This window comes from Nitratireductor rhodophyticola (genome assembly GCF_019891355.1).
GTDB lineage: Bacteria > Pseudomonadota > Alphaproteobacteria > Rhizobiales > Rhizobiaceae > Nitratireductor > Nitratireductor rhodophyticola.
In genome coordinates this window covers 842,498-895,153 of sequence record NZ_JAHSSF010000003.1, presented here as the reverse complement: position 1 = coordinate 895,153, position 52,656 = coordinate 842,498, and the positions used below count along the sequence as shown (strand labels likewise).

Genomic DNA, 52,656 nt, shown 5'->3' with positions numbered 1-52,656 from the left:
GGACCCAGTTCGACTGTCAACGAGGAATTTGCAAGTTTTGTGAATTTCTTTGCCGACCCCGGAAACCACGCCCCTCATATGATGGCAAGATATTGATTTATAAGCTTTATAGGCTTTCATTCACAGGCCCGATTTCGCTCGAAAGCCTTTGTTTTCAGGGTTTTTCCAGAGCATGCCGGCAAAATTTCTTCAGTTCCTGTGACGGCGGGCCCGCGCGGTCGTCCGAGGGTCCCCAGCGCCCGGTCGAAGCACCCCTTGGCCGCGGCCAAAACTGGCTTTATTCGAGCCCAGCCAGCCGCCTTTCCAGAAATCGGCGCTCTGCCGACTGGCGTGCCAGAGCCAGTGCGCGACGATAGGCATTCTTCGCCTCGCCGTCCCGACCCAGGCGGCGCAGCAGGTCGGCGCGGGCCGCATGGGCCAGGTGATAGGCGTCGAGACCGCCGTCAGCCATCGCGGCATCGATGGCGGCGAGGCCCGTCTCCGCTCCATCGCGCATGCTGATCGCGGCGGCCCGGTTGAGTGCCACGACGGGAGATGGATCAACCAGTGCCAGAATATCGTAGAGTGACACGACCTGCCGCCAGTCCGTCGTTTCGGTGCTGGCTGCGGCAGCATGTTCGCCGGCTATGGCCGCCTGCAGAAGATAGGGTCCGAGCCGCCCGGCCTCGAGCGCCTGGTCGATCAGCGCCCGCGCCTCGTCAATCATGGCACGATTCCAGCGCGAACGGTCCTGCTCTTCCAGGAGAATGATGTCTCCCGCCGCATCGACCCGGCTTTCGCGTCGTGCTTCATGAAGAAGCATGAGAGCGAGAAGACCCTTCACCTCAGGGTCGTCCATAAGCCCGGCCATCAGCCGGCCCAGCCTGATTGCTTCCTCTGAGAGGTCTGCGCGCGTCAGCTCCGCCCCGGATGTGGCCGCATAGCCTTCATTGAAGATGAGATAGATCACGCGAAGAACGCTCTCGATCCGCGTGGGCAGTTCGGCTGGAGCCGGGATTTCGAAGGGTATGGCCTCATCGCGAAGTTTCGCCTTGGCGCGCACGATCCGCTGCGCGATCGTCGGGGCGCGGGTGAGGTAGGCGCGGGCAATCTCTTCGGTCGTCAGCCCACCCACCTCCCGCAGTGTCAGCGCGACGCGGGCGTCGGCTGGAAGATCCGGATGGCAACAGATGAAGATCAGCCGCAATTCGTCGTCGCGGATATGCTCGGGAATGGCCGGTTCCGACGCCGGGTCGGCCAGAAGGGCAAGCTGCGGCAGGGCGTTTGCAAGCCGCGCCTGTCGCCGCCAGCGATCCACGGTCTTGAAACGGCCGGTGGAGACCAACCAGGAATAGGGATTGGCCGGCACACCATCGCCTGGCCATCTTTTCGCTGCGGCGGCAAAGGCCTCGTGGAGCGCCTCTTCCGCCGCCTCGAAGCTGCCGAGCAGGCGAATGAGCGTGGCAAGCACGCGCCGCTTCTCATTGCGGTAAGCCGCTTCGAGGGCGGCGCGTGCCTCCACCTCGGTCACAGCTGCGGCGGCGGGCTCGAGAAGTCCACGAGCGGGCGGACTTCGATGGAACCGATCTTCGCCAGCGGATGGCCGCTGATGGCGCGCACGGCGTCGTTGAGGTCCGGCGCCTCCACGAGCACGATGCCGCCAAGCATGTCCCGCGTTTCCATGAAGGGGCCGTCCACCGCCGACATCTTGCCGTCACGAATCTGAACGGTCATGGCCGTCTCGGGCAGTTCCAGCGCCTCGCCCATGACGAAATGGCCCGTTTCCTTCAGCTTCTCGTCATAGCCGGCGCATTGGCCCAGTGCTGCATTCGCTTCCGGGCTGCCGCCGAAAAGCACCTTCGGATCGTAATAGATAAGGCAGGCATAGCGCATGGTGTCTCTCCTTTGATGAGCGCTTCGAACGCCCATGGTCGTTCTCGTACGACTGGATTCGACACCACCATGCGAAATTTTTTGCGACCTGTCGAAACGAACCTCAATACATCAGGCTCGGCAGTCCGGTTGCCAGAATGGGGAACGCGCAAACCAGAATAAGCACCGCAAACGGCGGGATGAGCCAGGGCAGGATCGCCCGGGCCAGCCGGTGGTAGGGCACATTGCCCACCTGCGCCACCACGAACAGCGCCATGCCCATGGGCGGGGTGAGGATCGAGATCATCAGGTTCAGCACCACGATGATGCCGAAATGGATCGGATCGATGCCATAGCCCATTGCCACAGGCACGAGGATCGGCACCACGATCAAGAGAATCACCAGCGATTCGATGAAGCAGCCGAGCAGGAAGATCATCAGATTGACCGCGATCAAAAAGCTGAGCGGCCCATCGGTCAGCGTCAGGAAAAGCTGGGTTATCTGCTGCGGCGCCTGCTCGCGCGCGAGAATGAAACCGAGGAGCCCCACGCCTGCAACGATCGTTGCGATGGAGGCGGAAGTGGTTGTCGTCTCGTAGATTGCATCCCACAGCCGCTTCAGGGTCAGCTCGCGGTAGAAAGCAAGATCGATCAGGATGGCATAGAGCACGGTCACCGCCGCTGCTTCCGTGGGCGAGAAGAGGCCGCTGAAAATGCCGCCAACGATGACGAAGGGCGTGGCGAGCGCCGGGAACGACTTCACGAACAGCACGCCGACATTGCCCGCACCCTGCCATGCGTCACGCGGATAGTTGCGCTGCCTGGCCAGCACATAGACCATGACCATGAGCGAGGCAGCACAAAGAACACCCGGCACGATGCCGCCCAGAAACAGCCGCCCGATGGAGGTGTTCGACACCACGCCATAGAGCACCATGGTGATGGACGGCGGCACCAGTGGGCCGATCATAGACGAGGCGGCAGTGACGGCGCCGGAGAAATCGTCGTCATAGCCGGCCTCGCGCATGGATTCGATTTCCATCTTGCCGAGCCCACCCGCATCGGCAAGGGCCGAGCCGGACATGCCGGAGAAGAAAAGCGAGGCGAGCACGTTCACATGGCCGAGCCCGCCCGTGATGTGCCCCACCAGTGCGCGCGCAAATCCGAAGAGATGGCGCGTGATGCCTGCGGAATTGAGGATTGCCGCCGCCAGGATGAAGAGCGGAACCGCCAGCAGCGGAAAGCTGTTCAGCCCGTCCACCATGCGCTGCATGGCAAAGGAAATGCCCATGCCCGAATAATAGAAATAGCCCATCGAGACGAAGATCATGGCCACGCCGATGGGCACACCCACCAGCACCATGACGAGCCAGGCGGCACCAATCGTTGCAAGGATCATTGGTGGACCTCCCCGGCATCCCCGCCGCGCACCAGCATGGCAAGCCGCCGCGCAATGCGATGCAGAATGAGGACCGCAGCCACCAGCCCCGATGCGTAGAGAACCGCGTCGCTCATGGGCAGTGTCACCGCTTCATTGTTCCAGGTGCGCAGAGCGGTCTTGTAGGAGATCCAGACGAGGTGGGCGACGATCGCCAGATAGACCACGTCAATCAGGACAAAGAGCAGGCGGCGCCAGGAGAGCGGCAGGGCGTCCGCGATAAAGCCCATGCGCAGCTGGCCGTTCTGGCGCTCCACCTCGGCGATGCCGATGAAGGCCATCCACACCCAGAGCCAGCGCGCCGCTTCCTCGGTCCAGACCGGCCCGGTGAAAAGCGGTGTGCGGCCAAAGATCTGGATCAGAAGCACGCCAAACAGAATGATGAAGAGAATGGAAGCGACACAGCCTTCGAGGCTGTATCTGCGCAGAAACGACATGCGATGACCCCAGCTATCGAGGGAAGGGTGGCGGGGCTGGCGCCCCGCCCCATGTTTCAGTCGCCGATCACTTCGGCAATCGACCCTTCGCCGAACTCGGCTTCGAGCTCGTCATAATAGGGCTTCATGGCGGCGCGGAATGGTTCGAGATCCGGCTCGGTAATGGTCAGGCCGCGCTCCTTGAAGGTTTCCAGCAACTCCTTTTCGGCCTTGAAGGTTAGTTCGTCGGAGACGTCGCCACCGGCCTCGACAGCCGTCTGCACCCATTCCTTCTCCTGATCGGACAGGCCATCCCAGACCGATTTGGAGATCTGCACCGCCGAGGACGCCACAAAGTGATTGGTGAGCGCAATGTGGCTCTGCACCTCGTAGAACTTCATCGCCTCGATGGTCGGAAGCGGGTTTTCTTCGGCATCCACCTGATTGGTCTGGAGTGCGAGATAGACCTCCTGAAACGCCACCGGCGCCGGCGTCGCGCCCACATTCTCGGCATAGGCGATGAGGAACGGCACGTTCGGCGTGCGCATGCGCAGGCCCTTCATGTCGTCCATGGATTCGATCGCCTTGTTCGAGGTGGTCTGGCGTGTGCCATAATACCAGGTGTCGAGCAGCTCGATGCCCTGAGCTTCAAACTTCTCGTCCATCTTCTGGCCCCACGGCCCGGCGACGATCTTTTGCAGATGATCGAAATCACGCACCACATAGGGCGCGCCGATCAGCTTCAGCTCCGGGATCACATAGCTCATGTCCGGATAGCCGGTCATGACCATGTCGAGCTCGCCGGCCTGCACCTGCGCCACCATGGCCTTGAAGTCGCCCAGCTGCGAGGACGGGAAGATTTTCACCGTCATCTCGCCGCCCGAAATCTCGGCAAGTTTTTCCTGAAACGCCTGCGCGCCGCGGTAGACATTCGACACCTCGTTGTCCTGCATGCCGAAGGTCAGTTCCTTCGCCTGCAGTGCAGCGGAGCTGAGGGCGAGCGCTGCCGCGCCGAGCATCAGTTTCGAAATCAGTTTCATGCAATCCTCCCTTGGAATGTTGAACAGGCTTCCCGGCCTGCCAAGTCAGTCAGTCTTGTCTTCTTCTTTCTGGAAGTAGTCGGAGACCTTCCGCGGGCTTTTCAGCCGCGCGCGATAGGAGCGCGCCAGGTGTCGGTCCATGACATCCGTCGCGGTGATCATGTCGCCATCGATGATAGCCTGATAGATCGCCCGGTGTTCTTCATAGGCGACCGTGTCGTGCTTGGCCGGGTCATCCGTTGGCGGCCGCTGCGCGAGCATGGCGCTGACGAACATGTCATGCAGGCTGAGTATCACCGGATTGCCGACCACCGACACGAGTACGCGGTGAAAGGCGATATCGGTGCGGGCGAATTCGGGAGTTCCAATCGCCTCGAAGTTTTCCTCCAGCGCAGCGCGCAACTTGGCAATCTGCACATTGTCAGCGCGTTTGGTGGCCTCGCGCGCAGCACCGGCCTCAATGAACTGGCGCATCTGCTCCAGATGCGCGCCGCTTTCCGCATCGCCGAAAATATCACGGATATGATCGCCGGCCAGTTGCAGCACGGTTTGTAAAGAAGGGCGCGCCACACGCGGGCGGCGCCCCGCACCTGCCTCAGCATAACCGCGCGCCTGCATCTGCTGCAGCGCAGCACGCACCGTGGGGCGCGAAGCGGAGAAACGCTCGCAGAGCTCCCGCTCGGTCGGCAGAAACGTCCCGGTTTCCAGGCGGCCCTCGCGCGCCTCCTCGATCAACGCCTCGGCGATCTCATCGGACACACGCCGTGTTTCCACCATTTCTTCCGGCTGGGCAGCGGACACGTTTCTCACTCCGGCTGGGCCCCGCCTTCACACCTGTGCGGCAGAGCTGTTTGTCCAAACTGATATTTTGGTATTACCAAACATAATTCTTGTCAAACAAAAATCCCCTTCTATGCTGATACAGCCTGCCAAAGAGACGATTCCACGGCGGCAGGACAAGAACGCCGCTTCCAGAATGCAAGGAACAGCCGCATGACCAATCCGCTGGCGGGCATGTATGCCGCCCTCCTCACCGGCCTCAGTGACAAAGGCGATTTCGACCCGGCGCGCCAGAAGGCGATCGATGCCTATGTGTTGGGACAGGGGCTCGACGGGCTTTATGTCGGCGGCAGCAGCGGCGAATCAGGTCTTCTGGGCGTTGACGAACTTCTGGCGCAGCAGGCGATCGTCGCCGAAGATGCGCAAGGCTCCGCCGCAACGCTGATTGCTCATGTGGGCGTCCCCAATCTTCGCGATTCGATCCGGCTCGCACAGAATGCGCAAAAGCTTGGCTATCATGGCCTTTCGGCCCTGCCGCCGCATTCCTACCCTTTTTCGGATCGCGAGATTTTCGCCTATTACGAAGCGCTGTCAGCCGCCACCGACCTGCCGCTCATTGTCTATGAAGTACCAGTCCGCACGGGACGTCCCTTCAGTCTAGACCTGCTCGGCCGCATTCTCACCCTCCCCGGCGTCGGTGGCATCAAGTTCACCTCGATGGACCTCTTCAAGTTCGCCACACTGCGGCGGCGGTTTCCTGAGAAGACGTTTTTCTTCGGTTTCGACGAAGTCTATCTGTCAGGCGCGGTGATGGGCGCGCATGGCGGCATCGGCACCACCTACAATCTGCTCGGCAGGCTCTATGCCGCGCTCAACGAGGCCGTGAAGAAGGGTTCGCTGGAGCGCGCCCAGGAACTGCAGACGATCTCGCAGCGCTTCGTGGAAACCCTGATGGAAACCGGCGTGCTGCCGGGTATGAAGGCCGCACTCCGCCTGCGCGGGGTCGACTGCGGCCCGACGCGCCTTCCGCTGGCCCCGCTGGTCGACGATTGCGAAGCGCGCATGAGTGCCATTCTGGCCAATCCGGAAATCGCCGCCTGGGTGGGGTGATTTTCGCTCTCTCCGCGCCTTGCCGTTTCCGGTCTGTCGACTAGAACAGTCGGCACTGTTTTCGGAGAGGCGGGAGTATCATGAGCGTGACAATCGAAATCACCGATACGCCGGATGAGGCGGCGCTCGCACGGGTGGAAACCGAGCTCGCCGCCTTCAACGATGCCGATGTCGGCCCTTCGGAAAAGGCCACACTTGCCATCCTCGTGCGCGATGAACGCGGTGCGGTGGTCGCTGGAATTTCCGGCTACACCGCATGGGGCTGGCTCTATGTGCAGAAACTGTGGGTGGATGAAAGCCTGCGCGGGCAGGGCATGGCCGGGCGCATGCTGACTGCGGCGGAAGAAAAGGCAGAGCGACGCGGCTGCCATGGTGCCTACATCGACACATTCAATCCTGGCGCGGAAAAGGCCTATACGCGCCAGGGCTATAAAGAGTTCGGCCGGATGGATGACTTTCCGAAAGGCCGCAGCCGCATCTTTCTGCAGAAACGGCTTGGCGGGGTCGCCAGCGATTAACGGGCGATCTTTCCGCCGCGCAGCGGCTCGGGCGCGCCCGTCGTCGTCGGGAAGCTGATCGGCAGGTCGCGCAGCACGCGCGCCGCCAGAAAGGCAAAGCACTCGGCCTCGATGGCGTCGCCACGCCAGCCCACTGTTTCGGCGGGGGCTGCTTCCACGCCGGCGCGTTCCCCCAGCATCTTCATGATGGTCGGGTTGTGCCGGCCACCGCCGCACACAAGAAGCCGCTTGGGCCGAAGCGGAAGAATATCGAGCGCCTTGCCGACCGCCGATGCGGTGAAGGCCGTCAGCGTCGCCGCACCCGTCTTGGCATCGAGCCCATCCGCCATGGAGGCGCCGAAGTCGAACCGGTCGAGCGATTTCGGATAGGGCGCGGTGAGATAGGGATGCTTCAAAAGCTCCGCCAGCCGCGCCTCGTCCACCGTGCCGGAAGCGGCAAGCGCGCCGTTACGGTCCATCTCGCCAAGCCCGTGTGCCTTGACGAAATCGTTGATCGGCGCGTTTGCCGGGCCAGTGTCGAACGCGATCACCCGGTCCGCGCCGTCCCACCAGGTCACATTGGCCACGCCGCCCAGATTGAGCACCGCCGTCTCGCCGCTCGTATCCACATCGCGCAAAAGAGCCGCGTGATAGGCTGCCGAAAGCGGCGCGCCCTGCCCGCCGGCGCGCATGTCCGCCGAGCGGAAATCATAGATCACCGGACAGCCCAGAATGGAATGCATGAGCGCGCCGTCGCCAAGCTGCCGCGTCTCGCCGAGACGCCCTTCCTGCGGCGCACGGTGCAGAACCGTCTGCCCGTGGAAACCGACCGCGCCGATATCGGCCATGGTCAGGCCATGGCTCTCCACCAGTTCTCGCACGGCTTGCGCCTGCGCGCGGGTCAGAACCTCTTCCGCCTGAGCGAAGATCGCCGGTTCATCGCCCTTAAAATTCCAGGCCCGCGCCTGCTGCAGCGTTTCTTCCAGAAGGTCGCGCGTCGATTGCGGATAGGGCGCCAACGTGTAGGCGCCGAACGCTTCGATGCGCTCGCCATCCGTTTTCAGAAGCGCCACGTCGATGTTTCCGTCGAGCACGGTTCCGGTCATCAGGCCAACAGCCCAGATCGGTTCGAATCCTTCAGCCATGTGCGCTCCTATCCTGCGTTCATGCAATCGCCGACCGCCTGTCGCAGCGCAGCGATGCCGCTGTCGAAATGCCGGGTCGGATGTATGCGGTTGGTGAGAAGGGTCCACGCAAGGCCATTGTCGAAATCGACCCATAGTCCTGTTCCCGTGAAACCCGTATGGCCGATCGTGCCGGCGCTGGCCAGCGCCCCGCCGGGCCAGTTTTCATATGGCCGTTCCCAGCCATGGGTGCGCTTTTCGGAAAGCGGCGTGCGCATCAGCGCCACCGTCTCATCACCTTCCGTGTCACCTGCAAAAAGCCCCGCCGCGAAATCGAGCACGGCGTCGGCCGTGCCGAAAAGCCCGGCATGCCCCGCGCCCTCAAGCGCTGAACAATTGTCGTCATGCACCTCGCCGCAAAGCACCCGGTGCCGCCATGTGCAGTCCTCGGTCGCCGCCGTCTTTTCCGGATCGGCGGCAAAGGCGAAGCCCGGCCCCGGATCGAAATCGCGCAGCCGCTTGCCTTCAAGCCGCTCCAGCGCGAAACCGAGTAGAATGAAATTGATGTCGGAATAGACAGGCGGCCCCTTTTCCCAGCGCCGCTGGAGGATGAAGGCACGCAAAAGCTCCGCATCGCGGCCATAGGTGTAGATCGGTTCCACCGCCGGAAACGGCGTCTGGTGGCCGAGGCACTGGCGAAACGTCACCTGCCGTTCCCATGCGCCCGGATCATACTGGCGCAGATCCGGCAGGAGCGTGGTAAGCGGCGCATCGAGATCGATCACGCCCTCTTTCGCCAGTTCCAGAATGCGCGTGGTGGTGAAGATCACCTTGGTCAGCGATGCGAGATCGAACCAGGTGTCGGTGCGCATTTCACGCTCATGCGGCACCCGCTGCGCATAACCGGTGGCGCGCACCATGCGCCCGCCATCCCGGTCGATCACGCCGAGCACTCCGCCGGGTATGCGCCCAGCCTCCACCGAAGCGTTCAGCAGGGCAAAGGCGCGCTCGAAGCGCGGCGCAAAGGCAGGCGTATCCGTCATGCTCATGCCTCCGCCCGTGCCATGTGGTCGGGACCAAAACTCTGCCAGTTGGCCGGCTCCGGCTCAAAGCCCAACGGCCGCACCAGCGACGGCACCTGCCGCGTGTCCACCTCGAAAGTTTCCTTGCGCCGGTCGACGCTCGGCACCGCCGAGATCAGCCGTTTCGTATAGGCGTGTTTCGGGTCGGAAAGAACCGACGCCGCATCACCGATCTCGACGATCTGCCCCGCATAGACCACCGCGATGCGGTGCGCGATGCGCTCCACCACCGCCATGTCGTGCGAGACGAAAAGATAGGCAAGACCGAACTCGCGCTGCAGGTCCACCAGGAGTTCCAGCACCTTGGCCTGCACCGAAACGTCGAGCGCCGAGACGGCCTCGTCCAGCACCACCACGGACGGGTTGAGCATCAGCGCGCGGGCGATGCACAGGCGCTGCCGCTGGCCGCCGGAAAACTCGTGCGGATAGCGCTCCAGCGCATTCTCCGGCAGACCAACCCGGTCGAGCAGCATGCGCATGCGCGCCTGCGTTTCGCCGTTCAGCCCGCCACCGGCGGCAATCACCGGCTCGGCCAGAATGCTGTCCACCCGAAGCCGCGGATTGAGCGAGGCATAGGGGTTCTGAAACACCATCTGCACCGGCTTGCTGCTCTGCCGCGCCACGCCATTCGTGTTCGCGGAGAACGTGCCGCGCGTCGGCTCGACCAGCCCCAGAATGGCGCGCGCCGTGGTCGATTTGCCCGAGCCGCTTTCGCCGACAATGCCCAGCGTCTCGCCCGGCATCAGGTCGAAATCGACCCCGTCCACCGCATGAACCGCACCGGTCTGCCGACGCAGGAGACCGCCGGTCACCGGAAAGCGAACCGTCAGCCCTTCCACTTTAAGCGCCGGCGCGGCGCTTGGTTCGTCGGCCCGGCGATAGTCGGTGCGCGTGGCGCGCCCGGCCTCGAAATGCGGCACGGCGCTCAGAAGATGCTTCGTATAGGGATGCTGTGGCGCATCGAGCACCGCATCGAGCGGTCCCTGCTCTACTGCCTCGCCGTTCTGCATCACCATCACCTTGTCGGCGATGCCGGCCACCAGACCGATGTCATGGGTGATGAAGATCATGCCCATGCCGGTCTCGCGCTTCAGCTCGGCGAGCAGCGCCATGATCTGCGCCTGCACCGTCACATCGAGCGCCGTGGTGGGCTCGTCCGCGATCAGAAGACGCGGATTGCACGACAGGGCCGTGGCAATCATCACGCGCTGAAGCATGCCGCCGGAAAGCTGGTGCGGACAATATTTCAGCCGCCGCGCGGCGTCGGGAATACGCACCCGGTCAAGCGCATCCTTCGCCGCTTCCCGCGCCTGCTTCCCGGTCAGGCCACGATGCAGACGGAACGATTCCTCGATCTGCTCGCCAATGGTCAGGACCGGGTTGAGCGAGGTCATCGGCTCCTGGAAGATCATGCCGATCTCGCCGCCGCGGATCTTCGTCAGCTCCTGCTCGCCAGCTGCTGCCAGATCGAGCGTGCTGCCGTTCTCGCGGGTGAATTGAATGGAGCCATCGAGAATGCGCCCGCCACCGAAATCCACCAGCCGGTTGATCGACAGCGCGGTGACGGATTTGCCCGAGCCGCTTTCGCCGACAATGGCCAGCGTCTCGCCGGCTGCGAGATCGAAGCTCACGCCATGGACGATTTCATTGTCTTCGGGCTTGCGGCCAAAACCGACGCGCAGGTTTGAAACGGACAGAAGCTGCGTCATGCGGCCGACCTCCGCGTCTTGGGATCGAGAATGTCGCGCAGCGCATCCCCCAATAGGTTGAAGCCGAGAATGCCGATCATGATCGCAATGCCCGGGAAGATCAGGAGCCAGGGCGCCATCTCCATCAGATTGCGGCTGTCGGCGAGCATCAGGCCGAGCGACGAGGCCGGTGGCTGTGTGCCGAGACCGAGAAAGCTCAGGCCTGCCTCCGTCAGAAGGCCCCATGCGAGCGCCAGCGTCACCTGCACCGTCAGCGGCGCAACGAGGTTCAGCATCAGATGGCGGGTCAGAATGTAGTTGCGGCTCGAACCGAAAGTGCGCGCGGCGTCGACGAAGTCGCGCGTCTTCAGGGAGAGCGCCGGCCCGCGCACCACGCGGGTGAAGATCGGCGTGTAGACGATGGCGATGGCCATCACGCTGGTCCAGGTGCCCGGCCCCACAATGGCGATGATGAGCAGCGCCAGAAGGATCGCCGGAAAGGCCAGAAGCACATCCATGAAACGCATGATCGTGCCGTCCCACCAGCCGCCGAACCATGCGGCCGCAAGACCGAGCACGATGCCCGCCACGGCGGCCAGCGCCACCGAGGCGAAGGCGACGATGAAGGACTGGCTGATGCCCAGCATCAACCGGCTCGCCACATCGCGACCAAACAGATCCGTTCCCATCCAGTAGGTCGCGTCGGGCGCGTGCAGGCGGTCGACGCGGAACTGCATCAGCGGGTCATGCGGCGTGATGCCGAGAAGCCCGAGAATGGCGATGATGATGTAAAGGCCAACGATGGCGCCGCCGATGCGGCCGCTCGAATGGCTGAAAATGGCGCGCAGCAACTGCATCACTTGCCTCCCAGCCGAATGCGCGGGTCGAGCACCGCATAGGCGAGATCGACCAGAAGATTCACGATCATGAAGTTGAGCGCGATGAACAGCACCGAGCCCTGCACCAGCGCATAGTCGCGCTGGAGAATGGCGTCGAGCACCATGCGCCCGAGGCCCGGCAGCGCAAAAATCTGCTCCACGATCACAGCGCCGCCCAGGAGATAGCCGAACTCGACGCCGCTCAGCGTCACCACCGGGATCAGCGCGTTGGGCAGCGCATGCCGCCAGATCACCTTGCGCGCCGGCACGCCCTTGGCGCGCGCGGTGCGGATGTAATCGTCGCTCAGAATATCGAGCATGGCCGAGCGCGAAATGCGGGTCACGGCGGCGGCGAAGGCGAAGCCCAGCGTCAGCGCCGGCAGGATCATCTGCCCCAGATTGCGCAGCGGATTTTCAAGGAAGGGCGTGAACTCGCCCATGGCCGGCAGCACCCCGAACCCGACCGACAGCACATAGATCGCCAGAAGCGCGAACACGAAATTCGGCGTCGACTGGCCGATCATCGCGAAGATGCGCACGGCGAGGTCCGACGGCTGTTCATTGCGCGTGGCGGCAAATATGCCCGCCGGAAGACCGATGGCGAGCGCGATGACCATGGAGAGAAGCGCCAGTTCCAGTGTCAGCGGAAAGCGTTCGAGGATCACGTCGAGCACCGGCTTACCGAAGGTCACGGACACGCCGAGATCGCCCTGAACCGCACCCGCAAGCCAGCGCCAATATTGGGTGAACCAGCCCTGATCGATGCCGAAATAGGCTTCAAGTGCCGCGCGCTGGTCGGGCGTCAGAAGCCCGGCCTCTGTTCCCAGCATGGCGGTGATGGCGTCGCCCGGCACCAGCCGGATCGAGACAAAAACGAGGATGGACACCCCGAGCATGACCAATGGAAAGGTCATCAGCCTTCGGGCCAGGTAATTCATGAAGCTTTCACTCCGTGTCCTTCCAGATGCAATCGTCTTGTGCGGTTGGTGTTAAAGGCCGCGCCCTTCATGCCGCCCCGTGGTTCGACAAGCTCACCATGAGGGCTGGGGATCGTTCTCAAATTGAGGACCTTAGCCCCGGCGCTCTATGGGTTTAAGCCAAGCAGCACACATCTCATACGCCTCCGGTACCGACCTGCAGATCATCGCAGGGTGACGGACCATCAACAGCCCTCATGGTGAGCTTGTCGAACCACGAGGGCGCTGGGCGGAGCCGCATCGAATTCTTACGTTTCAAGCGCGAGAAAGCGCCAGGCGCAAACGGGGCCACACGTGAACGTGCGGCCCCATCTGGCAATCACTCGCCCACGCTCACCTCGGTCAGGCCAAACAGCGTGCCGGTCGGGGAAGGCACAAAGCCTTTCACGTTCTTCTGCTGCGCGGTGTAGGTGTAGCCCGTGTAGAGCCAGATCCACGGCGAAACCTCGGCAAGATGCGTCTCGAATTTCGCGAAGATCTCCTTGCGCTTGGCAGAGTCGGTCTCCACGCGGCCTTCCTGCATCAGGCTGTCGAGCGTGTCGTCGATATAATTGGCGACATGCTGGAGATTGCCGTCCTTGGTCCAGTAGCGGTTGTACATGGAATAGGGATCGGCGCGGCCGCCGTTCAACGCCACCGCCATGTCGAAATCACCCTTCAGCCAGGTGTCGACATAGACGTTGAGCTCCATCATCTTGATGTCGAGCTTGATGCCGATCTCGGCAAGCTGCGACTGGATCACCTGTGCTTCGGCTGCCGCTGTAGGCGGCTCGCCCGTGGCGGCGATCACCGTTGCAGAAAAGCCGTCTGCATAGCCGGCTTCGGCCATGAGCTGTTTGGCCTTCTCCACATCCCGCTCATAGCAGAACAGCGCGCCCGGGTCCGAACGGTAGGCCGGCATGGTCAGCGGGCCGGTCACCGCACCCTCGCCCAGAAGCGCGGTGTCGAGCACGTCCTGACGGTCGATGGCGCAGGAAATCGCCTGACGCACGGCCTGCTCCGTCATCGGCTCGCGCGACGGGTTCAGCTGCAGCACGTGATAGGCCAGCACCGGCGTGCGGCTCAGTTCAAGGCTTGCCTCGTTCGGCACCAGCGTCGCCACGAGCGGATCGTTGATGAGCGCGAAATCCACTTGCTTGGTGCGCAGCGCCGCCAGAATGGCGGTCTCGTCCGGCAGAACGGAAATGTTGATGCCGTCCACCTTCACTTCGCCGCCGGCCCAGTCCGGATTGGCGCTCAGAACCTCTTTCTGGTTCGGCTCCCAGCTATCCAGCTTGAACGGGCCCGAGCCGATCGCCTTCGTGCCGATCGTGCCGGCCTCGATTTCGCTCGCCGGAACGACTGCCGCGTTGATGCTCGTCATCGCCGTCAACATCGGAACGTCCGGCTGCGACAGGTTGAAGACAACGGTGGTCTCGTCCGGCGTGTCGATGCTCTCGATGGAAGTGAAGTTGGCGCGTGCGGCTGCACCCGTGGCCTCATCCAGAACGCGCTCGAACGATGCCTTCACATCCGCTGGCGTCACCTTTTCGCCGTTCTGGAATTTTGCATCCGCGTCGAGCTTGAAAGTCAGCGTCTTGCCATCCTCGGAGAACTCCCAGGATTCGGCAATGGCAGGAATGATCTCCAGATCGGCATTGAGACGCACCAGCGGCTCATAAACCAGCTCCAGAAGACGCAGCGAGGAAAACGCCGTCTGCTTGTGCGGGTCAAGGCCGGTCGCATCCTGCGACCAGGCCATGCGCAGCGTTTCTGCCGATGCCGGCACCGCCACCGTGGCCGCGCCAAGCGCGGCTGCGAATGCCACCGAAGTGGCGAACTTCTTCATCAAAGACTGTCCCATGATCTTCTCCCTCCGAGAGCGTTTGATGCCTGCAACCGCCCAATGAACGGTCGCATAAATGGCTGCTTCACCTGTTTGCAGCTTGCTGCTGCCTTTCGTTTATTGCCTTGCGCAGAAACCCGCCAGCCCTTGCAAGGGCGGCGCGCGCTTCCTCCACGTCCATATCCGTCAGCGCGATGAAGATGGCGAGCTTCACATCATTGCCGCTGCGTTGGAGCAGCGTCTCGGCCTCATCGGCAGAACACCCCGTCGCCTCCATGACGATGCGCGAGGCGCGCGCCATGAGCTTCTGGTTGCTGATGTTAACGTCCACCATCAGGTTCTGATAGATCTTGCCCATGCGGATCATGCTCGCCGTGGAGAGCATGTTGAGGATGAGCTTCTGCGCCGTGCCCGATTTCATTCGCGTCGAGCCGGTCAGGATTTCCGGCCCCACCACGGGCGCGATGGCGATGTCGGCAATGGCACCGATGGCCGAATCCGGGTTGCAGGACAGCGAAACGGTCGTCGCGCCAATCTCCCTGGCATAGTTCAGCCCACCAATCACATAAGGCGTACGGCCACTCACGGCGATGCCCACCACGACATCCTTGGCCGTCAGACCGCGCTCTTCCAGCGCCTGACGACCCTGCGCCGGGTCATCTTCTGCTCCTTCCACAGCGTGACGCAATGCGTGATCGCCGCCAGCGATCACACCGGTCACCATGTCTTCGGGGACGCTGAAGGTGGGCGGGCATTCCGAAGCGTCGAGCACACCGAGCCGTCCGCTCGTGCCCGCGCCCATATAGATCAGCCGTCCGCCATTCTGAAACGCGTCGACAATCCGGTCGACCGCCTCGGCGATCTGCGGGATCACCTTTTCGACAGCCAGCGGCACGTCCCTGTCGGCGGCATTGATGAGTTTCAGAATTTCGGTTGTCGGCTGCAGATCGATCTGCATCGTGTCCGGGTTGCGGCCCTCCGACACAAGCTTTTCAAGCTCCGACATCAGCGTCTGCGCGTTCATGAACTCTCCCGAAATCACCTGTCTGGCGCTGGCAAAACCCGCGCTTCGCCGGCTCAGCACCTTACCAGAGTGTTAAAATTTATAATTCCAAGAGTCAATTAGGATTGAGAATAATATATTCCTTCTCGCCCGTAGCAGCAGCCGGGCGGGGCCGTGCCCGCCCGATAATCTGCCGGCCTTCCGGAGTGTTACGAGGAAAGCGGCGACCTGCGCCTCAGCTTCCGCGAAGCTCCATGATGCGCTTCACCATGCCGCCGGTCGCTGCATCACGACTGTCCGCACTGGCCTTGCCTTCCACCACGGGCAGAAGCTCGGTCGCCAGCTCTTTGCCCAGCTCAACGCCCCACTGATCGAAGGCATTGATGCCGAAAAGCTGCGCTTCCACAAAAACACGATGCTCATAAAGCGCGATCAGCCGGCCAAGCGCGAACGGGTCGAGCTTGCGATAGAGAAGCGTGAGCGAGGGTCTGTTGCCGGTGAATACACGGTGCGGCGCAAGGCGCTTCGCCTCGGCTTCGGGCACGCCCTTCTCCAGAAGCTGCGTCTCGGCTTCTTCCAGCGTGCGCCCTTTCATCAGCGCTTCCGCCTGTGCCAGACAATTGGCGACGATCAGATCGTGGTGGTGCCCGAGCCCAGCCTCATGCCCTTCCGCCGCCAGCATGAACTCGACGGGGATGATGTCGGTGCCCTGATGCAGAAGCTGGAAGAAGGCGTGTTGCCCGTTCGTGCCCGGCTCGCCCCAGACCAGCGGGCCCGTGGGGGTGATCACCGGCGATCCGTCAAGCTGCACGCCTTTGCCGTTCGATTCCATGTCGAGTTGCTGCAGATAGGCAGGCAAACGCTCCAGCCTCTGATCGTAGGGAATGATGGCCCGGGCCGGATAGTCACACACGACGCGATGCCAATAGCCGATCAGGCCGAGCATAGCCGGCAAATTCTCTCTCAACGGCGCCGATTTGAAATGCTGATCCATGGCCTCCGCACCCGCGAGCAGCCGGCGGAAATCGTCAGCGCCGATGGCGATCATGATCGGCAGACCGATCGCGGACCAGAGCGAATAGCGCCCGCCGACCCAATCCCAGAAACCGAACACGCGCTTTTCGTCGATGCCGAAATCCGCAACCTTGTCGAGCGCGGTGGAGACGGCTGCGAAATGGTCGCCCGTGGCCGACTGGCCAAGCTTCGCCGCGATCCATTTCTGCGCGGTGCGCGCATTGGTCATCGTCTCGATGGTGGTGAAAGTCTTTGAAGCGATGATGAAGAGCGTGGTCTCCGGATCGAGCCCGGCCAGCGTGTCGGCGATATGCGCGCCATCGACATTGGACACATAATGAAGGCGCGGGCCGTCACGATAGGGCGAGAGCGCCCGCGTGACCATCACCGGGCCGAGATCGGAGCCGCCAATGCCGATGTTCACCACATCGGTGAAGGCCTTGCCGGTCGCGCCGCGAATCGTGCCACGACGCACGCCATCGGCGAAAGCATCCATCGCCTCCAGCACCTCACGCACCTCGGGCATGACATCGTAGCCGTCATTCTCGATGGAGCCGCCCGAGAGCGCCCGCAGAGCGGTGTGCAGCACGGCCCGGTCTTCCGTCGTGTTGATGTGACTGCCGGAGAACATCTTGTCGCGTGCTGCTTCCAGCCCCGCCGCTTCCGAAAGCTTCAAAAGCAGGTCGACAGCCTTCTGGTCCACCGCAGCGCGCGAAAAATCGAGCGTCAGGTCGTCAAGGGAAAGCGAGAAACGGGCAAACCGCCCGGGGTCTGAAGCGAAGGCCGCGCGCATGTCCATGGGGGCCGTTTTCGCGCGATGCTCCCGAAGGGCAGCCAGTGCAGTCTTAAATGCCGTGTCCAAAGGGAGCCTCCTGCAAAAAGAAACGTCGTTCTTTTAGCAAACATAACGAGGCGGAACAGGGGTTTGCTGGCATTCATCAATTTCTTTGTTGGAACAATCAATTGTACCAGGGTTGACATGCATTGACCCAGAGTTAGGCTCCCCCGCCGGAGAGGAAAGCCATATGCCAGCCAGAAATGATACCGCCCTGTGGACGGGCCTGTTCAAGATTTCCCCCGAATCGGGTCAAACCCTTCAGGCACAGATCCGTCAGGCCATCGTGTCTGCGATTCTCGATCGCCAGATCGCCCCGTCCATGCCGCTTCCATCGTGCCGCATTCTCGCGGAAAAGCTTGGCGTCGCGCGCGGCACGGTGGTGCTCGCCTTCCAGCAGCTTGTCGATCAGGGGTTTCTGATCGCCCGTGAGCGCCGCGGCCACTTCGTCAATCCGGAAGTGCTGGCCGCGCCTCCGCGTCCACCCCGCAAGCAGGGTGGCAAGGATGGCGTCAACTGGCAGAAGCGGTTTCAGGTTCTGGCCAGCGAAATGCCGGAGCCCCGCAAGAACGAAGACTGGATGAAGGCCTCCTATCCCTTCGTCTACGGCCAGTTCGACCCCTCGCTCTTCCCGACCGCCGAGTGGCGGGAGTGCAACCGCATGGCGCTGGCCGTTCTGGAAATCCGCAACTGGGCGGCGGACATGGTCGACCGTGACGACCCGCTGCTTGTCGAGCAGATCCAGGCACGGCTCCTGCCTCGGCGTGGCATCTTCGCCAATCCCGACGAGATCCTCGTCACGCTCGGCTCGCAGCATGCGCTCTACATGCTGGCCACGCTCCTCATGAGCCGCGGCAAGAAAGTCGCGGTGGAGAATCCCGGCTATCCCGATGCGCGTTCCATCTTCCAGCTTGCCGGCGCGGAAATTGCCCCCGTTCCCGTCGACCGGCAGGGCATCGACGTGGCGCAGATTCCGCAGGATGCAGATTTCGTCTTCGCCACGCCCAGCCATCACTGCCCGACCATGGTGCCGCTCAGCCAGGCGCGGCGCGAGGCATTGCTTGAGGCAGCAGAGCGCCATGACTGGATCGTCATCGAAGACGACTATGACAGCCAGCTCGCCGACGAGCGCCCGCAGGCCGCTCTCAAGGGGCTCGACCGCAATGGCCGCGTGGTGCATCTGGGTTCGATGTCCAAGACGCTCGCGCCTGGCCTGCGCATGGGCTACATCGTAGCGCCTGCAGACCTGATCGCGGAGTTGCGCGCCTTACGTCGCTTCATGCTGCGACATCCGCCGGCCAACAACCAGCGCGCCGTTGCCCTGTTCCTGTCGCTCGGCCATCACGACACGCTGGTGCGGCGCATCTCGGCAGCCTTCGAAGAGCGGCGCGAGAAACTCTATCAGGCAGTTGGCGACATTCTGCCGGACTGGAACGCGGCCGACATTCGCGGCGGCACCTCGCTCTGGCTCGAAGGCCCGCCTGGTCTCGATTCGGCCGTGCTTGCCAAATCCGCCGCTCGCCGCAGTGTCCTGATCGAGCCGGGTGCACGCTTCTTCCTCGGACGGACCCAGCCGACACCGTTCATGCGGCTTGGCATCTCGTCCATCGCGGCGCAGCAGATCGAGCCCGGCATCCGCGAACTGGCGGCGGCAGCATCCGAGTATCGGCGTGTAGCCGCGTAAAAGCAGGCAGCGTCAAAGAGCAGCCAGCGCCACGCCCGCCACTGCACAGAGCGCCACCACCACCCATGGTGGCGCTTTCAACATGGTGAGCAGGATGAAGCCGACTGCCGCCACGGCAAAGTCAGCCGGCGCAAGAATGGCGGTCGTCCACAGCGGGTCATAAAGGGCCGCCCCCAATATGCCGACTACGGCGGCATTTGTGCCCATCATCAGCGCCCGCGCGGCGTCGAATTGCCGGAACCGGTCCCAGAAGGGCGCGACGCCCAGCAACAGAAGAAATCCTGGCAGGAACACAGCGATCAGCGCAATCGCAGCGCCTGCCAGTCCATTCGGCGCGGGCTCCAGAACCGCCCCCAGATAGGCCGCGAAGGTGAAGAGCGGGCCGGGCACGGCCTGTGCCGCGCCATAGCCTGCCAGAAACGCGTCGCGCGTCGCCCAGCCGGGCTCAACGACACCCGCTTCCAGGAGCGGCAGCACCACATGCCCGCCGCCAAACACCAGCGCGCCGGCACGGTAGAACGTGTCGAACACGGAGAGCCCCTGCGCCATGGGCGCGACAAGCGGCAGGCCGAGGAGCAGAATTGCAAAGAGGATCAGGCAGGTGGCACCGGCCCGCTTCGACAGGCCAAACGCGACGACTGCCCCATCGCCGCCTGCCTTTCCGCGACAGAGCAGCCAGCCAAGCAGCGCACCGATCGCGATGGCACCGATCTGCGCAAACGCGCTTGCTGAGACCGTAACGAGCACAAGCGCGGCAAGGGCGATGCCGGCGCGCGCGCGGTCCGGGCATAGCGAGCGGGCCATGCCCCAGACCGCCTGCGCCACCACCGCCACGGCCACGATCTTCAGCCCGTGCAGCAGCCCCTGACCGAGCGGATTGTCGAGTGCGGAAGCAAACAGCGCAAAAACGAAGAGCAGAAACGCGGATGGCAGTGTAAACGCCGTCCATGCCGCTGCCGCGCCCAGCGGACCTGCCCGCATATAGCCAAGCGCAAAGCCCACCTGACTGCTTGCCGGTCCCGGCAGAAACTGACACAGCGCCACCAGATCGGCATAGGCCTTTTCATCGAGCCATTTGCGCCGCAGCACGAGCGCGTCGCGGAAATAGCCTAGATGCGCGATGGGGCCTCCGAAGGAGGTCAGGCCGAGCCTGAGGAACGCGCCGAAAACCTCCGCAGCCGTCCCCGCCCTTCCGCCTTCGTGCGTTTCGCTCCCCTTCATTGCACGCCTCACCCTTCAGCCGATTCGCTGTCGAATAAATGCGCCACATGTCAGGCACAAGGCAACAGCGGCCGTCGCCACACGGATGGACAAGACGTATCCGGTGGGTTAGCCAGATCGGGAACACCGTCTCAGGAGGAACGCCCCATGGCCATGGTCATCGAAGGTGAAGAACGCATCGAAGCGCCGGTGGACACCGTCTGGCAGGCTCTGAACGATCCCGAGGTTCTGAAGGACTGCATTCCCGGCTGTCAGGAACTGACCAAGACGTCGGACACCGAGTTTGAAGCCGTTGTTACGCTCAAGATCGGACCGATCAAGGCGAAATTCAACGGCGCGGTGGAGCTCACCAATCTCAACCCGCCGCACTCCTACACGATCACGGGCGAAGGCAAGGGCGGCGTGGCCGGCTTTGCCAAGGGCGGGGCAGACGTCTCGCTGAAGGAAGACGGTCCCGACGCAACGATCTTAAGCTACAGCGCCAAGGCGGATGTCGGCGGCAAGATGGCCCAGCTCGGCAGCCGTCTCATTCAGTCGACTTCCAAGAAACTTGCCGGCCAGTTCTTCTCCGACTTCAACGCCCGGGTTACCGGTGGCGATGCCGGGGAAGCCGCAGCGTCCTGACATTGGCGGCCCAAAAGGGGTGGGTGGCTAAAAACCCTGCGCTTACCCCTTGAAGACCGGCTTGCGCTTTTCGAGAAACGCGGCGACGCCCTCGCGGTAGTCGTCCGAGCGGCCGGCTTCGCGCTGCAATTCGCGCTCCAGCTCAAGCTGCGCATCGAGCGAGCTTCCCGGAGCGGCGTGGATCGCCTTCTTGATCAGGCCGTAGGCGTGGGTCGGTCCGCTGGCCAGTTTCTCCACCAGCGCCTCCGCCTCGCTCATCAGGGCGTCGTCCTCGACGGCGCGCCAGATCAGACCCCAGTTTGCAGCATCCTCCGCCGAGAGCGGCTCGCCCGTGAGCGCCAGCGCCTTGGCGCGCGGCTCACCCAGAATGCGTGTCAGGAACCAGGTTCCGCCGGAATCCGGCACAAGTGCGATCTTCGCAAAGGCCTGAATGAACTTTGCAGACTTCGCCGCCAGAACGATGTCGCAGGCGAGTGCAATGTTGGCACCCGCACCTGCGGCCACGCCATTCACCGCGCAGACAATAGGCTTGTTCATGCCCCGCAGCCTGCGCACCAGCGGATTATAGAAATTCTCGATCGTATAACCGAGGTCCGGCTTGTCCTCGAGTTTGGCGGGATCGCGGTCGCCCAGATCCTGTCCGGCGCAGAAGCCGCGCCCTGCCCCGGTCAAAAGAACCGCGCGACATGTATCGTCGGCTGAGCACGCTTCCAGCGCTTCGCGCAATGCCGTGTGCTGCTCCTCGTTGAAGGAGTTCAGCTTCTCCGGCCGGTTGAGCGTGATGCGGTGCCATCCATCGTGGCGTTCGTGAAGCACGGTCTGCGAGGTCGCGGCGCTCATGGAAATCCCCTTTGATTGAATGCAGCGCTTTTTACACGCACCGAGCGATCAATCAATTGCAGCAATAGTTTTATTCAAAAACGATGGCCGGCGCTTCATCCGCAGCGCTCTGCATGGCTGCCGCAAGATGCGTGTGGACCCTTCCGGCGATCTCCCTGTAGACCCCGGCCTGAACGCCATCGGGGTTCGATGCCACGACCGGCGTCCCCGCGTCGGAGGTTTCGCGCACATCCATCGTCAGGGGCACTTCGCCCAAGAACGGCACCCCCAGCCTTTCTGCCTCGGCCTTTGCGCCGCCATGGCCAAAAATGTCATAGCGCTTGCCCGTGTCGGGGGCGACGAAATAGCTCATATTCTCGACAATGCCGAGCAGCGGGACATCCACCCGCCTGAACATGTTGAGCCCCTTGCGCGCATCGATCAGCGCCAGGTCCTGCGGTGTGGAAACAATCACCGCACCAGCCAGCGGCACCTGCTGCGCCATGGTCAGCTGTGCGTCGCCCGTGCCGGGCGGCATGTCGACCACCAGCACGTCGAGTTCGCCCCAGGCGACGTCACGCAGCATCTGGCGAAGGGCCGAAACGACCATCGGCCCGCGCCAGATCATTGGCGTGTCTTCCTCCACGAGGAAGCCCATGGACATGACCTTTACGCCAAACGCCTCCATCGGCTTCAGCGTCTTGCCATCGGCGGTTTCCGGCTTGCCCTTCAGCCCAAGCAGGCGCGGCATGGAAGGGCCGTAAATGTCCGCATCGAGAATGCCGACCTTCAGACCCAGCGCCTTCAGTCCCAGTGCCAGATTGACCGCCGTTGTCGACTTGCCGACGCCGCCCTTGCCGCTCGCCACGGCAATGATCGCCTTGATGCCCGGCACATCCTGCTTCGCCGGTTGCTGGCCGGCCTGTGCGGCAGGTCCGCCCGGCGCGGGACGTTGCGGAGCAGGCTTCGGGCGTGGTGGCGGTGTCGCGCCCATGCCGCCACCTGCCTTTTCCGCCGTCAGAGCAACCATTGCGCCCTTGACGCCCGGCAGCGATTTGACGGCGTTCTCAGCCGCCTGACGCAGTGGCTCCAGCTCCTGCGCGCGTCTGGCCGGAACGGTAATCGAGAAGAAAACCTTGCCGTCTGCGATGAAAATCTCGGAAACCAGTCCCAGCGAAACGATGTCGCCTTCCAGATCCGGGCCCTTCACGGACCGCAAGCGGTCGATGACGGTCTGTCTGTCGAGAGTCATATGCACGTGCCTTTGCGTTTTCTCTCAGATAATGCAGATGGGCGCGCGGGCCAAGAGAGGCAAATTGGCCAATTTCCGTCGGCACGTCTTGCGCATTGCCGGGCGCGCATCGCCGATGTAGCGTCTCGCCATGATCGACAAGCTGGAATTTTTCATCGCGCTCGCCAGGGAGCAGCATTTCGGGCGGGCCGCCACCGAGCTCGGCATCACGCAGCCCACGCTGTCTGCCGCCATCAAGCAGCTTGAGGACCAGCTTGGCGTCATGCTGGTCCAGCGCGGGTCGCGCTTTCAGGGTCTGACACCGGAGGGCCAGCGCGTTCTCGAATGGGCGCGTCGCATTGTCGGCGACACGCGCACCATGCGCGCCGAGATGAAGGCCGCACGGCGTGGCCTCGCCGGCCATGTGCGTATCGCCGCCATCCCGACCGCACTTGCCATGCTGCCCGAGCTCACCACGCCCTTTCGCGAAAAGCACCCCGAAGTCACTTTCTCCATCATCTCACGCACCTCGCTGGAGGTCTTATCGCTTCTTGAGAACTTCGAGATCGACATCGGCATCACCTATCTCGACAACGAACCGCTCGGTCATGTCGCATCCGTGCCGCTCTATTCCGAGCGCTACCAGCTCATCACCGCCGCCACGAACCGGCTTGCAGACCGCGAAACGGTGACATGGAAGGAGGTGGCCGAACTGCCACTCTGCCTCCTCACGCCCGACATGCAGAACCGGCGCATCATCAACAAACATCTGGAGGAGGTGGGGGCAACGGCCCATCCCACACTCGAATCCAATTCGATGATCGTGCTCTTCTCCCATATCCGCACCGGCAAATGGGCCTCCATCATGCCGCTTAATCTTGCGGAAGTTCTGGGTTTTGCCGAGCCTATCCGGGCCATCCCCATTGTCGAACCGGACGCGAGCCATCTCGTCGGTCTGGTGGCCGTCAAGCGCGAGCCGCACACGCCGCTTGTCTCTGCCCTGCTCTACGAGGCAAGGCTCCTGGCCGAACGGTACGAGTCACAACGATAGATATTTTCTATCAAGCGACGAATATGCTATATTGATCCTGCACAAAGGATTTGTTCCCCTTCAGAACGAGCATCGTTAGGGAGGGCGCTGCGAGATGCAGCAAGCACGTACCGAAATTGCGGCCGCCGTCGAGCCGATCATTGATCGGTGGAAAGGCGAAGAGGGCCCGTTACTTCCCATTCTCAATGGGATTCAACGGGAACTCGGCCATGTGCCGCGTGAAAGCCTGCCTATCATCGCCGAGGCCCTCAACCTGACACGCGCCGAAGTTTATGGCGTTGTCTCGTTCTACCACGACTACCGCGAGAAGCCGGCGGGCCGTCACGTGCTGAAACTGTGCCGGGCCGAGGCCTGCCAGTCCATGGGCGGCGATGCGGTCGCCGAAAAGCTGCAAAAGCTGCTCGGCATCAGGTTTCACGAAACCTCCGCCGATGGCGCCGTGACGCTGGAGCCCGTCTATTGCCTCGGTCTGTGCGCCTGTGCGCCCTCCGCCATGCTCGACGGCGAGGTCATTGGCCGGCTGGATGAGGCGCGAGCCGAGGAAATCGCAGCAGAGGTGCGCGCATGACCATCAACATCTACATTCCGCGCGATGCCGGTGCGCTGGCGCTGGGCGCCGAAAAGGTCGCTGCCGCCGCGCGTGAGGAAATCGAAAAACGCGGTCTCGACGCGAAGATCGTTCGCAATGGCTCGCGCGGCATGTTCTGGCTTGAGCCCATGGTCGAGGTGGAAACCGCCGAGGGCCGCGTAGCCTACGGTCCGGTGAAGCCTGGCGACGTGGCGGGCCTGTTCGACGCCTGCCTGATCGAAGGCGGCGCGCACGACCTCTCCCTCGGCAAGCCCGAGGAAATTCCCTTCCTTGCAAAGCAGACCCGCCTTACCTTCGCCCGCTGCGGCATCATCGATCCGGTATCGCTTGAGGACTACGAGGCGCATGGCGGCCTCCGTGGCCTGCGCAACGCGCTGGAAAAAACGCCGCTCGGCATTGTCGAGGAAGTCACCGAATCCGGCCTGCGAGGCCGTGGCGGCGCTGGCTTCCCGACCGGCATCAAATGGAAGACGGTGCACGACACCGAGGCAACGCAGAAATACATCGTCTGCAACGCCGACGAAGGCGATTCGGGCACCTTCTCCGACCGCATGATCATGGAGGGCGATCCCTTCGTGCTCATCGAAGGCATGGTGATTGCCGGGATCGCTACGGGCGCGACGAAGGGCTATGTCTATCTCCGCTCCGAGTATCCCAATGTTCACCGCATCCTGAACGAGGCGATCGACGCCGCCCACGCAGCCGGCATGCTCGGCAAAAACGTGCTCGGCTCGAATTACGCATTCGACATGGAAGTGCGCGTGGGCGCCGGTGCTTATGTCTGCGGTGAGGAAACGGCGCTGCTCGACAGTCTGGAAGGCAAGCGCGGCCAGGTGCGCGCCAAGCCGCCACTGCCGGCCCATGAAGGCCTGTTCGGCAAGCCGACCGTCATCAACAATGTGATCTCGCTCGCCTCCGTGCCGATAATTCTCGACAAGGGCGGAGCCTATTATCGCGATTTCGGCATGGGCCGTTCGCGTGGCACGATTCCGATCCAGATCACCGGCAATGTGAAGCATGGCGGCCTGTTCGAGACTGCCTTCGGCGTTACCCTCGGCGAGCTGGTGGACGATATCGGCGGTGGCACCGCCACGGGCCGTCCCGTGCGCGCCGTGCAGGTGGGCGGTCCGCTCGGCGCTTACTGGCCCCGCGACCTGTTCGACACGCCCTTCGACTATGAGGCCTTCGCCGCCAAGGATGGCCTCATCGGCCATGCCGGCATCGTGGTCTTCGACGACACGGTCGATCTTCTGAAGCAGGCGCGCTTCGCCATGGAGTTCTGCGCGGTGGAGAGTTGCGGCAAGTGCACGCCCTGCCGCATCGGCTCGACGCGCGGCGTCGAGGTGCTCGACCGGCTGAAGCAGGGCATCGCGCCCGAAGAGCAGATCGAGACCGTGACCGATCTCTGCAACACGATGAAATTCGGATCGCTGTGCGCACTGGGTGGCTTCACGCCCTACCCCGTCATGAGCGCGCTGACCCATTTCCCGGAAGATTTCCGCCCCGCGCCCATGCGGGAGGCTGCGGAGTGATGATGATGACGTCCGGAACCGGAAGCGCGCGTCAGACCCCCCTCTGTCCTGCCGGACATCTCCCCCTCAAGGGGGGAGATCGGCTGGCAGGGGCGGTCGCGCCATCCCGCAACGATGCCGATGAGGCGAGACATTCAAGGCAGCTGATCTCCCCCCTTGAGGGGGAGATGCCTGGCAAGGCAGAGGGGGGCGCGAAGGGGCGCCTGCCTTTCCAGCAAGCCACCAACCCCATGGGAGCCACGCCATGTGCTTCGTGAACGAAATCGACTACGGCACACCCGCAGCGAAATCCGACAAGACGGTGACGCTGACCATCGATGGCCAGTCTGTCACCGTGCCCGAAGGCACGTCGATCATGCGCGCCGCGCGCGAGGCCGGCATCGCCGTCCCGAAGCTCTGCGCCAACGACATGGTCAAGAGCTTCGGCTCCTGCCGTCTCTGCCTGGTTGAGATCGAGGGCAAGGGCGGCACGCCGGCTTCCTGCACCACCCCGGCCATGGACGGCATTTCCGTCAACACCCAGACCGACCGCCTCAACACCATCCGCCGCGGCGTGATGGAACTCTACATGTCCGACCATCCGGAAAACTGCGCGGCCTGCGCCATGGGCAATTGCGAGATGGCGAACATGGCCGAGACCGTGGGCCTGAAGCAGAACCGCTATGGAGATGAAGGGGCAAACCATCTTGCGCCCTCGCCCATCGGTGAGCACGGGGTGAACTTCAAGGAACTGGACGTTTCCAACCCCTATTTCGCCTACGATCCGGCGAAGTGCATCGTCTGCTCGCTGTGCGTTCGCGCCTGTGAAGAGCAGCAGGGCACCTTCGCCCTGACAGTGGAAGGCCGTGGTTTCGAAAGCCGCATCACCGCCGGCATGGACGAGCCCTTCCTGCAGTCGGAATGCGTGTCCTGTGGCGCCTGCGTGCAGGCCTGTCCCACCGGCGCGCTTCAGGAAAAGTCCATCATCGAGATGGGCATGCCCGATCATTCCGCCGTCACCACCTGCGCCTATTGCGGTGTCGGCTGCTCGTTCAAGGCCGAGATGAAGGGCGAGGAAGTCGTCCGCATGGTGCCCTACAAGGACGGCAAGGCCAATCGCGGCCATTCCTGCGTGAAGGGCCGCTTCGCCTATGGCTACGCCACCCACAAGGACCGCATCCTCAATCCGATGATCCGCGAGAAGATCACCGACCCGTGGCGCGAAGTCTCGTGGGAAGAGGTCTATGCCCATATCGGCACCGAGATCGGCCGCATCCAGCAGAAATATGGCCGGGGCTCGGTGGGCGGAATCACGTCGTCGCGTTGCACCAATGAAGAGACCTATCTCGTCCAGAAGCTGGTGCGTCAGGTCTTCGGCAACAACAATGTCGACACCTGCGCACGCGTCTGCCACTCGCCCACCGGCTACGGCCTCAAGACCACCTTCGGCACCTCCGCCGGCACGCAGGATTTCGATTCGGTCGAACATTCCGATGTGGTTCTGGTGATCGGCGCAAACCCGACCGACGGGCATCCCGTGTTCGCCTCTCGGCTGAAAAAGCGCCTGCGCGAAGGCGCGAAGCTGATCGTCCTCGACCCGCGCCGCATCGACCTCGTGCGCACGCCCCATGTGGCGGCGAGCTATCACCTGCCCTTGAAGCCCGGCACCAATGTCGCCGTCTTGACGGCGCTTGCCCATGTAATCGTGTCCGAAGGCCTGTTCGACGAAGCGTTCATCCGCGAGCGCTGCGACTGGGACGAATTCCAGGACTGGGCGAGCTTCGTGCTCCAGCCGGAAAACAGCCCCGAGGCCGTCGAAAAGATGTCCGGCGTTTCCGCCGAGCTGATCCGCGGTGCTGCACGCCTCTACGCAACGGGCGGTAACGGCGCGATCTATTACGGTCTCGGCGTCACCGAGCACAGCCAGGGCTCCACCACCGTCATGGCCATCGCAAACCTTGCCATGGCTACCGGCAATATCGGCCGGCCGGGCGTGGGCGTGAACCCGCTGCGTGGGCAGAACAACGTGCAGGGCTCCTGCGACATGGGCTCCTTCCCGCACGAGATGCCGGGCTACCGCCACATCTCCGAGGATGCGACCCGCGCCATCTATGAGAGCCTGTGGGGCGTGAAGCTCGACAACGAGCCGGGCCTGCGCATTCCCAACATGCTCGACGCCGCCGTCGATGGCTCCTTCAAGGCGCTTTACGTGCAGGGCGAAGACATTCTCCAGTCCGACCCCAACACGCATCATGTGGCGGCCGGTCTGGAAGCGATGGAATGCGTCATCGTTCACGATCTCTTCCTGAACGAGACCGCCAACTACGCCCATATATTCCTGCCGGGTTCGACCTTCCTTGAGAAGGATGGCACCTTCACCAATGCCGAACGCCGCATCAACCGCGTCCGCAAGGTGATGGAGCCCAAGAACGGCTATGCCGACTGGGAGGTCACGCAGGACATGGCCCGTGCGCTGGGTCAGGACTGGAACTACACGCATCCTTCCGAGATCATGGCCGAGATCGCGGCCACCACGCCAAGCTTCGCCGGCGTGACCTATGAGCTTCTGGAAAAGGAAGGTTCGGTCCAGTGGCCGTGCAACGAAAAGGCTCCCACCGGCACGCCCGTCATGCATATCGACGGCTTTGTGCGCGGCAAGGGCAAGTTCGTGCGCACCGCCTATGTCGCCACCGACGAAAAGGCCGGTCCGCGGTTCCCGCTGCTGCTCACCACCGGGCGCATCCTCTCGCAATACAATGTCGGGGCCCAAACGCGCCGCACGGAGAATGTCGTCTGGCACGACGAGGATCTTCTGGAGGTCCATCCCTTCGACGCCGAGACACGCGGCATCCGCGAGGGCGACTGGGTGAAGCTCAAGAGCCGCTCCGGCGAAACGAGCCTGCGCGCCACCATCACCGAGCGCGTTGCGCCGGGCGTCGTCTACACCACTTTCCACCACCCGGCCACGCAGGCCAATGTGGTGACAACCGAGTATTCCGACTGGGCCACCAACTGCCCCGAATACAAGGTCACGGCGGTGCAGGTCTCACCCTCCAACGGCCCGACCGAGTGGCAGGAAGACTACGAAGAACACGCCCGCCAAAGCCGCCGCATCGTGCATGTGGAGGCGGCGGAGTAGCGATGCTTGCCGGCGGTGCCCTCACCCCCCTCTGCCCTGCCGGGCATCTCCCCCTCAAGGGGGGAGATTGGCTTGCATATATGGCGTCGCAAACCATCGGCGCTGGCGATTGGGGGAACCGTTCCCACCGCGTAATCTCCCCCCTTGAGGGGGAGATGGCTGGCAAGCCAGAGGGGGGTAATAGCGCCACACCGTTGTCATCCCGGAAAGCCGCAGGTTTGTCCGGGACCCATTGGAAGAAAATGGCGTCCCAGGTCCGGTTCTCATCCGGGCATTCACCCTGCTGCCTTCCGCGGACACCGGCTGCGCCTCTCATTGGGTCCCGGCTCTCGCTTTGCTCGGCCGGAATGACGGTCGGGATGATGAATGTGTAGCGCCATGACCCAACCTCCCGCCACAGCCCGCGTTTCAAGAACGGCCCGCCGCACCGGCGGAACGAAGGTCACCCCGCGCACCGTTCCCGAGGAGACGCCCATCGCGCTTTCCTATGGCGGCACCACCCATGCGGTTATGATGGCAACACCTGCCGACCTTGAAGACTTCGCCCTCGGTTTCAGCGTCACGGAAGGGATCGTTTCCAGCGCCGAAGAAATCGACTCCATCACCGTTCAGGAGCTCGGCCCCGGCATCGACCTGCAAATCCGGCTGCACGACACCGCCAACAAGCGTTTTGAGGCGCGCCGCAGGCGGCTTGCCGGTCCCGTCGGCTGCGGGCTTTGCGGGATCGAGAGCATCGAAGAGGCGATGCGCTCCGTACCGGAAACGGCGTCCGATCAGCATTTTTCGGCTGCCGAGATCACCGGTGCCATCAGCGAGCTTTATGAATTTCAGGAACTCCACAAGGCCACTGGCGCCGTCCACGCAGCCGGTTTCTACATACCCGGCAAGGGCGTTGTTGCCGCACGTGAGGATGTGGGCCGGCACAATGCGCTCGACAAGCTGGCAGGCGCTCTCGTCAAGGCCGGTATCAAACGCGACACAGGCGCGGTGATCGTTACCTCGCGCGTTTCGGTCGAGATGGTGCAGAAAACCGCCGCCATCGGCGCGCCGCTCATTGCCGCCGTTTCAGCGCCGACAGCCCTTGCCATCCGTACGGCGGAAACCGCCGGCATGACCCTCGTCGCCCTCGTGCGCGGCGAGGAGTTCGACATTTTCACCCACCCCGAACGCGTGACCATTGGAGCGGCCAGACATGTCGCATGACGAAAAGTTCAAATCCGGCGACGAGCATCTCGTCTACATGGCCAACCAGATTGCCACGTTCTTCACCTCGCAACCGGAAACCGAGCGTGTGGCGGGCGTTGCCGATCACATCAACAAGTTCTGGGAGCCGCGCATGCGTAGCCGCCTGTTCGAAATCATCGAGATGGGCGGCGATGGGCTTTCCCCGCTCGTTCTGGAAGCATCGCAAGCGATCAATCGGCCCAAGGCCGCCTGATGTCAGCCGGCCGGCTGTTTCTCTACCGCCCAATGCAACGGGAACATGGGATCAAACACGGTGATCGTACCGTCTGAGCTGTAGACGGATTTGGGGAACTCCACCGTTTCATCACGGCGCACCAGCGTAATCGTGTCTTCATTGGCAGGCAGACCGTAATAGGCAGGGCCGTTGAGGGAGGCGAAAGCTTCCAGTTTGTCCAGCGCGCCCTCTTCCTCGAACACATGGGCCAGGCAGGACATCGTGTTGATGGACGTGAAGATGCCGGCACAGCCGCAGGCCGACTCCTTGGCCGGGTCGAGATGCGGTGCCGAATCGGTGCCCAGAAAAAAGCGGCTGTCGCCCGATGTTGCCGCCTTGCGCAATGCCAGCCTGTGCTCCTCGCGCTTGGCGACGGGCAGACAGTAGTAGTGCGGGCGAATGCCGCCAGCCAGAATGGCGTTGCGGTTGATGATCAGATGATGCGTGGTGAGTGAGGCGGCGAGGTTTTTCTCCGCGCTCTGAACATAGTCGACCCCGTTCTTCGTGGTCACATGCTCCATGATCACCTTGAGCTCAGGCAGGCGCTCACGCAGCGGATTGAGCACCCGCTCGATGAACACGGCCTCGCGGTCGAAAATGTCGATGGAGGCGTCCGTCACCTCGCCATGCACGCACAGCGGCAGGCCAATCTCGGCCATGCGCTCCAGCACCGGCTGCACCTTCATGAGATCGCGCACGCCGCTCTGGGAATTGGTGGTCGCACCCGCCGGATAGAGCTTCACCGCCGTGATGTGCCCGTCGCGGTGGCCGGCCGCCACGTCATCCGCATCCGTCTGCTCCGTCAGGTAAAGCGTCATCAGCGGCGTGAAATCATGTCCCTCGGGCTTTGCCGCCATGATGCGGTCGCGGTAGGCGAGAGCATCCTTCACCGTCACCACCGGCGGCACCAGATTGGGCATGATGATCGCGCGGGCGAAATCGGCGGAAGAATGCGGCAGAACCGCTTCCAGAACCGCGCCATCGCGCAGATGCAGATGCCAGTCGTCGGGGCGGCGGATGGTCAGGGTTTTCACGGAACGTCTACTCCGGACAGGAAAATTCGGTGCGCACGATCTGCGCTTCCCTTTCCTTCGCCCATGCCGCCAAGGATTTCAAGGGTGTGTCAAAGAGACAGGCGCCGGGCCGCGCCGGGGAGGAGGCCGGCGCGGCGCTGCCTCACGCCACCTGATAATCAGGCGCGGAGCGCAGATAGCGTGCATAGGCATCGGCATCCGGAGGGGAGAGATTTTCCGCCAGCGGGTTGCGGCGTTTCACCCGGGCGCCCATGTCGTCGATCAACTCGTCGAAATGCTTGAAGTGATAGGGCGCCACGCACAGGCCGCCATAGATCTTCGCGGCCGGTCGCTCGTTGCGTCGCCAGTGGAGCATCATGTCCATGTTGGCGCGCATTTCCTCCGGGGTCGGTTGTTTCGTCAGTTTTCCGTCCGCGTAGCGCACCAGCCATTCGGCGGCGAGGTCGGCGCACAGAACGGTGCAGAAAGACGAGTTGAAACCGACAAAGCCGAGATCGGGAATATCCGGATTGGCAATCAGGCGATAGAGCCGGTACTGCCCGTCCGGCTCCACCAGCTTTTCGCGGTATTCGGCCGGCAGGTAGGGAACGCCGAGCTTCCAGCCAACCGCCAGGATCGCCATGTCGGATTTGATGACTTCACCTCCGGTCAGCCTTATCGCGCCGGGCTCATAGCTCGCGAAGGTACCCTGCACGGCCTTGATGCGCCCGTCTGCCACCATCTCGAAAAAGCCCGGCGTGGCGATGGGAACCGAGCAATTCACGCCGCCTTCGATGGGCTCTTTCGGCTTCAGCCCGGTCTTGTTGAGCTTGAGCTGCACGGTCAGAAGCGCTTCCAGCGCGCGCCAGTGGGCCCAGATGAAGGGCCGGGCAACGGCATGGTTGAAGCGGGCAAAGCCGCTCAGGCTCCAGCCCGGAAACATCTTCTCCTGCGCGCGGATATAGAGGATGCGCTTGAAGTTGATCAGCCCGCCGACAAAGTAGGGAATGCGCCAGACCGATTCCAGATAGACGATGGTGACGGAGCGAGCACCCGATCTCACCGCACTCACGGCAATGTCGGTCGCCGATTTCGAGAAACCGAGAACCGTGACGTCCCTGCCCTTCACCATGGCCGGATCGGTGTATTCGGACGAGTGAATCACGGCCCCTCCCACCGCTTCGAACTCCTCCTGGCCCGGATGGGTGAGAATGTTCTTCTCACTGAACTGGCCGGTGCACACAGCGACAAAATCGAAGGTTTCGCTGGTTTTCTCGCCATTCGCCGTTTCGAGATCGAGCTCCCAGCCGGGTTTGCCATCGTCGCGCCGGCGCATGGCAGAAACGGAGGTGTTGAAGCGGATCAGCGGGCGCAGACCGTGGTCGTCTGCATAGTCCGACAGGTAGGAAAATACCTGCGGGCCCTTCGGCCATTCGGGAAAATCCTTCGGCATCGCCTTGTCGGTGTAACGATAGAGATCCTTGGGGCTCTGCGTCTGTACATCCGGATAGGAGCGTGACGGCTCCCAGACGCCGCCCAGTTCGTGACTGCGTTCAAGAACGGTTACCCGGTGGCCACGCTTCTTGAAGGAGCGGGCGGCGGCAAGGCCGCTGACGCCGGCGCCGATCACGCAGACATGCTTTCGTTTTGTCATGACGTTGTTCCTCCCGTCCGGCAAATTCTGGACGCGCGCCTCCCCGCACCGCGTGTCGCCACGTCGCCAAAGGTCCCTTGCCGGCCTTGATTGTTATCGGGTCTGTGGGCCGGCCCAACCCTGAGCCGGCCAAAGCGCCTGGCGCTAGTCGTTTGCTTCCGGTGGCAGGAAATCCACTTCGTGAAGGGCCGAAACCTTCACCACCTCTTCCGGGTCGGTCATGTTGTGCAGCGTCTCGAATAGCGCTTCGAGCTTGCGCGCCGGCGAAACCCAGAAGAGCGCGCGGGCCGGTTTGTCGGACTTGTTGAAATAGCCATGTGGAACGCCGCGCGGCATGCGCACCAGATCGCCCGCCTTCGCCTTCATCCACTTGCCGTCGAGCTTCAGATCCAGCTCGCCTTCCTGCACCAGAATGAACTCTTCCTGTGTAGGATGAACATGAACCGGCACGAACTGGCCCGGGTCGCTGTTGGTCTCAAAGGCGAAGGTGGAATCGCATGTGGCCTTGGGAAAATAGACCTGACCGAGAATGTTCCATTCCTTGCCGGCATATCCCTCACCGTTTGCGGTGACGCCTTTTTCGAGTTGCTTTTCCATGATTTTCCTCCCTTGATCACGGAGTTTCATGGTGCCCGGAAGCGACCCGGAAAAATATCCGGAAACTGAACCAAATATCCGAAAAACGAAAAAAACAGACCGGTTTTGGCGAGAAACCAGGACAAATCTTGGAGAAACCAAAACACCTGCTAAACTCGGGGAATGGTGATCGCCCGGGAGGAGTGGGGCGACCGCCCGTTGTCCAGCCACGCCCTTTTTCAGACGGACGATCTGGACTGTGCACGGGAGAAGGTTGCCCGGAAATTCTGCAACCACCGGCTGGAAGTGGTCGGCGGCGGACGGTTTCGCGCGGTGCAAAACCACCAGCCGGGCCTCCTCGTTTCCCTCAACTATATCAGCTACGGTGCCGATGTTCTGATCGACCCCGGCGCGCTCGAAACCTTCTATCTCATACAGATTCCGATTTCCGGCTGCGCGACCATCAAACACAACCGGAAGGAATTCCTGAGCGATGGCGACAGGGCGGCGCTGCTCAATGCCGACCGCGAAACCTCCATGCGCTGGTGGGCCGGGTGCGAGCAGGTTCTGGTGCAGATCCCCAAAGCCTCGTTCATGGGTTTCGCCGAGCAGCTCTGCGAGCGCCCGCTGCCGGGACCTGTGGTGTTCGATCCGGTGATCGATTTCACCCGGCCGGAGCTTGCTTCATGGCGCAATCTGGTCAATGCGATGTTCCGCGCCGCCAACAAGCCCGAAAAGCAGGTGCTGAACCTTTGCGCCGCGTTCCACGAGCAGCGCATTCTCGAGGCGCTTCTGAGACTCCAGCCGCACAACCTCTCCGCTTTCTTTGACACAAAGCAGGAGGCGGCACCGCGGCAGGTGAAGCGGGCCGACGCGTTCATCAGGGAGAATGCGCACCGCCCGATCACCCTGACCGACATCGCGGCGGCATCGGGTGTCGGCGCGCGGGCGCTGCAGCTTGCCTACAAACGCACGCACGGTCTTTCGCCCATGCACGCGCTGACCCTTGAGCGTCTGCGTCGCGTGCGGTTCGATCTGGAAAATGCCCAAGGGGAAATTTCGGTAACGGAAACAGCGTTGCGCTGGGGGTTCAGCCATCTCGGACGCTTTGCCGCCGACTACCGCAAGACCTTCGGCGAGCGCCCCAGCGAGACGGCCCGCAGAGCCATCTACTGACCCGTCATTTTGCCGCCGGCATCTTCAGTGCGGACACCGACGCTTCGCTGTTGTGGACATAGTCGTTCGCATCCGGCTGGCGCTGCAGGATGAGGATGAACAGGAAGTCCATCAAAGTGAGCTGTGCATCGCGCGACGTGATGGCGGAGGAGCGCACCCGTTCCTCGTCTGCGACCGTGTGCAGGCGAATGTCGGCAACGCGCATCAGCGGATTGTGCTGCAAGCCGGTGACGGAGATGACCGTCGCGCCGCGCGCCTTTGCAAGCTCGGCAATGCGCACCGTCTCGATGCTGGTGCCGGAATAAGACAATGCAAAAAGCACATCCTCTTCGCCCAGAGAGGAGACATTGGCCATCTGCACGTGACTGTCGCTGTCATGCAGGGCGTTGCGGCCGAGCTTCTGGAGCTTGTAGGAAAAGTCGCGCGCGACCAGTGAAGACGCACCGACACCTGCAATGTGAATGCGGCGCGCGGCATCCAATGACTCAAGCGCTCGCGCTATCTCCGGCTCGTGATTGGCGGCGATGGTCTGCTGCATGGAGAGAAGCTTGCTTGAGATCAGCTTTTGCGAAATGGTGGCGTGGCTGTCGCCGATCTCGATGGTGGAGTGGATCATGCCCGGCGGCACCTGCCATTCCTGCGCCTTGGCCTTGCTGACCGCCAGCTTCAGATCCTGATACCCCGAGAAGCCGAGTTTCTGGCTGAACTTCACCACGCTCGACTGGCTGCGGCCGGTCTCTTCGGCCAAGGCCGCGGAGGAGAGCCTGAGCACGCGGTCGGGATTGTCGACGATGAACTGGCCGATCTGCCGGTCGGCCGGCGCCATGGTCTCAAGCTGCGCGTCGATGATCTTCAGGACAGACATGGCTTCCTTTCGAGGAACGGGATAGCGAAACTAAATGAGTTTCGCCGCCAGGGGAATCCCGCAGGAATTACAAAATGGAATAATATATTCCCAAGAGGGCTTGATCAAAGGAATTCACCAATAGAGACTGCGCTCCGACAATCGGTGTTTCCGGAACCACCATCATGGACAGACTGAGAATAACAGGGGGCCAGCCGCTTCAGGGCGCCGTCACCATTGCCGGGGCAAAGAATGCCGCGCTGCCGCAGATTGCCTCCGCACTCTTGAGCCCGCATCCGCTGGAACTGTCGAACCTGCCACTGGTCTCCGATGTGGAGAACATGCTCCAGGTCGCCGAGCTTTACGGGGCATTGGTGACGCGCAACGCCCACACGGCGGTGATCGACGCCAGCGCGATGGTTTCATGCGAAGTCTCCTATGAAACCGTGCGGCGGATGCGGGCCACGGTCCTGTTTCTCGGGCCACTGCTTGCGCGGTTTGGCGAGGCGCGGGTATCGCTGCCCGGCGGCTGCGCCATCGGGGCGCGGCCGGTGGACATGCATTTGAAAGCGCTCGAAATGCTGGGTGCAGACATCGGCATCGAAGGCGGGCTGATCGTCGCCCGCGCAACCGATGGGCTCAAAGGCACACGGGTGATCCTGAGTTCGCCTTCGGTGGGCGCGACGGAGACGGCCATGATGGCGGCCACTGCAGCGCACGGCGAGACCCAAATCCTGAATGCGGCGCGCGAACCGGAAGTGGCGGACCTCGCCGCCTGCCTCAACGCCATGGGCGCGAAGATCGAGGGAGCGGGAACGCATCGAATCATCATCGAGGGCGGCACCGAGTGGAAGGCTGCTGCGCATCACGTCATCCCCGACCGCATCGAGGCTGGCACCTATGCGGTGGCTGCGGCCATCACCGGTGGCGCGCTGGAACTCGTGAACGCGCGCATGGAAAACCTCGCCGCCGTGATCCAGGCGCTGGAGATGATGGGCGTGAATGTGTGGCCGAGCGACCGGGGCCTGGTGGTTTCGAGAAGCGGCACCCTGCGCACGACCGACCTCACCACGGAACCCTATCCGGGCTTTCCGACAGACCTTCAGGCGCAGTTCATGGCGCTCGCCTGCTGCGCCGACGGAACATCGCTCATCCGCGAGACGATTTTCGAGAACCGTTTCATGCATGTGCCGGAACTGGCGCGGCTCGGCGCCGACATCACCCTACAGGGCACGACGGCCGTGGTCCGGGGCGGCAAGCCGCTCAAGGGGGCGCAGGTGATGGCAACGGATCTGCGCGCTTCGGTCTGCCTTGTGCTTGCAGCGCTTGCCGCGGAAGGCGAAACCATCATCAACCGCGTCTATCACATCGACCGCGGCTATGAGCAGCTCGACCGAAAACTGGCGCAATGCGGCGCGACAATCGAGCGGTTGCAGACATGAGCGGCGGGGAGAGCCATTTTTATCTCGGCGTCGATGGCGGCGGCACGGGCTGCCGGGCCCGCATAGAGGATGCAGCAGGTGCCGTGCTCGGTCAGGGCCTTTCCGGCCCGGCCACCACGCGGCTTGGCGTTGAGGCGGCCTGGGCGTCGGTCCTGCGCGCAGTGGACGCTGCAATCGAGGAAGCGGGCTTTGGCGAGGCAGAGATCGCCCGCATTCATGCCGGGATCGGCCTTGCCGGCATGCGCCGCAAGGGTGCCGTCGAGGCGTTTCAGGCGCTATCGCACCCCTTCGCCAGCATCGTCTTTGCCAGCGACAGCGACACGGCGTGCCTTGGCGCGCATTCGGGTCTCGATGGCGCCATCGCCATTGCCGGCACCGGCTCGGTGGGGCTTGGCATCGTGGATGGAAAGCATCTGCGCATTGGCGGCTACGGTTTTCCGATTTCCGATGAGGGAAGCGGCGCGGATATCGGCCTCAATGCCGTGCGTGCCGCACTGCAGGGCCATGACGGACGCATTCCGCAAAGCGCGCTTCTGACCGAAGTGATGCGCCGCTTCGACGATGACCCGGCAGAGGTGGTGGCCTGGATGGACCGGGCAAGTGCCACGGACTATGCCACCTTCGCGCCCATGGTGCTCCGCCATGCCGACCAGGGCGATGCCGCCGCGCGGCGCATCGTGCAGGACGCGGCTGCGCAGATCGACATGCTGGTGCGCACGCTGTTCGATCAGGGCGCACCGCGCGTGACACTGCTTGGCGGGCTTTCAGGCCCTCTCGAGCCCTGGCTCTCACCCGATGTGCGCCGGCGCCTGAAGCCCGCCGACGGCGATGCCGTGGACGGCGCGATCATCCTTGCGCGCCGGGCGGTGGAGGGGCGGGGGCACTGTAAATGAACGGGACAATCGCGTTGCATCAACGCTGTGCGTGGTTCGACAAGCTCACCATGAGGGAGGGCTTTGATTGCACAACCCGTCGTGCCAGCCATTCCATTCCTCATGGTGAGCTTGTCGAACCACGCACAACGCTACTGCCACGAAGTCACCGTGTGCCGCGCTCAAGAAACGAGGCCCGCGCAACCTTAAGGGTCAATTCAAACCGGGCGCGGGCCTTTCCGTTTCAGCGTAGTTCCTTGCGCAGGATCTTGCCGACATTGGATTTCGGCAGATCGTCGCGGAACTCGATATATTTCGGGCGCTTGTAGCCGGTGAGGTTCTCCTTGCAGAACTTCTTGAGATCCTCTTCCGTCAGGTTCGCGTCCTTGCGGACCACGAAGAGCTTCGGCACCTCGCCTGAATGCTCGTCCTCGACGCCGACAATCGCTGCTTCCAGAACACCCGGGTGATTGGCGATCACGTCTTCCACCTCGTTGGGGAAGACCTTGAAGCCGGAGACGACGATCATGTCCTTCTTGCGGTCGACGATGGTGACCTGGCCGGTCTCATCCATCGTGCCCATGTCGCCGGAGCGGAAAAAGCCGTCCTCGGTCATGACCTTTGCGGTTTCGTCCGGCCGGTTCCAGTAGCCTGCCATCACCTGCGGGCCACGAATGCAGATCTCGCCGACCTTGCCAAAGGGCAGGTTCTTGCCCTTGTCGTCACGGATGACGACGTCGGTGGACGAAATCGGATAGCCGATCGTGCCGGTGAACTCCTTCGCCGCAAAGCTGTTCACCGTGGCCACGGGCGAGGTTTCCGAGAGACCATAGCCCTGCGAGATCACGCAGCCAGTGAGCTTCTGCCAGCGCTCGGCGACCGCGCGCTGCACCGCCATGCCGCCGCCGAAGGTGACGAGCAGGCTCTTGAAGGGAAGCTTGCAGAAATCCTCATTGTTCAGGAGCGCATTAAACAGCGTGTTGAGCCCCGGGAAAATGTGGAAGTCGTATTTCTGCAGCTCCTTCACGAAGGCAGGAATGTCGCGCGGATTGGGGATCAGCACATTGTTGCCACCGAGCTTCATGCCCATCAGCGCGTTCACCGTGAGCGCGTAGATGTGATAGAGCGGCAGGGCGCAGATCAGCACCGGCGCACCGGGCTTCGGTTTGCCGATATAAGCGCTGCGGAACCAGAGTTCGTTCTGGATCACATTGGCCAGCACATTGCTGTGCAACAGCGTTGCGCCCTTGGAAACGCCGGTCGTGCCACCCGTATATTGCAGGAAGGCATTGTCCGACAGCGCGATCTCCACCGGCCTGAACCCATGGGACGCGCCCTTCTTGACCGCCTCCCTGAAGGACACATGCCCCGGCAGAGACCAGGCGGGCACCATTTTCTTGACCCGGCGCACCACGAAATTGACGATGTGGCCCTTGAGCCCCAGAAGCTCGCCCATCGAGGCAACGACCACGTGCTTCACCGAAGTCTTCGAGGCGACGGCCTCGAGCGTGTGGGCGAAGTTTTCCAGAATGACGATGGCCTCCGCACCCGCATCGTTGAGCTGGTGTTCCAGCTCTCGCGGCGTGTAGAGCGGATTGACATTGACCACCACGTAGCCGGCCCGCAGAACCGCCATCATGGCGACGGGATATTGCAGGACATTGGGCATCATCAGGGCAACGCGCGCGCCGCGCTCAAGCCCGAGCGACTGCAGATAGCCCGCGAAGTGCCGCGACATCTCCTCAAGGTCGCGGTAGCTGAGCGATTTGCCCATGCAGGTGAAAGCGGGGCGGTCGCCATAGGTCTTGCAGGCGTCCACGAGCAATTCGCCAAGCGAATTGTTGGGGAAGTCTCCCATCTCTGCGGGAATGCCCTCGGGATAATGCTCCACCCACGGCCGGGCGATCCCGGCCTTGCGGGACGCCTGGGCTTTTTTCGGCGCAGCCTTGCCGGCAGAAGTCGCCGACTTCTTCGATGAACCGGCTGCGGATTTCGCGGCCGGCTTCTTCGCCGCGGTCGATGCCGCCTTTTTGGCCACCGTCTTGCCGCCCGTTCCGCCCTTTGCGGTGCGCGCGGTTTTCTCTTCACCCTTGGCGGGCGTCTTTGCGCTTTTTGCCAACTGCTCCTCCCAGAAAGAAAAACCAGCTATAACGTTTACGTTCACGTAACACCAAACGCAACACAAACCGTCATACGACGATTGGGCAAGCGCGCGGCATCATGACGATCTCCCCTCAAAAGGGGAGTGTATGGCGACAGTACGGGGTTTCACAAGTGCGATTGCGCCTCCCCGCTGGCGTGGGGGATCTGAAGATCGCCCTGTTCCCCATTCACGGTTGCTTTGCGAACTTCAAATCCGAAAACCACGCAGAAAACATGAATTTGCCTGTGTTCGGGTCGAATCCGGGATGCGCACGGCACCTCCCGATAGAGGGGCCGGATTTCGAACCGCGGACACTGGTGCGATGACACCATAAAGTGTGCTCTACATCACTGCCCGTAGCCTGCGTGTCCTTCCAGAAAAGCCAGTTCCTCCGGGCTGCTGTCCCGGCCCAGAACACGGTTGCGATGCGGAAAGCGCCCAAAGCGGGCCACGATATCCCGATGTTCGATCGCGTATTTCAGAGCCTCTTCCTGGCCGAGCGACTTGAACAGCATGACGGCGCGCTCCTGATCGGCCAGCACTTCCGAATGCATGAACGGCATATAGAGGAACTGGCGCTCGCGCTCGCTCATTCCCTCATCGAGGCCCTTGTCGACCGCATGGCTGGCAACCCGCATGGCGAGCTCATCCGAGGCGAAAGCGCCCGGCTGGCGGCGGTGGATGTTGCGCGGGAACTGATCGAGCACGATGACAGCGGCAAGAGCTGCCCCGGGTTCGGTGAAAACGCTTTCCGGCAGATCTTTCACCAACCGCTCGTGGAGCGGGGAAAACCGCTCGCGGATCAGAGTGTCCGTCTCCTCACTCACCGCAAACCATTCCCTGGGTGTCAGCGTCTCGAACCAGAAGTCCAGAACCTCCTGCTGCCAGTTATCGCTCATGCGTTCTTCTCCTCGAAACGTCGACACTGTTGCGGATATGGTTTCTCTCATAGCCATACTACAAGAGCGCGAATGGAGTTTTGTTGCATCCATTAACTCGGATTCGACAAATAATTGCATTTAAGGCGGTAAAGTGTTCGAGGGAGTTCCCTCCCTATTCGAACTTTGCTTATATGCCAGCTTCCAGGGCCTCGGGAGTGGGCCCATGTGAGAATCAGGGAGACCTCAATGAAAAACAAACTGACCTTCGCGGCTGCGCTGCTGGCCGCCACGGTGCTGAGCGGCGCGGCAGGCGCAAAGACGCTTGTCTATTGCTCGGAAGGAAGCCCGGAAGGCTTCGACCCGGCGCTCTATACCGCGGGCACCACATTCGACGCATCGTCGAAGCCGGTCTACAACCGCCTTGTCCAGTTCGAGCCGGGCACAACCAAGACCATCCCGGGCCTGGCAGAGAGCTGGGAGATTTCGGACGACGGTCTCGAGGTCACCTTCAAGCTGCGTGAGGGTGTGAAGTTCCACACCACGGACTTCTTCACGCCGAGCCGCGACTTCAACGCCGACGACGTGCTGTTCTCCTTCAACCGTCAGCTTCAGGAAGACCATCCTTATCACGCCTATGTGGAAGGTGCTTCGTGGGAGTATTTCAACGGCATGTCCATGCCGGACCTCGTGAAGTCCATCGAGAAGGTGGACGATTACACGGTGAAGTTCGTGCTGAACCGTCCGGAAGCGCCGTTCATTGCCAACCTGGCCATGGACTTCGCCTCCATCTTCTCGAAGGAATACGCCGACAAGCTCGCCGAAGGCGGCAATCTTTCGGATCTGAACCAGAAGCCGGTCGGCACCGGCCCCTTCCAGTTCGTGGCTTACCAGCCTGACGCCGTGATCCGCTACAAGGCGCATCCGGACTACTGGAACGGCAAGCAGCCGATCGACGATCTGGTCTTCGCCATCACCACCGAGGCATCCGTGCGCCAGCAGAAGCTGATCGCCGGCGAGTGCCACATCACGCCTTACCCGAACCCGGCCGACATCGAGAGCCTGAAGGCGAACGATGCGCTGAAGGTTGACGAGCAGGAGGGCCTGAACGTCGGTTACCTCGCTTACAACACCAAGGTTGCCCCGTTCGACAACGCGAAGGTCCGCAAGGCGCTGAACATGGCGATCAACAAGGAAGCCATTCTCGACGCCGTGTTCCAGGGCGCCGGTCAGGCAGCCAAGAACCCGATCCCGCCGACAATGTGGTCGTATAACGACGCGGTCGAGGACGATGCCTACGATCCGGAAGCAGCCAAGAAGATGCTTGAGGAAGCAGGCGTGAGCGACCTTTCCATGAAGGTCTGGGCGATGCCGGTGCAGCGTCCCTACAACCCGAATGCGCGCCGCATGGCCGAGCTGATCCAGGAGGATTTCTCCAAGGTCGGCGTCAAGGTCGAGATCGTCTCCTATGAATGGGGCGAGTACCTTGAGCGCTCCAAGGCGGAAGACCGCGATGGCGCGGTGCTGCTTGGCTGGACCGGCGACAATGGCGACCCGGACAACTTCCTCGCCGTTCTGCTCGGCTGTGACGGTGTCGGCGGCTCCAACCGCGCCCAGTGGTGCAATGAGGAGTTCGAGGGTCTGATTCAGAAGGCCAAGACGCTCTCTTCGCAGGAGGAGCGTACAAAACTCTACGAAGAGGCCCAGGTGGTCTTCAAGCGTGAGGCTCCGTGGGCAACCATCGCTCACTCGGTCGTCCACATGCCGATGCGCAAGGAAGTGACCGGCTACAAGATGGACCCGCTTGGCGGCCACGCCTTTGAAGGCGTCGATATCGCCGAATAGGCCCCTTCACCAGAAACAGGAACCGGCGGCGGCGCGAGCTGTCGCCGGTCGTGTATTAGATGTTCCGTTTCTTTCTCTCCAGGCTGGCGCTGTTGATCCCCACCTTCATCGGGGTGTCCATCGTCGCCTTTTCCTTCATTCGCCTTCTGCCGGGCGATCCGATCATGCTTCTGGCCGGCGAGCGCGGCATGAGCGAGGAGCGCTACCAGCAGCTCCAGGCGCTCTATGGCTTCGACCAGCCGCTGTTCGTGCAATATTTCAACTACATGACGGACCTGCTGCAGGGTGATTTCGGCACATCCATCGTCACCAAGAGGCCGGTGCTTCAAGAATTCCTGACGCTGTTTCCGGCGACGATCGAGCTCTCACTGTGCGCGATCATCGTGGCGGTTGCGATTGGCGTGCCGCTCGGCGTTATCGCGGCCGTCCGGCGCGGTTCGTGGCTCGACCAGACCGTGATGGGCGCGGCCCTTGTCGGCTATTCCATGCCGATCTTCTGGTGGGGCCTGCTCCTGATCATCCTGTTCTCCGGCATTCTTGGCTGGACACCGGTGTCCGGCCGCATTTCGCTGCTTTATTTCTTCCCGCCGGTCACCGGCTTCATGCTGATCGACAGTCTTCTGTCGGGCCAGGCGGGCGCGTTCAAATCGGCGCTTTCGCATCTCATCCTGCCGACCGTCGTGCTGGCCACAATCCCGCTTGCGGTGATCGCCCGCCAGACGCGCTCGGCCATGCTTGAGGTGCTGGGCGAAGATTATGTGCGCACGGCGCGCTCCAAGGGCCTGCCGCCGCGCCGGGTGATCGGCCTCCATGCGCTGCGCAACGCGCTCATCCCCGTGGTGACCACGATCGGCCTCCAGGTGGGCGTGCTGCTGGCCGGCGCGATCCTCACCGAGACGATCTTCTCCTGGCCGGGCATCGGCAAGTGGATGGTCGACAGCGTGTTCAAGCGCGATTATGCGGTGGTGCAGGGCGGGCTTCTGCTCATTGCCGCCATCATCATGATCGTGAACCTGATCGTGGACGTTCTCTACGGTCTGATCAATCCGAGAATCAGGCACTGACCATGAGCTCGACAAACACAAAAGATCCGAATGCCGCCGTCGGCCTCGAAGGCGGCACGGTCATCGCGGTCACGCGGCGCGCCCGCCTTGCGGAGTTCTGGTACTATTTCAGCCAGAACCGTGGCGCCGTGATCGGCCTTTACGTTTTCCTCGCAATCGTGGTCATCGCGCTTCTTGCGCCCGTGATCGCCCCGCACAGCCCGAGCCTGCAGAACCGCGGCTTCTTCCTTCTGCCTCCGGTCTGGCAGGAAGGCGGCAACTGGTCGTTCATTCTCGGCACCGATGCGGTGGGACGAGACGTGCTCTCACGCCTGATCTACGGCGCGCGCTTCTCGCTCTTCATCGGCGTGGTGGTGGTCTCGGTCGCCGTCTCCGTCGGCATTCTGGTCGGCCTCATCGCCGGTTATTTCCGCGGCGCGATCGATACGGTCATCATGCGCGTGATGGACATCATCCTCGCTTTTCCGTCGCTGCTTCTGGCGCTGGTTCTGGTCGCCATTCTGGGGCCAGGCCTCGTCAACGCGATGATCGCCATCGCGCTCGTGCAGCAGCCGCACTATGTGCGCCTGACGCGCGCTGCCGTGATGTCGGAGAAGGGACGCGACTATGTGACGGCGGCACGCGTTGCCGGCGCGAGCAATATAAGACTGATGTTCAAGACCATCCTGCCGAACTGCACCGCACCGCTGATCGTGCAGGCGGCGCTCTCCTTCTCGACCGCGATCCTCGATGCGGCGGCCCTCGGCTTCCTCGGCATGGGCGCACAGCCGCCCACACCCGAATGGGGCACGATGCTGGCCGAAGCGCGTGAGTTCATCCTGCGTGCGTGGTGGGTCGTCACCTTCCCCGGTCTCGCCATCCTGATCACCGTTCTTGCCATCAACCTGATGGGCGACGGTCTTCGCGATGCGCTCGATCCCAAGCTGAAGAGGTCGTGACATGAGTGATGCTCTTCTCGACATCCGCAATCTGAGCGTCGAATTCGAGACGGCGGGCGGCACGCTGCGCGCGGTGGATGGCGTTTCGCTGTCCGTGGAGGCGCGCGAGGTTCTGGCCATTGTCGGCGAATCGGGCTCGGGAAAATCCGTGTCCATGCTGGCGGTGATGGGGCTTCTGCCCTGGACCGCCAAGGTGACGGCGGATGCCATGACCTTTCAGGGCCGCGACATCCTCAATCTGTCGCCATCCGAACGGCGCAAGATCGTCGGCAAGGACATTGCCATGATCTTCCAGGAGCCAATCGCCAGCCTCAACCCGTGCTTCACCGTCGGTTTCCAGATCGACGAGACGCTGAAGATGCACACCGACCTTTCGGCGCGCCAGCGGCGCGACCGGACGGTGGAGCTCTTCGAGGCGGTGGGCCTGCCCAATGCGGCCGACCGGGTGAGTGCCTATCCGCACCAGATGTCGGGCGGCCAGTGCCAGCGCGTGATGATCGCCATGGCGATTGCCTGCAATCCCAAGCTCCTGATCGCCGACGAGCCGACAACCGCGCTCGACGTGACGATCCAGAAGCAGATTCTCGATCTTCTGGTGTCGATCCAGGCCGAGAAGAACATGGGTATGATCATGATCACCCATGACATGGGCGTGGTGGCGGAAACGGCCGACCGTGTGATCGTGCAGTACAAGGGAAAGAAGATGGAGGAGGCCGACGTGCTTTCGCTCTTCGAAAAGCCCCAGCACCCCTATACCAAGGCGCTGCTTTCGGCCCTGCCGGAGAACGCAACGGGCGACCGCCTGCCGACCGTCTCCGACTTCGTGTTCGATGAAGCGCCGCAGACAGGAGCCCGCCCATGAGCGAGATCGTCCTGGAGACGCGCGGCATTACCCGCGACTATCACATCGGTGGCGGCTTTTTTGGCAAGGGCCGCACCATCAATGCTCTGAAAGGCATCGACCTGAAGGTCGAGAAGGGCAAGACGCTGGCCATCGTCGGCGAATCGGGCTGCGGGAAATCCACGCTTGCCCGAATCATGACGATGATCGATGCCCCCACCTCCGGCGAGCTGCTGATCGACAGGAAACCGGTCGAGATCGGCAAGAAGGGTGTGGATTCGGAAATGCGCCGCAAGGTGCAGATCGTCTTCCAGAACCCGTATGGCTCGCTGAACCCGCGCCAGAAGATCGGCGATGTGCTGATGGAGCCGCTGATCATCAACGAGAACGTTCCGGTGAAGGAACGGCGCGAACGCGCCATGGAAATGCTCCTGAAGGTCGGTCTGCAGGCCGAGCACTTCAATCGCTATCCGCACATGTTCTCGGGCGGCCAACGCCAGCGCATCGCCATCGCGCGCGCGCTGATGCTGAGACCGCGCCTGCTGGTGCTGGACGAACCGGTTTCCGCGCTCGATCTCTCGGTGCAGGCGCAGGTGCTGAACCTTCTGGCGGATCTGCAGGAAGAGTTCGGCCTCACCTATGTCTTCATCAGCCATGACCTTTCGGTGGTGCGCTATATCGCCGACGAGGTGATGGTGATGTATTTCGGTGAAGCGGTCGAATACGGGACCCGGGATGCGGTGTTCTCCGACCCGCAGCACGCGTACACGCGAACGCTTTTTGCCGCGACGCCGCGCGCCGACGTGGACAGCATCAGGAAGAGGCTGGCGGACAAGGCTGCGTAGAGCCCGAGTCTTTTACCTGACGGTGTGAACCGTGCCTCGCGGCATGGCCATGTGGGAAACGTCATCCCGGGAGCCCGAAGGGCTGTCCGGGACCCATTGGAAGACTGTCATGGAGCGCGGCCCGGATCTGCTTCGGGCGCGTGTTGGACCATGGCACCTTCTGCCGAAATCGGCCACGCCTCTCAATGGGTCCCGGCTCGCGCTACGCCTGGCCGGGATGACGAAGGCGGATAGATCGCGCCAACCCCGCGTTCGATCACCCCTCTTTGGGCAGCGCATAACCGGCCTTTTCCGCCCAACGCACATGCTCGGCTGCCTTTTCCAGAAGCCATGCGCGCATGGCCACTGCCGAAGGGCTGACCGGCCCTCGCGATACGGAGGACAGGTAATAGCTGTTGCGGCCTGCGACGGAAGGGCCGCACGGACACACCAGCCGACCGTCGCGCAGCATGGCAGCCGCCGAGACATCATCGCCAAGGGCAACGCCGAGCCCGCGCGCCGCAGCCTCGAGACAAAGCTGCGTGCGGTGGAAGATGAGATGGCCCGATGCGGCGCTGAGGCTCGTGCCCTGCCGCCGCAGGAGCTCGTCCCATGTGTTCACGCCGCGATCGTAGATCAGCTTGTTGGCGATCAGCCCGCGGCTTCGCACATGCTCGGCGCGCTCCGGCGCGCAGACAGGAAAGATCGTGAAATCCAGAAACGGCTCGCGCGTGAACCCCGGCACATCGAGCCGGCCCCAGGTGAGCGCCAGGTCGGTGTCGGGTGCGATGGTGCGCGGCGGCTCGGGGTAGGAGCGCAGTTCAAGCTCGATGCCAAGGTCCTCCAGCACTTCGTCGGTCAGAAGCGGCATGAGCCATAGAGCCGCGAGATCAGAGTCCGATTCCAGGACGACGCGGCCTTTGGCGTTGCGCGTGGCACGCGTGCCCGTGTCGAGCGAAATCAGCATCAGAGCATCGGCGACAATCTCTGCGTAACGCGCGCCACCCGGCGTGAGTGCAACCTGCCGGTGTCGGCGCTCGAACAATGGCATGCCGAGCTCGGCTTCGAGATTCTTGATGTATCGGCTGACCGACGCATGGGTGACGCCGAGCTCTGCAGCGGCGCGCGAAAAGCTCTGATGCCGGGCTGCCGCGTCGAATGCCCTGACGGCGTTGAGATTGGGCAGGCGATGTCGCATGGGTCAGCGTAACATAAACGCACACAACGGGAAGAATAATTTCTATTGTGTAAAGCGGCCGTAGACCCCAAATAGGAACTGTAGCGATGGGTTGACCGGTCAAACCCGGCGGCACATCGCAGCAGACTCTCTACATTGCCAACCCTCTCAAGGAGGTTCTGATGTCACACTACACGGTGGGCGTTGGTTCCAGCCCTGAATTGCAGCGCTATGCGCGGCAGGCGAACAAGGCCCGTTCCACGGTTCTGAAGCACGCCCTGACCGCAATTGGTACGCGGATCGGGCACATCTGGCGCAAGCCGACCGGCACACCGCCAATTGGTGGAGCAGACCCGGTTTGACATTGTCAGGAAAGAGCGCCGAAACGCTTCTGGAACACCAAAGATAAGGGCCGGACCCGAAAGCGGATCCGGCCCTTATTGCATCTGGACTTCCGCTTCGATCACACCACCATGACCGGGCAATTGGCAAGGCTCGTGACCTTGTGGGACACGCTGCCCAGAAGATAGCCTTCCAGATCGCCAAGACCGCGGCTGCCGAGCACGATCAGGTCCACCTCACGCTCCTTGGCGAATTTCACGATGGTGCGTGCCGGCTGGCCGTTCTTCACGAAGGCACGCGGGCTTTCGGCACCCATTTCCACTGCCGCCTTCTTGGCGGCATCGGCGATTTCCTTGGCGTGCTCGCGCATGGCGTCGTCGAGGTTCTGCGGGTCATCGGGCCGCACCATGGACATGGACGCCTCAAGCAGGCTGTGATGCCGGAATACAGTCAGCATCAAGAGTTCAGCGCCAGTGGTCTTCTGCATCTTGACGCCCATTTCAAGCGCCTTCAGCGAATTTTCCGAGCCATCGACCGGGACAAGGATCTTTTTGAACATTGGGCGTCTCCTAATCGAATGCCAGGCTGGGCAGGAACAGCGCGATCTGCGGAATGAAGATCAGCGCAGCCGAAACGCCGAGCAGGATGAGCGTGAACGGAGGAATGCCCCGTATCACATCCATATAGGGTCGCTTGAAGATGGCTATGGCCGTGAAGATGTCACACCCGAACGGTGGCGTGGCGGAGCCGATGGCCACCTGCAGCGTGATGATCGTGCCGACGAGAACCTTGTCGAGGCCAACCGAATCCACCACCGGCGCGAAGATCGGCACCAGAACGAGGATCACCACGATCGGATCGACGAACATGCAGCCGACGAAGAAGGCGATCGAGATGACGGCGAGCACCATTTTCGGGCCCATTTCATCAATGCCGATGGCGCCGAGAATCTGCTGCGGGATCTGCGCGAAGGAGATCACCCAGGAGAAGGCTGTGCCGGCAGCGACGAGAATGAACACAACGGCGGTGATGAGGCCGGTGGACTTGGAGATCTTGTAGATGTCGGCCACGCTCAGCGAGCGGAAGATCACCAGCTCCAGGAACAGCGCATAGGCCACGCAGATGGCCGCCGCCTCGGTGGGGCTGACAATGCCGCCATAGATGCCGCCAACGATGATGACCGGGAAGAACAGTGGCCAGATGGCCGCGCGCACAGCAGCCACACGCTCGCCCCAGGGTGCTTTCGGCTCGGTCGGCACGCCCTTCACGATCGCATAGACGATGCAATAGGCGGAGAAGAGAACCAGCAGCAGAAGCCCCGGCCCGATGCCGGCGATGAACAGCTCGGCAATCGACGTCTTGGAGACGACGCCATAGATGATCATGCCGATGGATGGCGGGATCAGGAAGGCGATGTCACTCGCGTTGATGATGAGCGCCAGAACGAAGGAATCGTTATAGCCGGCCTTGAGCATGCGCGGGCGCAGCGGCGAGCCGACCGCGACCACCGTGGCCTGTGTCGAGCCAGACACCGCGCCGAACAACGTGCAGGCGGTCGCGGTGGAGACGGCAAGGCCGCCCTTGATGTGGCCAATAAACTTCATGACCATGTCGATCAGACGATCGGCGGACTGGCCGCGCGTCATGATGTCGGCGGCGAGGATGAACATGGGCACCGCGATGAGCGAGGCCGGGCGAATGCCCGCCAGCATCTGCTGAACCATGAAGTCCATACGGTCGAAACCGCCGAAAAGACCGTAAAAACCGTAGGCCGCGCCCAAGATGAGCGGAATCATCATCGGGAAGCCGAACAGCAGCAGCACGATCATGATGGTGGAAATTTTGAGTGTCATGGTCGTGGCCCCGCTCAGATCTCGATTTCATCTTCCTCATACCCCTCCAGCACATGGGTGGAGAGATAGATGTCTTTCTGGACGACGTTCTTCAGCGCGGTGAGCGCATATTGCACACCGGTGATGAAGAACCCGACGGGGACCCAGAGATAGATCCAGTAGACGGGGATCTGCATGGCCGAAAGAACACGGCCGGACTTGGCCACCTTGGCGATGTAGCCGACGGCGAAATAGCAGAGCGCGAACATGGTGAGCGCGGTGATCACCGTGATGACAATCATCAGCACCTTGCGGGTTTTCGGCGGCAAGGCGTCGTAGAGCGCCGACATGCGGATGTGACGGCCGTGACGCGCGGCATAACCGATGCCGGCGAAAGTGATCAGGATGATGAGGATGCGGTTGAGCTCCTCGGAAAAGAAGATCGTGCTGCCGATGGCGCGGCTGATCACATTGGCGATTGTGTTGACCGCCATGAGCATGACGCCAAGCGCAAGCATGACCGATTCTATGCGACTGATGGCATTGTCGAACATGCCGATCACGCCGGGCAGTGTGGATTCGTAGTGTTCGCTGTGCGGTTCAGATTTCTGGTCTTCACTGCCCATCTTCATTCCCCTCAATGAGATGACGGAACCCCGCGACCGGAAAGGGTCGCAGGGTCCAGCTTATTATTGCTCAAGGCAGCGGATTATTGTGTCGCCGCCTTCAGGTCTTCCTTCATCTGGTCAAGGATCTTCTTGCCGCTGTCGCCAGTCATCTCGATGAACTTCGCTTCCACCTGGGCGGCCGCTTCCTTGAAGGGAGCGCGCTGCTCTTCGGTGAGGTCGCTGATGGTCATCTCGGGCTTGGCTTCCTTGATCTTGGCAAGCGACTCTTCGCTCAGGCCCTTCTGGTATTCGAGAATATGCTCGAATGCCGCATCGGCAGCGTCCTGAACGACCTTCTTGTCCTCGTCGCTGAGGCCATCATAGAAGTCTTTGTTGGCCATCACGGCGGTGGTGAAGTTGTTGTGGCCGGTGAGCGTGATCGCGCCGGTCACTTCATACATCTTCGTGGACTCGACCCAGAAGAGCGGGTTTTCCTGTCCCTGAATGATGTTGGTCTGGAGACCGCCATAGACCTCGCCCCAGGGAAGCGGCGTCGGCGTCGCGCCGAATGCCTTGTAGCTCTCCACCAGAAGCGGATTGGTCATGACGCGGAACTTCACCTCGTTGAGGTCTTCTGGCTTCTCCACCGGGTCCTTGGTGTTCATCACCACTTCGCCCTCGGGGAACATCTTGAGAAGCTCGAGGCCCTGCTCTGCATAGAGCTCCGGGAACATCTCGTTGATGGCCTTGGAGTTGCGGAAGAACTCACCCAGGTCTTCCGACTTGGCCGGAAGCAGGTAGGGAACGAAGAAGACCTGTGCCTCCGGGATAAGCGCGCCGGTGAAGCCGGGCGACTGGTCGACGAACTGCAGGATGCCGGCCTGGGCCTGCTCCATGATGTCGGCGGATTCGCCCAGCGTGCCGAACGGGAAGAGCTGTATCTCGTGGTCCGAATTGGCCTCGACCTCTTCCTTGAATTTCTGGGCGTAAACGCCCTGAACGTCCGTCATCGCTTCTTCGAAGGCGTATTTCCAGGTCTCCGCCTGAGCTGCGACGGCACCGGCCAGCACGATCGCGGTGCTGGCGAGACCTGCCATTAAGCGGGATTTGATGGAACGCATTCTGTTCTCCTCTGGTCTTTTAACAAACTGGTCAGGCAAAAAATAATCACCCCCGCGCCGCCGCTGCGGCACGGGCAGACGTTCTTGAATGAGCGTCGTCAGCTGGCCGGGAACCAGCCAGGCACAGTCGCGATGCCGCGTAGACGTGCTTTTGCCGGAAACTTGCGACGTCGCTTCTTGCTGCGCCCGAGAAGCAGGGGGAACGAACTGGCACTCGCCAGGTCCGGAGCGATGATCGCCCGGTGTCGGCACAACGCACGCAGGCGCCCACACCGCGCCGGTGTGGCCCCAACGTTCAAACCGATCATTTGGAGTGCGTTCAAACGCCCCTCCTTGCTCCCTGTCGTCGTTCGACCCGGCCAGCGTGAAACAGACACGCGGCAGAGTCAATCGATTGTTAAATCGATTGTTTTGAAGGGGCAAAACGCACAGCACGGAATAAAGTTCCACGAACCGTGGAACCATTTGTTTTGTTCCGCAAGGATACGTGAAAGGAATGGGATCCGAACCATCCGAATTCCTGCGGGCGGCCCGGATCGAATACTAGAGACGCGCCTCTGCCTGACGCTGCAGAACTTCC

Annotated in this window: 49 protein-coding genes (1 of these 49 running past the window's edge); 20 read left to right on the top strand and 29 right to left on the bottom strand. The window is 62.4% G+C overall.

Annotation, left to right across the window (positions count from 1 at the left end; genetic code table 11):
- Positions 1 to 277 precede the first annotated feature (277 nt).
- The 6 genes from KUG85_RS15385 to KUG85_RS15360 all read right to left on the bottom strand — a co-directional run bounded on the left by KUG85_RS15385 (position 278) and on the right by KUG85_RS15360 (position 5,546).
- A complete protein-coding gene (locus tag KUG85_RS15385) occupies positions 278 to 1,510 on the bottom strand; it encodes an RNA polymerase sigma factor (RefSeq protein ID WP_223005825.1) in 1,233 nt (410 codons plus the stop codon).
- Complete coding sequence (locus tag KUG85_RS15380; RefSeq protein WP_007010531.1) at positions 1,507 to 1,872, bottom strand: YciI family protein; 366 nt, start codon at positions 1,870 to 1,872, stop codon at positions 1,507 to 1,509. The genes KUG85_RS15385 and KUG85_RS15380 overlap by 4 nt, the downstream gene beginning before the upstream one ends.
- A 103-nt stretch (positions 1,873 to 1,975) precedes the next feature.
- A complete protein-coding gene (locus tag KUG85_RS15375) occupies positions 1,976 to 3,250 on the bottom strand; it encodes a TRAP transporter large permease (RefSeq protein ID WP_223005824.1) in 1,275 nt (424 codons plus the stop codon).
- Positions 3,247 to 3,726, bottom strand: coding sequence for a TRAP transporter small permease (locus KUG85_RS15370; RefSeq protein ID WP_223005823.1), 480 nt, complete (start codon positions 3,724 to 3,726; stop codon positions 3,247 to 3,249). The genes KUG85_RS15375 and KUG85_RS15370 overlap by 4 nt, the downstream gene beginning before the upstream one ends.
- Before the next feature lie 56 nt (positions 3,727 to 3,782).
- Positions 3,783 to 4,745: a sialic acid TRAP transporter substrate-binding protein SiaP gene (locus KUG85_RS15365; RefSeq protein WP_025031151.1), complete on the bottom strand. Its 963-nt coding sequence runs from the start codon at positions 4,743 to 4,745 to the stop codon at positions 3,783 to 3,785.
- A 45-nt stretch (positions 4,746 to 4,790) separates the two neighbouring features.
- Complete coding sequence (locus tag KUG85_RS15360; protein WP_255606427.1) at positions 4,791 to 5,546, bottom strand: FCD domain-containing protein; 756 nt, start codon at positions 5,544 to 5,546, stop codon at positions 4,791 to 4,793.
- Between the two features lie 192 nt (positions 5,547 to 5,738).
- On the opposite strand from KUG85_RS15360, the gene KUG85_RS15355 reads away from it, so the two are divergent.
- Both KUG85_RS15355 and KUG85_RS15350 read left to right on the top strand, forming a co-directional pair.
- A complete protein-coding gene (locus KUG85_RS15355) occupies positions 5,739 to 6,635 on the top strand; it encodes a dihydrodipicolinate synthase family protein (protein WP_223005822.1) in 897 nt (298 codons plus the stop codon).
- Between the two features lie 80 nt (positions 6,636 to 6,715).
- Positions 6,716 to 7,153 (top strand): GNAT family N-acetyltransferase, encoded by a 438-nt coding sequence (locus KUG85_RS15350; RefSeq protein ID WP_223005821.1) that lies wholly within the window; start codon positions 6,716 to 6,718, stop codon positions 7,151 to 7,153.
- Here the strand turns inward: KUG85_RS15350 and KUG85_RS15345 are convergent.
- From KUG85_RS15345 to pgi, 8 genes are all read right to left on the bottom strand, one after another.
- Positions 7,150 to 8,277: an anhydro-N-acetylmuramic acid kinase gene (locus tag KUG85_RS15345; RefSeq protein WP_223005820.1), complete on the bottom strand. Its 1,128-nt coding sequence runs from the start codon at positions 8,275 to 8,277 to the stop codon at positions 7,150 to 7,152. The genes KUG85_RS15350 and KUG85_RS15345 overlap by 4 nt on opposite strands.
- An 8-nt stretch (positions 8,278 to 8,285) precedes the next feature.
- Positions 8,286 to 9,299 carry a serine hydrolase domain-containing protein gene (locus KUG85_RS15340; RefSeq protein WP_223005819.1) on the bottom strand — a complete coding sequence of 338 codons (1,014 nt, stop codon included), beginning with the start codon at positions 9,297 to 9,299 and terminating at the stop codon, positions 8,286 to 8,288.
- 2 nt (positions 9,300 to 9,301) lie between these two features.
- Entirely contained in the window at positions 9,302 to 11,047 is a 1,746-nt protein-coding gene (locus tag KUG85_RS15335) for an ABC transporter ATP-binding protein (RefSeq protein ID WP_223005818.1), read from the bottom strand.
- Positions 11,044 to 11,883: an ABC transporter permease gene (locus KUG85_RS15330; RefSeq protein ID WP_007010541.1), complete on the bottom strand. Its 840-nt coding sequence runs from the start codon at positions 11,881 to 11,883 to the stop codon at positions 11,044 to 11,046. The genes KUG85_RS15335 and KUG85_RS15330 overlap by 4 nt, the downstream gene beginning before the upstream one ends.
- Positions 11,883 to 12,842, bottom strand: a complete 960-nt coding sequence (locus KUG85_RS15325) for an ABC transporter permease (protein ID WP_223005817.1) — start codon at positions 12,840 to 12,842, stop codon at positions 11,883 to 11,885. Before KUG85_RS15325 ends, KUG85_RS15330 begins: the two co-directional genes overlap by 1 nt.
- Before the next feature lie 358 nt (positions 12,843 to 13,200).
- Positions 13,201 to 14,724, bottom strand: a complete 1,524-nt coding sequence (locus KUG85_RS15320) for an ABC transporter substrate-binding protein (RefSeq protein ID WP_223005816.1) — start codon at positions 14,722 to 14,724, stop codon at positions 13,201 to 13,203.
- 67 nt (positions 14,725 to 14,791) lie between these two features.
- On the bottom strand, positions 14,792 to 15,730 hold the full coding sequence (murQ, locus tag KUG85_RS15315; RefSeq protein WP_223005815.1) for an N-acetylmuramic acid 6-phosphate etherase: 939 nt from the start codon (positions 15,728 to 15,730) through the stop codon (positions 14,792 to 14,794).
- 214 nt (positions 15,731 to 15,944) lie between these two features.
- Positions 15,945 to 17,585: a glucose-6-phosphate isomerase gene (gene pgi / locus KUG85_RS15310; protein ID WP_223005814.1), complete on the bottom strand. Its 1,641-nt coding sequence runs from the start codon at positions 17,583 to 17,585 to the stop codon at positions 15,945 to 15,947.
- A 163-nt stretch (positions 17,586 to 17,748) separates the two neighbouring features.
- Between pgi and pdxR the strand changes: the two genes are divergently transcribed.
- The gene (gene pdxR, locus KUG85_RS15305; protein WP_223005813.1) at positions 17,749 to 19,242 is read left to right on the top strand and encodes a MocR-like pyridoxine biosynthesis transcription factor PdxR; all 1,494 of its coding nucleotides are present in this window, start codon (positions 17,749 to 17,751) and stop codon (positions 19,240 to 19,242) included.
- A 12-nt stretch (positions 19,243 to 19,254) separates the two neighbouring features.
- Here pdxR and chrA read toward each other — a convergent pair whose 3' ends face one another.
- Complete coding sequence (chrA, locus tag KUG85_RS15300; protein WP_223005812.1) at positions 19,255 to 20,463, bottom strand: chromate efflux transporter; 1,209 nt, start codon at positions 20,461 to 20,463, stop codon at positions 19,255 to 19,257.
- A 147-nt stretch (positions 20,464 to 20,610) separates the two neighbouring features.
- Here chrA and KUG85_RS15295 point away from each other — a divergent pair, with 147 nt between their 5' ends.
- Positions 20,611 to 21,087: a CoxG family protein gene (locus KUG85_RS15295; protein ID WP_065816589.1), complete on the top strand. Its 477-nt coding sequence runs from the start codon at positions 20,611 to 20,613 to the stop codon at positions 21,085 to 21,087.
- Between the two features lie 42 nt (positions 21,088 to 21,129).
- Here the strand turns inward: KUG85_RS15295 and paaG are convergent, their stop codons facing one another.
- Entirely contained in the window at positions 21,130 to 21,927 is a 798-nt protein-coding gene (paaG, locus tag KUG85_RS15290; RefSeq protein WP_223005811.1) for a 2-(1,2-epoxy-1,2-dihydrophenyl)acetyl-CoA isomerase PaaG, read from the bottom strand.
- A gap of 70 nt (positions 21,928 to 21,997) precedes the next feature.
- Complete coding sequence (locus tag KUG85_RS15285) at positions 21,998 to 23,158, bottom strand: Mrp/NBP35 family ATP-binding protein (RefSeq protein WP_223005810.1); 1,161 nt, start codon at positions 23,156 to 23,158, stop codon at positions 21,998 to 22,000.
- A 130-nt stretch (positions 23,159 to 23,288) separates the two neighbouring features.
- Here KUG85_RS15285 and KUG85_RS15280 point away from each other — a divergent pair, with 130 nt between their 5' ends.
- The 6 genes from KUG85_RS15280 (at position 23,289) to KUG85_RS15255 (ending at position 30,865) form a co-directional block, all read left to right on the top strand.
- Positions 23,289 to 24,188 (top strand): LysR family transcriptional regulator, encoded by a 900-nt coding sequence (locus KUG85_RS15280; RefSeq protein WP_223005809.1) that lies wholly within the window; start codon positions 23,289 to 23,291, stop codon positions 24,186 to 24,188.
- A 94-nt stretch (positions 24,189 to 24,282) separates the two neighbouring features.
- Entirely contained in the window at positions 24,283 to 24,756 is a 474-nt protein-coding gene (locus KUG85_RS15275) for a formate dehydrogenase subunit gamma (RefSeq protein ID WP_065816593.1), read from the top strand.
- Positions 24,753 to 26,309, top strand: coding sequence for a formate dehydrogenase beta subunit (locus KUG85_RS15270; protein WP_223005808.1), 1,557 nt, complete (start codon positions 24,753 to 24,755; stop codon positions 26,307 to 26,309). The genes KUG85_RS15275 and KUG85_RS15270 overlap by 4 nt, the downstream gene beginning before the upstream one ends.
- Positions 26,310 to 26,553: 244 nt before the next feature.
- On the top strand, positions 26,554 to 29,427 hold the full coding sequence (gene fdhF, locus KUG85_RS15265) for a formate dehydrogenase subunit alpha (protein WP_223005807.1): 2,874 nt from the start codon (positions 26,554 to 26,556) through the stop codon (positions 29,425 to 29,427).
- A 378-nt stretch (positions 29,428 to 29,805) separates the two neighbouring features.
- Positions 29,806 to 30,630: a formate dehydrogenase accessory sulfurtransferase FdhD gene (fdhD, locus tag KUG85_RS15260; protein ID WP_223005806.1), complete on the top strand. Its 825-nt coding sequence runs from the start codon at positions 29,806 to 29,808 to the stop codon at positions 30,628 to 30,630.
- A complete protein-coding gene (locus KUG85_RS15255; protein WP_223005805.1) occupies positions 30,620 to 30,865 on the top strand; it encodes a formate dehydrogenase subunit delta in 246 nt (81 codons plus the stop codon). Before fdhD ends, KUG85_RS15255 begins: the two co-directional genes overlap by 11 nt.
- A gap of 2 nt (positions 30,866 to 30,867) precedes the next feature.
- Here KUG85_RS15255 and pyrC read toward each other — a convergent pair whose 3' ends face one another.
- Positions 30,868 to 31,920, bottom strand: a complete 1,053-nt coding sequence (pyrC, locus tag KUG85_RS15250; protein ID WP_223005804.1) for a dihydroorotase — start codon at positions 31,918 to 31,920, stop codon at positions 30,868 to 30,870.
- A 29-nt stretch (positions 31,921 to 31,949) separates the two neighbouring features.
- On the opposite strand from pyrC, the gene KUG85_RS21120 reads away from it, so the two are divergent.
- On the top strand, positions 31,950 to 32,075 hold the full coding sequence (locus KUG85_RS21120) for a hypothetical protein (protein WP_255606425.1): 126 nt from the start codon (positions 31,950 to 31,952) through the stop codon (positions 32,073 to 32,075).
- Here the strand turns inward: KUG85_RS21120 and KUG85_RS15245 are convergent.
- Positions 32,063 to 33,553, bottom strand: coding sequence for a flavin-containing monooxygenase (locus KUG85_RS15245; RefSeq protein WP_223005803.1), 1,491 nt, complete (start codon positions 33,551 to 33,553; stop codon positions 32,063 to 32,065). The genes KUG85_RS21120 and KUG85_RS15245 overlap by 13 nt on opposite strands.
- Before the next feature lie 144 nt (positions 33,554 to 33,697).
- Entirely contained in the window at positions 33,698 to 34,150 is a 453-nt protein-coding gene (locus KUG85_RS15240) for a cupin domain-containing protein (RefSeq protein ID WP_223005802.1), read from the bottom strand.
- Between the two features lie 162 nt (positions 34,151 to 34,312).
- Between KUG85_RS15240 and KUG85_RS15235 the strand changes: the two genes are divergently transcribed.
- Positions 34,313 to 35,305, top strand: a complete 993-nt coding sequence (locus KUG85_RS15235; protein WP_223005801.1) for an AraC family transcriptional regulator — start codon at positions 34,313 to 34,315, stop codon at positions 35,303 to 35,305.
- Positions 35,306 to 35,309: 4 nt separating this feature from the next.
- Here the strand turns inward: KUG85_RS15235 and KUG85_RS15230 are convergent, their stop codons facing one another.
- Positions 35,310 to 36,170, bottom strand: coding sequence for a MurR/RpiR family transcriptional regulator (locus tag KUG85_RS15230; protein WP_223005800.1), 861 nt, complete (start codon positions 36,168 to 36,170; stop codon positions 35,310 to 35,312).
- Between the two features lie 164 nt (positions 36,171 to 36,334).
- Here KUG85_RS15230 and murA point away from each other — a divergent pair, with 164 nt between their 5' ends.
- Entirely contained in the window at positions 36,335 to 37,591 is a 1,257-nt protein-coding gene (gene murA / locus KUG85_RS15225) for a UDP-N-acetylglucosamine 1-carboxyvinyltransferase (protein WP_223005799.1), read from the top strand.
- Positions 37,588 to 38,484: an N-acetylglucosamine kinase gene (locus KUG85_RS15220; protein ID WP_223005798.1), complete on the top strand. Its 897-nt coding sequence runs from the start codon at positions 37,588 to 37,590 to the stop codon at positions 38,482 to 38,484. The genes murA and KUG85_RS15220 overlap by 4 nt, the downstream gene beginning before the upstream one ends.
- A gap of 223 nt (positions 38,485 to 38,707) precedes the next feature.
- Here the strand turns inward: KUG85_RS15220 and KUG85_RS15215 are convergent, their stop codons facing one another.
- Positions 38,708 to 40,582 (bottom strand): long-chain-fatty-acid--CoA ligase, encoded by a 1,875-nt coding sequence (locus KUG85_RS15215; protein ID WP_223005797.1) that lies wholly within the window; start codon positions 40,580 to 40,582, stop codon positions 38,708 to 38,710.
- 371 nt (positions 40,583 to 40,953) lie between these two features.
- Positions 40,954 to 41,505 (bottom strand): DUF924 family protein, encoded by a 552-nt coding sequence (locus KUG85_RS15210; protein WP_065816606.1) that lies wholly within the window; start codon positions 41,503 to 41,505, stop codon positions 40,954 to 40,956.
- A gap of 228 nt (positions 41,506 to 41,733) precedes the next feature.
- Here KUG85_RS15210 and KUG85_RS15205 point away from each other — a divergent pair, with 228 nt between their 5' ends.
- Genes KUG85_RS15205 through KUG85_RS15185 form a run of 5 tightly spaced genes read left to right on the top strand, consistent with a single transcriptional unit; the run spans position 41,734 to position 47,017 of the window.
- Entirely contained in the window at positions 41,734 to 43,329 is a 1,596-nt protein-coding gene (locus KUG85_RS15205) for an ABC transporter substrate-binding protein (protein ID WP_223005796.1), read from the top strand.
- A 59-nt stretch (positions 43,330 to 43,388) separates the two neighbouring features.
- Complete coding sequence (locus KUG85_RS15200) at positions 43,389 to 44,393, top strand: ABC transporter permease subunit (RefSeq protein ID WP_223005795.1); 1,005 nt, start codon at positions 43,389 to 43,391, stop codon at positions 44,391 to 44,393.
- Positions 44,394 to 44,395: 2 nt separating this feature from the next.
- Positions 44,396 to 45,331, top strand: a complete 936-nt coding sequence (locus tag KUG85_RS15195; protein WP_255606423.1) for an ABC transporter permease subunit — start codon at positions 44,396 to 44,398, stop codon at positions 45,329 to 45,331.
- Between the two features lies 1 nt (position 45,332).
- On the top strand, positions 45,333 to 46,193 hold the full coding sequence (locus KUG85_RS15190) for an ABC transporter ATP-binding protein (protein WP_223005794.1): 861 nt from the start codon (positions 45,333 to 45,335) through the stop codon (positions 46,191 to 46,193).
- Entirely contained in the window at positions 46,190 to 47,017 is an 828-nt protein-coding gene (locus KUG85_RS15185; RefSeq protein WP_223005793.1) for a dipeptide ABC transporter ATP-binding protein, read from the top strand. The genes KUG85_RS15190 and KUG85_RS15185 overlap by 4 nt, the downstream gene beginning before the upstream one ends.
- Positions 47,018 to 47,273: 256 nt before the next feature.
- Here the strand turns inward: KUG85_RS15185 and KUG85_RS15180 are convergent, their stop codons facing one another.
- Positions 47,274 to 48,194 carry a LysR family transcriptional regulator gene (locus tag KUG85_RS15180; protein ID WP_065816611.1) on the bottom strand — a complete coding sequence of 307 codons (921 nt, stop codon included), beginning with the start codon at positions 48,192 to 48,194 and terminating at the stop codon, positions 47,274 to 47,276.
- A gap of 161 nt (positions 48,195 to 48,355) precedes the next feature.
- Between KUG85_RS15180 and KUG85_RS15175 the strand changes: the two genes are divergently transcribed.
- Positions 48,356 to 48,535 carry a hypothetical protein gene (locus KUG85_RS15175; protein WP_040665184.1) on the top strand — a complete coding sequence of 60 codons (180 nt, stop codon included), beginning with the start codon at positions 48,356 to 48,358 and terminating at the stop codon, positions 48,533 to 48,535.
- A gap of 101 nt (positions 48,536 to 48,636) precedes the next feature.
- Here KUG85_RS15175 and KUG85_RS15170 read toward each other — a convergent pair whose 3' ends face one another.
- The 5 genes from KUG85_RS15170 to KUG85_RS15150 all read right to left on the bottom strand — a co-directional run.
- Positions 48,637 to 49,074 carry a universal stress protein gene (locus tag KUG85_RS15170; RefSeq protein WP_223005792.1) on the bottom strand — a complete coding sequence of 146 codons (438 nt, stop codon included), beginning with the start codon at positions 49,072 to 49,074 and terminating at the stop codon, positions 48,637 to 48,639.
- A 10-nt stretch (positions 49,075 to 49,084) separates the two neighbouring features.
- On the bottom strand, positions 49,085 to 50,368 hold the full coding sequence (locus KUG85_RS15165; protein ID WP_223005791.1) for a TRAP transporter large permease: 1,284 nt from the start codon (positions 50,366 to 50,368) through the stop codon (positions 49,085 to 49,087).
- 14 nt (positions 50,369 to 50,382) lie between these two features.
- Positions 50,383 to 50,979 carry a TRAP transporter small permease gene (locus tag KUG85_RS15160; RefSeq protein ID WP_223005790.1) on the bottom strand — a complete coding sequence of 199 codons (597 nt, stop codon included), beginning with the start codon at positions 50,977 to 50,979 and terminating at the stop codon, positions 50,383 to 50,385.
- Between the two features lie 77 nt (positions 50,980 to 51,056).
- Positions 51,057 to 52,076, bottom strand: coding sequence for a TRAP transporter substrate-binding protein (locus KUG85_RS15155; protein WP_065816615.1), 1,020 nt, complete (start codon positions 52,074 to 52,076; stop codon positions 51,057 to 51,059).
- Positions 52,077 to 52,619: 543 nt separating this feature from the next.
- Positions 52,620 to 52,656, bottom strand: partial view of an ABC transporter ATP-binding protein gene (locus tag KUG85_RS15150; protein ID WP_083212980.1) — the 3' end only. The gene runs 1,604 nt beyond the window's last position; 37 of the gene's 1,641 nt are visible here — the last part of the coding sequence; its start codon lies off the right edge, out of view; the stop codon is at positions 52,620 to 52,622.

Excerpts from the sequence above, each read along its gene's own strand:
- KUG85_RS15380 (WP_007010531.1), bottom strand. The coding sequence starts at position 1,872 with ATGCGCTATGCCTGCCTTATCTATTACGATCCGAAGGTGCTTTTCGGC.
- KUG85_RS15375 (WP_223005824.1), bottom strand. The coding sequence starts at position 3,250 with ATGATCCTTGCAACGATTGGTGCCGCCTGGCTCGTCATGGTGCTGGTG.
- KUG85_RS15370 (WP_223005823.1), bottom strand. The coding sequence starts at position 3,726 with ATGTCGTTTCTGCGCAGATACAGCCTCGAAGGCTGTGTCGCTTCCATT.
- KUG85_RS15365 (WP_025031151.1), bottom strand. The coding sequence starts at position 4,745 with ATGAAACTGATTTCGAAACTGATGCTCGGCGCGGCAGCGCTCGCCCTC.
- KUG85_RS15355 (WP_223005822.1), top strand. The coding sequence starts at position 5,739 with ATGACCAATCCGCTGGCGGGCATGTATGCCGCCCTCCTCACCGGCCTC.
- KUG85_RS15350 (WP_223005821.1), top strand. The coding sequence starts at position 6,716 with ATGAGCGTGACAATCGAAATCACCGATACGCCGGATGAGGCGGCGCTC.
- KUG85_RS15345 (WP_223005820.1), bottom strand. The coding sequence starts at position 8,277 with ATGGCTGAAGGATTCGAACCGATCTGGGCTGTTGGCCTGATGACCGGA.
- KUG85_RS15340 (WP_223005819.1), bottom strand. The coding sequence starts at position 9,299 with ATGACGGATACGCCTGCCTTTGCGCCGCGCTTCGAGCGCGCCTTTGCC.
- KUG85_RS15335 (WP_223005818.1), bottom strand. The coding sequence starts at position 11,047 with ATGACGCAGCTTCTGTCCGTTTCAAACCTGCGCGTCGGTTTTGGCCGC.
- KUG85_RS15330 (WP_007010541.1), bottom strand. The coding sequence starts at position 11,883 with ATGCAGTTGCTGCGCGCCATTTTCAGCCATTCGAGCGGCCGCATCGGC.
- KUG85_RS15325 (WP_223005817.1), bottom strand. The coding sequence starts at position 12,842 with ATGAATTACCTGGCCCGAAGGCTGATGACCTTTCCATTGGTCATGCTC.
- KUG85_RS15320 (WP_223005816.1), bottom strand. The coding sequence starts at position 14,724 with ATGGGACAGTCTTTGATGAAGAAGTTCGCCACTTCGGTGGCATTCGCA.
- murQ (WP_223005815.1), bottom strand. The coding sequence starts at position 15,730 with ATGAACGCGCAGACGCTGATGTCGGAGCTTGAAAAGCTTGTGTCGGAG.
- pdxR (WP_223005813.1), top strand. The coding sequence starts at position 17,749 with ATGCCAGCCAGAAATGATACCGCCCTGTGGACGGGCCTGTTCAAGATT.
- chrA (WP_223005812.1), bottom strand. The coding sequence starts at position 20,463 with ATGAAGGGGAGCGAAACGCACGAAGGCGGAAGGGCGGGGACGGCTGCG.
- KUG85_RS15295 (WP_065816589.1), top strand. The coding sequence starts at position 20,611 with ATGGCCATGGTCATCGAAGGTGAAGAACGCATCGAAGCGCCGGTGGAC.
- paaG (WP_223005811.1), bottom strand. The coding sequence starts at position 21,927 with ATGAGCGCCGCGACCTCGCAGACCGTGCTTCACGAACGCCACGATGGA.
- KUG85_RS15285 (WP_223005810.1), bottom strand. The coding sequence starts at position 23,158 with ATGACTCTCGACAGACAGACCGTCATCGACCGCTTGCGGTCCGTGAAG.
- KUG85_RS15280 (WP_223005809.1), top strand. The coding sequence starts at position 23,289 with ATGATCGACAAGCTGGAATTTTTCATCGCGCTCGCCAGGGAGCAGCAT.
- KUG85_RS15275 (WP_065816593.1), top strand. The coding sequence starts at position 24,283 with ATGCAGCAAGCACGTACCGAAATTGCGGCCGCCGTCGAGCCGATCATT.
- KUG85_RS15270 (WP_223005808.1), top strand. The coding sequence starts at position 24,753 with ATGACCATCAACATCTACATTCCGCGCGATGCCGGTGCGCTGGCGCTG.
- fdhF (WP_223005807.1), top strand. The coding sequence starts at position 26,554 with ATGTGCTTCGTGAACGAAATCGACTACGGCACACCCGCAGCGAAATCC.
- fdhD (WP_223005806.1), top strand. The coding sequence starts at position 29,806 with ATGACCCAACCTCCCGCCACAGCCCGCGTTTCAAGAACGGCCCGCCGC.
- KUG85_RS15255 (WP_223005805.1), top strand. The coding sequence starts at position 30,620 with ATGTCGCATGACGAAAAGTTCAAATCCGGCGACGAGCATCTCGTCTAC.
- KUG85_RS15245 (WP_223005803.1), bottom strand. The coding sequence starts at position 33,553 with ATGACAAAACGAAAGCATGTCTGCGTGATCGGCGCCGGCGTCAGCGGC.
- KUG85_RS15240 (WP_223005802.1), bottom strand. The coding sequence starts at position 34,150 with ATGGAAAAGCAACTCGAAAAAGGCGTCACCGCAAACGGTGAGGGATAT.
- KUG85_RS15235 (WP_223005801.1), top strand. The coding sequence starts at position 34,313 with ATGGTGATCGCCCGGGAGGAGTGGGGCGACCGCCCGTTGTCCAGCCAC.
- KUG85_RS15230 (WP_223005800.1), bottom strand. The coding sequence starts at position 36,170 with ATGTCTGTCCTGAAGATCATCGACGCGCAGCTTGAGACCATGGCGCCG.
- murA (WP_223005799.1), top strand. The coding sequence starts at position 36,335 with ATGGACAGACTGAGAATAACAGGGGGCCAGCCGCTTCAGGGCGCCGTC.
- KUG85_RS15220 (WP_223005798.1), top strand. The coding sequence starts at position 37,588 with ATGAGCGGCGGGGAGAGCCATTTTTATCTCGGCGTCGATGGCGGCGGC.
- KUG85_RS15210 (WP_065816606.1), bottom strand. The coding sequence starts at position 41,505 with ATGAGCGATAACTGGCAGCAGGAGGTTCTGGACTTCTGGTTCGAGACG.
- KUG85_RS15205 (WP_223005796.1), top strand. The coding sequence starts at position 41,734 with ATGAAAAACAAACTGACCTTCGCGGCTGCGCTGCTGGCCGCCACGGTG.
- KUG85_RS15200 (WP_223005795.1), top strand. The coding sequence starts at position 43,389 with ATGTTCCGTTTCTTTCTCTCCAGGCTGGCGCTGTTGATCCCCACCTTC.
- KUG85_RS15195 (WP_255606423.1), top strand. The coding sequence starts at position 44,396 with ATGAGCTCGACAAACACAAAAGATCCGAATGCCGCCGTCGGCCTCGAA.
- KUG85_RS15190 (WP_223005794.1), top strand. The coding sequence starts at position 45,333 with ATGAGTGATGCTCTTCTCGACATCCGCAATCTGAGCGTCGAATTCGAG.
- KUG85_RS15185 (WP_223005793.1), top strand. The coding sequence starts at position 46,190 with ATGAGCGAGATCGTCCTGGAGACGCGCGGCATTACCCGCGACTATCAC.
- KUG85_RS15180 (WP_065816611.1), bottom strand. The coding sequence starts at position 48,194 with ATGCGACATCGCCTGCCCAATCTCAACGCCGTCAGGGCATTCGACGCG.
- KUG85_RS15175 (WP_040665184.1), top strand. The coding sequence starts at position 48,356 with ATGTCACACTACACGGTGGGCGTTGGTTCCAGCCCTGAATTGCAGCGC.
- KUG85_RS15170 (WP_223005792.1), bottom strand. The coding sequence starts at position 49,074 with ATGTTCAAAAAGATCCTTGTCCCGGTCGATGGCTCGGAAAATTCGCTG.
- KUG85_RS15165 (WP_223005791.1), bottom strand. The coding sequence starts at position 50,368 with ATGACACTCAAAATTTCCACCATCATGATCGTGCTGCTGCTGTTCGGC.
- KUG85_RS15160 (WP_223005790.1), bottom strand. The coding sequence starts at position 50,979 with ATGAAGATGGGCAGTGAAGACCAGAAATCTGAACCGCACAGCGAACAC.
- KUG85_RS15155 (WP_065816615.1), bottom strand. The coding sequence starts at position 52,076 with ATGCGTTCCATCAAATCCCGCTTAATGGCAGGTCTCGCCAGCACCGCG.